Raw genomic sequence first — 55434 nt, 5'->3', positions numbered from 1 at the left:
TTTTCATCGCGGGTGAAATCCCGTGGCTGCACGCTGAAATCACCGGCCGCATTGGACACGGACACCGCGTGGCGCAGGAAGTCGTGGTTGCTTTTGCGTGCGCCCACGCCGCCGTAGAGCATCACGTTGTCGCTGAGGTCGTACTCGGCATTGACCGTGCCGAAGGTGTCGTTGGTGCGGGCCTTGCTCCAGGATTGCGCATAGTTGCGGCGCACGTCGTTGGCGCTGGGAACCGGCGCTGCGGCGGCCACCTGCACGCGCTCTTGCGGCGCATCGGTATCACGCTCGGTGTGGCCGATGTCGGTGGAAAGACGCAAGCGTTCGCCACGGAAATCCAGGCCCAGCACGGCCATTTCGCGGTCGACGCTCTGGTGGTCCCAGGCGGTGTCGCCGGACTGCTTCACACCGTTGAAACGGATGCCGTACTGGTTGTCTTCGCCAAAGCGTCGACCGATGTCCACCGCGCCGCCAGCCTGGCTGTCGGACGCCCAGTTGCCGGTAAACGAGTTGATGTCCTTGTCGGTGGCGCGCTTGGGCACCACGTTGATCCCGCCGCCCACGCTGCCACGCGGCGAGATGCCGTTGATCAACTGGCTCGGGCCCTTGAGGATGTCGACGCGGTCGGCCATTTCCATGTCGATGGTGTAGGTCGGCAGCACGCCGTACAGGCCGTTGTAGGCCACGTCACTGTTGAACAGGCTGAAGCCGCGGATGGTGAATTGCTCGTAACGCCCACCGGCCGGGTTGGTTGCACGCACCGAGGGGTCGGCGGCGATCAGGTCGCCGAGGGTGCGGGCCTGTTGGTTCTTCACCGCATCCGCGGTGTAGGTGGTGATGCTGAACGGGGTTTCCATGAAGTCCCGCGTGCCGAGCATGCCTTGGGCCGTGCGGCGCGCCACCTGGCCGCCGGCGTATGTGTCGCCGTCATACAGGCCGGTGGTGCCGAGGATCGACGTCGGGGCCAACTCCAACGTGCTGCCGTCCGGCGCCGGCACCAGCATGTAGGCCTGTGCGCCCATCGGTTGCAGTTGCAGGCCAGAGCCTTGCAGCAAGCGCGCGAAGCCCTCCTCCACCCCATATTCACCGGACAAACCACTGCTGCTGCGCCCGCTGACCAACGCCGGGTCCACCGACAGGTTGACACCCGCCAACCCGGCGAAGCGGGTTAGCGCCGCACTCAGGCTGCCGGCGGGCACCTGATAACTACGGCGGGTGGCGGTGTCTTCGGCATAACTGACGGCGGCGAAAAACGGGCTGGCGCTGAGGCTCAGCAGCAGGCTCAGTTTGAGCAAGGGACGGACGACGGGCATTGGCGGAAGCTCTCGATAGTGTTCACTTGCCTGGAATGACAGGCGAGATGAAAAAAAGGGACAGGCTCCGCCAATTTTTTTCGCTTACCACACGGCGATCGTTGAATCCGCCCTCGGCTCGGTGCCGCCGCACAATACACCACTGACCGGATCACGCAGGATGATCTGCCCGCGCCCGTAGTCGGTGAGGTCGCTGGCGATCTGCACCTGATGCCCGCGCCGTGCCAAGGCGTTGGCCAAATCGCGGGAGGCGCCCTGTTCGATGCCCACGTTCATGTCGCCCAGCCATTGCCAGCGCGGCGCATCCAGCGCCGCTTGCGGGTTGAGGCCGAAATCCACCAGGTTCATCACCATCTGCACGTGACCCTGGGGCTGCATGTAGCCGCCCATCACGCCGAACGGGCCAAGGGCCTGGCCGTCCTTGGTGAGGAAACCGGGGATGATGGTGTGGAAGGTTTTTTTGCCCGGCGCCAGGCAGTTGGCGTGGGTTGGGTCGAGGCTGAACTCCTGCCCACGGTTTTGCAGGGCGATGCCGCTGTCGGGCAGCACCACGCCGGAGCCGAAGCCGTGGTAGTTGCTCTGGATGAACGAAACCATATTGCCTTCGGCGTCGGCCGTGGCCAGGTACACCGTGCCGCTGGCGTGAGGGTCGCCGGGTTTGGGTGGCTGGGCATGTTCGCCGATCTGTCCACGGCGGCGCGCGCTGTAGTCATCGCTGAGCAGGTCAGCAACGGCCACGCGCATGTGCAGTGGGTCGGTGATGTAGTGCAGGCCGTCGCTGTAGGCGAGTTTCATCGCCTCCAATTGGCGGTGCCAGGTCTGCTGGCTGTCGCGGTGATCGAAGCTGAAGCCTTCGAGGATTTTCAGCGCCATTAGCGCTACCAGGCCTTGGCCGCTGGGTGGGATTTCCCACACGTCCACCCCGCGGTAGTTGACGTGGATCGGCTCCACCCACTCGGCGCGGTAATCCTGGAGATCACTGGCGCGCAGATAGCCGCCGCTGGCCTTGGAATGTGCGTCCAAGCGTTCGGCCAGCGCGCCGCGATACAGGCTTTCGCAGCGGGTGGCCGCCAGCTCTTCGAGGGTGCGGGCCTGGGCCGGGTTGCGAAACATCTCCCCGGCCCGGGGCGCGCGGCCGTCGATCAGGAAGGTGTCGAACCAGGCGTCCAGCGCAGCGTCACGATGGGGCGTGAACTCTTCCAGGGTGAGCTGCCATTGATGGGCAACTACCGGCGACAGCGGGAAACCGTCGCGCGCCAGGCGGATGGCCGGTTGCAGCAACTCGGCAAACGGCAATTTGCCGAAACGCTGGGACAGCTCCGCCCAAGCCGACGGGCAACCCGGCACCGTGACCGGCGTCCAGCCATACAGCGGCATCTGGTCATGCCCGTCGGCCTTGACCGCCTCGACACTCAAAGCAGCCGGCGCATGGCCGTTGCCATTCAAACCGTGCAACTGGCCCTTGCACCAGACCAAGGCAAACGCATCGCCACCAAGGCCACAGCCGGTGGGTTCCACCACCGTCAAAGCGGCCGCCGTGGCAATGGCAGCGTCGATGGCGTTACCGCCCTTTTGCATGACTTCGATACCAGCCTGGGCGGCCAGGGGCTGGGACGCCGCGACCATGCCGCGCTGGGCAAACACGCTCTGGCGTTGCGAGGGATAAGGGTACTCGTGAGCAGAAAATTTCAACATGGCAGAGGCTCTTCGATTCATTGGCCGGACTTGATGCGGTTCCATTCCCGGGTCATCAGGCGCTGGATATTTTCCGGCAGGTCGGCGGAGACAAAGGTGTGGTTGATCACGTCATCGCCAGGGTAGATACCGGGGTTGCCGCTGACTTTCGGGTCCATCAGTGGCGTGGCGTCTTTATTCGGGTTGGCGTAGCCGACGTAGTCGCTGATCGGCGCGATCACCTCGGGGCGCAACAGGTAGTTGATCAGGGCGTGGGCGTTGGCCGTGTTGCCGGCGTCCTTGGGAATCGCCAGCATGTCGAACCACAGGTTCACGCCTTCCTTGGGGATCAGGTAGCGGATGTCGATAGGTTTGCCGGCTTCCTTGGCGCGGCTCTGGGCCTGCATCACGTCGCCGGAATAACCGACCGCCACGCAGATATCGCCGTTGGCCAGGTCGGCGGTGTATTTCGAGGAGTTGAAGTAGGTCACCGAGGGCCGTAGCGCCATCAGCCGGGTCGAGGCCTGCTTGTAGTCGTCGGGCTGAGTGCTGTTGGGGTCCAGGCCGAGGTAGAGCATGACCTGCGGGATGATCTTCACCGGCGCATCAAGAAAAGCCACGCCGCAGCTTTTGAGCTTGGCCAGGTTGCCTGGCTCGAAGACCATCGACCAGGAATCCAGCACCGCGTCCTTGCCCAGCACGGCGCGCACTTTTTCTGCGTTGTAGCCGATGCCCACGGTGCCCCACATATAAGGCACGGCGTAGCGGTTGCCAGGGTCGGCCGCTTCCAGGCGCTGCATCAGGCGCGGGTCGAGGTGCTTCCAGTTATCCAGCAAATTTCGCTGCAACGGCTGGTAGGCACCGGCGCGGATCTGCTTGGACAGGAACTGGCTGGAGGGCACCACCACGTCATATCCCGAATGTCCGGAAAGCAGCTTGGCTTCCAGCATTTCGTTGGTGTCGAAGATGTCGTATTGCACCTTGATGCCGCTGTCTTTCTCAAAGTTCTTCAAGGTGTCGGGGCCGATGTAATCGGACCAGTTGTAGACCTTGACCACAGGTGTGGCAGCCTGGCTCATGGGTACAACGGCGGCGCAGCACAGGGCTGCAAACAAGCTGGATAAACGCATGGCACATTTCCTTGGAAGGGTCATAACACGCGACTGAGAAAGGCTCGGGTACGGGGATGGCTGGGGTGGCTGAAAATCTGTTCCGGTGGCCCCTGTTCGATGAGCTCACCTTGGTCGAGCACCACCACGCGATCGGCCACTTCACGGGCAAAGCCCATTTCGTGGGTGACCACCACCATGGTCATGCCCTCCTCGGCCAGCTCCTTCATCACCTGCAGCACTTCGCCGACGGTTTCCGGGTCGAGGGCGCTGGTGGGTTCGTCGAACAGCATGGCCTGGGGTTTCATCGCCAGGGCACGGGCGATGGCCACCCGTTGCTGCTGGCCACCGGAGAGCATCGACGGGTAGTGGTTGGCCTTGTCCGCCAGGCCGACCCGAGCGAGTAATCCACGGGCCTGTTCCAAGGCTTCGGCGCGGGGTGTGCCGAGTACCTGGATCGGCGCTTCGATGATGTTTTCCAACGCGGTCATGTGGGGGAACAGGTTGAAGCGCTGGAACACCATGCCGATGTCGCGGCGCTGGCGGGCAATGTTGCGCTCCGAGTCGCGTACCAGGCTGCCGTCGCTGCGCTCGCGATAGCCCATGGCGCGACCGTTGACGCGGATGCGCCCGCCCTGGATGTCTTCGAGCAGGTTGATACAGCGAATGAAGGTGGTCTTGCCCGAACCCGAGGCGCCGATCAGCACCACGACTTCTCCGCGCCGCACTTGCAGGGAAATCCCCTTGAGGATCTGCAGCGTGCCAAACGACTTGTGGATATCCAGCGATTCGATGATCAGTTCTTCACTGTGGTGCGCCATGGTTATCGTCCCCTCAGCAGTTTTAAGGTGCTGCGCCCGAACATGCGGCTGGACGCCGGTGGCGGCGCGGAAGGCCGGTCGGACTGGCCGAAACGTGCCTCCAGCCAACGTTGGAAGAAGCCCCAGAGCGTGGTGAGCATCAGGAAGTAGATCGCCACCACCAGGTACAGCTCGAACACGCGGAACGTCGCCGAGGTGACCATCTGCGTACTGAGCAGTAATTCCTGCACACCGATCACGCTGACCAGGGTGGTGTTCTTGAGCATCACGTTGAACTCGTTGCCCAGCGGCGGCACGATCACGCGGAACGCCTGGGGCAGTACGATGCGCCGCATCAGCTTGGCAAAGCCCATGCCCAGGGAGCGCCCGGCTTCGTATTGGCCCTTGTCGACGGCGCCAATGCCGGCGCGGATGATTTCAGCCATGTAGGCGCCTTCGTTGAGGCCCAGGGCGATGATCGCCGCCTGGATATTGCCGGGCACGACCAGGCCGAACAGGTCGATGTCCTCAAAGCGGAAAATCCCACCGGCCGCCAGTGCGGTGTAGAGAAACACGATCTGCACCAGCAGCGGCGTGCCGCGCATCAACCACACGTAAAACCGCACTGGCAGGTGCAGCAGCGGGTTCTTCGACAGGCGCAACAGCGCCGCCGCCAAGCCCAGTACGCAGCCCAGCAACATCGCCGACACCGCGATCAAGCAAGTCAGCCACAGCCCGGTGAGGTAGACCCCGCTGGGCTGCAACAGGTACTGCCAGAACACATCCCAATTGAAGTTCATCGCCGCAAACCTCAGTCGAGAGTGTCACTGCTGACATGCCATTTGTTCAGCAACGCCACATAGCTGCCATCGCTGCGCATGTCGCTGATCACTTGCTGCACGGCGGCGGTGAGTTGCGGGTCGTCCTTGCGCATGCCCAGGCCGGTGAGGATGCGGCTGAAGGCCGGTACACCTTCCTGGAACAGGTCCGGGGCCATCGCGGCGTAGTAGCCGGCGGTTTCCACCGTGGTGCCGTAAGCATCGACCTGGCTGATGCGCAGGGCCTGGAAGGCATCAGTGTCGGTGTTGTAGACCACCAGCTTCATCGGTGGCTTGCCGGCCTTGGTCAGGTTGTCGTTTTGCGCGTCCAGCAGGGTCTTGATGGTGGAGCCGTTGAGTACCGCCACCTTGTGCCCGGACAAGTCATCCAGGGCCTTGATGCCTTTGGGATTGCCCTTGGGCACCACCACCGACTGGCTGGAATACATGTAGTTGACGATGTCGATCACCTGGCGCCGTTCGGGCTTGTCGAACAGCTGGTCGACGATCATGTCGCACTGCTGGGCAAGCAACGCCGGCACCAGGCCGGAGAACGGAATCACCCGCCACTGCACGTGTTTGTCGCCCAGGCGCTTGGCGATCTCGAGCCCGAGGTCGACGGTGAGCCCGCGCGGCTTCTGCGCTTCATCGAAGGACACCAGGGGCGGCGAATCCATCCCCGAGCAATACACCAGTTTATCGACGCTCTTCAGGCGCTCCGGTACTTGGGGCGCGGCAATGGCCCATTGGGTACAGAGGCCGAGGGAGACAGCCACCAGCAAGGCGCGGCGTTTATGCATGACCAGACACTCCAGTTCGTTGGTTAACGGGGCAGGACTCAAAGTCAAAACACGGGCGGGCTTGGGCCCGCCTCTGATTATTTTTCCGATTGCAAAAACTGGATCAGCGCCGGCACCGTGCCTTCGATGTGCTCGCGCACTACGGCCTCGGCGCGGACTGCGTCGCCGGAACGGATGGCATCGAGGATCACCGCGTGTTCCTGGCGTGCGCTGAGGGGTTTCTCGCCATGCTGCAACCACAGGCGCATGGGCGCTTCCACCAGCGAATACAGCGCCGAGATCTGCTTCATCAAGCGCGGACGGCCGCTGAGGCTGCACAGGTATTCGTGGAAAGCGCGGTGACGGCTGACCCAGGCGGCGCTTTCGTCGCGGTAATCGTCCATCTCGTCGAGCAGGCGCTCCAGTGCGGCCAATTGGCGTTCGCCGATGCGTGCGACGGCCACGCGCACCGCCAGGCCTTCGAGGGCACTGCGCATTTCGAACACTTCGTGCAATTCATCGATATCCAGGCCACTGACGACGGCGCCACGGTTAGGCCTGAGGGTTACCAACCCTTGGGCATCCAGGCGACGGAAGGCTTCGCGCACCGGCATGCGGCTCATGCCGATCTCGCTGGCGATGTCCTCGGCAATCAACCGGTCGCCCTTGCGGTAGCGGCCACTGCATATGGCGTCGAGCAGAAAGTTGTAGGCCTCCTCCTCGGCGGTGAGGGGCTGGCGGTCAACGTAAGCGGGGGCGAATTGCATCGGCAGCACCTTTTGAATTTTTGTATCCAATTATCCACGAATGCAAAAAAGCAGGATGTGTGCCAACTGATCGGGGGATATAGCAAGTGATTGATTTGGATGGGATAGCGATGAAATAGCGATAATCGCGTGGAGTTCGTGCGCAGGAAGTTGCTACCAAATAGCTCAGAAAACGCACTGTCTGTGGGCGGAAGTAACGGGAGGTGAGCATAAAACGCAGCAGACCGGACCATGAACTTTGCTTTAAGAAGGAACTCAGTCATACCCCGCAGGGTCGGGTGCTGTAGGTATTTTCCTCTCACTGCACGGTTGGGCCCGATGAAACAAACAGCCTTCGTCGCCATCGAGCATGCTGGCAACGCTCAGCAGGCTTTGTACGCCCCCTTCACAGCCCCTTGGCTTTCGAACAAATACCAACTGGACCTGAGCGATTTTGACGCCTGCCGGAACGCGGAGTCAGGTGCAGTCTTTATCATTGCTTCCGGCCCGTCAGCCAAGTCCTTTCCCATCAAAAAATTCGCGCACGTGCCAATGATCACGATGAATGGCGCCATTTCGATGTTCCTGGACTCTGAGGTTAAGCCGTACTTCTACGCCTGCACGGACAGAAGTTTCTCCGACCAGCAGCCGGAGCTGTTCAAACACGCGATGGCGATCAGCCAAAGGGTTGCGCTGTGGGAAGATCACGCACGCTCCTCTCATGCTCGACCGACTGGACGGCTGTACCCATTATCCAAAGCCAAGCGGCCCTCCTGGCTGGAATCTGTTCGAGGCAAACACAGTGCACTGGTCGTCAATCACCCCTTGCTACTGGGTCGCGAAAGACCGCTAGGGTTCAGCAAAGACATGAGCGAGGGCTTTTTTGACGCTCGAACCGTGGCCTATCTGGCCATACAGCTGGCGTTCCATGTGGGATTTACCCAGGTCTTTCTGGTGGGCGTCGATCTGGACGAGCACTCAGGCAGGTTTTACGAAAGTGCTGATTCCACCCACTCACCCTGCGGGCTCGATCAGCACTACTTCACACGCATACTGCCGTCGTTTGAGTTGATGTCCGATAAGGTCATGGGTGATGACTTCAGGGTGTACAACCTGTCTGACACCTCGAGGATTCCGGACAGTGTCGTCCCACACGCCACCCTGGCAGATGTTGAGGCCATGATCGCGTAAAACTGCGAAAGCCAGAAACGAGAAGCCCGGCGCTGGGCCGGGCTTCAATCTGACATCGTCAGAGCCTAACGATGCTTGTTCTTGTGTTTATGCTTGTTGTTGCCTTTGTGCTTCTTGCCGTCTGATCGATGACCACTCTCATCATCTGCCAGGTTGTTACCCAGCGCACCACCTGCAGCCCCCCCTACACCGGCGCCGATAGTCGATCCAGTTGTGCCTCCGAGACGATTACCAATCAGCGAGCCGCCGGCTGAACCGATACCGCCACCGAGCGCGGCTTCCGCACGATTGCCTCTTTGAGCCCCGACCGCACTGCCGGCGGCACCACCAACGCCTGCGCCTACCGCCGCGCCCGTTGAGCCACCGAGCTGTTGACCTACGATATTGCCAAGGGCACCACCAACGCCGCCTCCAAGAGCGGCTGTGCCATCTCCGGCGGCCATCGCTCCTTGCGAAATGAGGGCGCCCAAAATCAGGGCGGGTAGTGTCATTTTCATTCTGTGAACCTCTATGGGTTGTCAGCAGGCGCTCACGGTTTGAAACACGCCTGGAATATGGATGAGAACAGATGGCCGAAGTTCTATACCGACTGCACCCTGGGGCGAATGGTTGTAACAAGATGTACCGGGATGGTACGAGGGGCTGGCGGGAGTTCTGAAAAGCCTTTAACAGCAACAATTTATGTGGGCGCCCACTGCAATCGGCGCCTGACGCCTGCGAGTGGCTTGGCCTCCCCACACCTCTTGAAATGTACAAGCAACATTGCCTGCTGCTTGGGAACGAGATCAAAGAACTGAATCTGCTGCTCCGCAAGGCGCGGGCAGACGTGTTCTGCATCAGCCAGACCCTGCTGGAAAACCAGGCGAAGAACAGAGAGATTGCCGCCTATCTCGGGCAGGGTGGCGCTGAGGCTGCGAAGATGCGTAAGAAGATCCATGTGCTGAGCACTTCGGACGATGTGAGCAAGTGACAACTCGCCGAGCTCAGGGGAAGGTGGGCGACTCGCCCGGCTTACAAACCAGAAGTTCGCCTGTAGAATCCGCCGCGATATCAATTTGCCCACGGTAATGCCGAAGAAAGGGAATTCATGCATAACAAAAGCTTGAGCTATCGCCCAGACATTGATGGGTTGAGAGCATTGGCCGTTTTGGCCGTCGTCATTTTTCACTTTAATAAAGACTGGCTGCCAGGCGGATTTGTTGGCGTAGACATCTTCTTCGTAATTTCCGGTTTCTTGATCACCGGGATCATAGCGAGGCAGTACGCCGCAGGTACGTTCTCGTTTGGCGAGTTTTACATGCGACGAGTTCGGCGGATCCTGCCGGCTGCATTCTTCGTAACGCTGTGCACCCTGGTATTCGGACTGGCATTCATGCTTCCCGATGACGCCAAGGCGCTATCCACTTCGGCCATCGCCACAACACTGTCCGCTGCGAACATATATTTCTGGAAGTTCCTCGATACCAGTTACTTCGCCGCGTCGTCAGACACCGTTCCGCTGCTGCACATGTGGTCGCTGGGCGTTGAAGAGCAGTTTTATTTGATCTGGCCAGCCCTGCTGCTGCTCACCCTAAAGTTCGGGAGCCGGATGTTGGCTGTAGGCGCCGCCACCGTCTTGGCAGCTGCCTCATTCTGGTACGGCGAGCATGTGCTGATTAGCGATCCGACATTCGCCTATTACATGCTGCCTTCTCGTGGAGGTGAATTACTGATAGGTGGTGTTACCTTTTTCGCATGCGATGCAATCAAAGGAAGGGCAAGCCGTCTCGCTTCCGAGGCTGTAGGGCTTGTGGGCTTCGCCATGGTCGCTTGGTCATTGGCCTTCATTCGGGAAACCGAGGGGTTCCCAGGATTTATATCCTTGATTCCATCATTAGGCGCAGCATTGGTAATTGCGTCTGGCAGCATGGGTAAAACGGTAATAGGCAGTACCCTGTCGATTCGCCCACTGGTCGCTGTCGGGCTCGTGTCATTCTCTTTGTATTTATGGCACTGGCCTGTTCTTGCTTTTTATAGGTATGCCTATGGCCAGCTCGATCTGGCGGGTGGCGCGATTTGCGCTCTTCTAATCGCAACGTTTACAGCATTTTCCTACTTCTTCGTTGAGAAAAAGTTCAGAAGCAACGGGTCAAAGAGTAAAGCGAAATCTTATTTCGCTGCAGCACTGTTTGGTGCATTGGCCTCTACGGCAGGGTTTGGGGTTCTGATGGGAGGGCTGATCCCTCTGCTTTCTCCAGCTGGATATCAGGAGAAGTTGTCTGAACTTAAAGACAATACCGGCCCAGCATTCGAATACCAGTATGTCTGCCAGGTAGGTGCAAAAAAAGAATTCCTGACAAATCAAGTCTGTGTTGTAGGGACAGCTAGTGCACCCACAAAGACAATACTTTTTGGCGATTCTAATGCTGCTCACTACATGGGATATATTAAAGTGGTAGCGGAAAGTATTGGGGTATCAATAAGAAACATTGAGCATGCGTCGTGCCCTCCATTCCCTGACAATCGCAGCGAAAAATATGTTGATCGCGGATATAAAAAAAGCTGCCCTGAATTCAACAAGATTGTTAGAGACGAGCTGCACAAATATGACACTGTAATAATTGGCGGGACGTGGCCAAAATACGAAAAGCAAAGCCCGCATTTTGAGGAAGACTTACGAGCAACGCTTGAGGGATTCAGAAAAGAAGGAAAACGGGTTGTGATTGCGCTTAGAGCCCCGGGCTTTATCGGTTATGACAAGTCCTGCACCGAAAAATCTCTAAAGATTCCTTTTATCTCATGTGAGAAAAGAAGTAATTATGTCGACGGTGGAGACCTAGCCACCAATGAGAGAATAAAAATAATATCGGCCGACTACAACAACACTTCATCGCTGAGTTTGAGAGACCTTATTTGTACGGATGGTATATGCTCGGCATATAAAGAAGGTACGCCACTCTACTATGATGAGGGGCACTTGAGCATTCCCGGTTCAGAAATACTCGGTAAATTAGCTATTGATGAGGGCATGATTCAGCCAGAGCTGGTTGAAGCGCTGACAAGCCAAGCGACCACTTTAGCTAATTAACCATTAGCCTTTCAATCTGCTCCTAAGGTAGGCGCACTCAAGGATCAGTGCTTCATCATATCGAATACCGTATCGCGAACCGGCGGCGCGGTGTTCGACAGCTGGTACTACCAGATTATCCCCCTCGTAAATCGTCAAAGATCCAGAGTTCTCTTCCCACTCGTCGTAACAAAGCACGCCATATTCGCAAGCATTTAACCCCTCTGATTCAAACGCCGCCTTTACCTGTTGCGCAATTACACCGAAATGCCAGCGCGCCCCGTCGCCCTTAAGCCCAACGGCGTCGTTGAACTTGTATTGACTGTAGGAGACCTTCGCCCAAGTGCGCAGGTACCTTCATCAATTGGTTTTATCTGTTGCTTCAGCACTGTATCAGAGCTGGATGCGTTGTTCAGTGCGGCGCAGCGATCCGGGGTTCATTGCCTCTTGCACCGATCACAGGAACAAATGGTCCATGGCGATCCGCGTGTAGAACAGATTGAGGAACGGGGTGTTGTTCTGTGCCAGACGCAGCGCGAATGATGGCAGAAGGCTACGCGCAGCGAGCGTGACGGAGGAAGATCGGAAAGCGTTGTTGGGGCATAAGAACGGCAGCATTACGAGCCGCTATTCTACAGCCGAATTGCAGTACCTGATTGAGGATGCGAACAAAGTGTCGGCAACTGACTCTCTCGGGCCAGCGCTGACCGTCTTGAGGAGGAAGACGGGATGAATCCCCGAATAAGTCCCTACGCATGAAAAAGCCGAACTGGTTAGAGTTCGGCTAAGTCATTGAATAATATGGTCGGGACGGAGTGATTCGAACACTCGACCCCTAGCACCCCATGCTAGTGCGCTACCGGACTGCGCTACGCCCCGACTAGGCGTGTTACTGGGTTTGCTTCTTGACGAAGCGATCCGGAATATACCGCAAGCTTTTGAAATGTGGAAGTATTTTAAAAGCTTGAATCACTTCTTCAACACCACCAGCACATCTTCGAGTTCGGCGATCATCTGGCGGATCATTTGCTTGTATTGGGTAGTGTCGTCTTTGGCTTCATCACCGGACATACGCTGGCGCGCGCCGCTGATGGTGAACCCCTGGTCGTACAGCAACGCGCGGATCTGTCGGATCATCAGCACATCCTGGCGCTGATAATACCGACGGTTCCCGGTGCGTTTGACGGGGTTGAGTTGAGGAAACTCCTGCTCCCAATAGCGCAGCACGTGCGGTTTTACCGCACAGAGCTCGCTGACTTCACCAATGGTGAAGTAGCGTTTGCCTGGGATGACGGGTAGCTCGTCGTTATGACTTGGTTCCAGCATAAGCCTCAACTCGGGCCTTCAACTTCTGCCCTGGACGAAAGGTGACCACACGGCGAGCCGTGATCGGGATTTCTTCTCCCGTTTTTGGATTGCGGCCAGGCCGCTGGCGTTTGTCCCGCAGGTCAAAGTTGCCGAAACCGGACAATTTGACCTGTTCGTTGTCTTCCAGAGCGTGCCTGATCTCTTCAAAAAACAGCTCGACCAATTCCTTGGCCTCGCGCTTGTTCAGACCCAACTCTTCGTACAGACGTTCCGCCATCTCAGCTTTCGTCAAAGCCCCCATACGTCACTTCCTTAACGTGGCGTTCAACCTTTGTTCGAGCGAGGTGAGGATATTTTGTGTCGTGGTATTCACCTCATCGTCATTAAGAGTGCGCGATGGATGCTGCCAGGTCAAGCCAACTGCAAGGCTTTTTCTATGCGGATCAATACCTTTACCCTGATAGACGTCAAATAGCCTGAGGTCTGTCAGCCATTCCCCTGCATTTTCACGGATTACATCCAGAACAGCAGTGGCGGCCACTTCACGGTCGGCGATCAAGGCCAGGTCACGGCGCACTTCAGGGAAGCGCGACAACTCGCTGAATTTAGGCATCTTGCCAGAAGCCACTTCAGCCAGAACCAGCTCGAACACGAAGACCGGACGATCGAGACCGAGGGTTTTCGACAATTCAGGGTGAATGGCGCCGACGAAACCGACCAGGCGACCCTCACGCTCGATGCGTGCCGTCTGGCCCGGATGCAATGCAGGATGGCTGCCCGGCACGAAAGTGAAGGCATCCAGAGCGCCGGCGAAACCCAGTACCGCTTCCACGTCAGCCTTGACGTCGAAGAAGTCCACAGCGTCGCGCCCCTGTGCCCAGCCTTCCGGCAGACGGCTGCCGCAGACCACACCGGCCAGCATCGGCTCTTGCTTCAGGCCGTCCAACTGACCGACGAAACGCAGGCCGCTTTCAAACATGCGCACGCGGTCTTGCTGACGGTTCAGGTTGTGGGAAAGTGCTTTCACCAGGCCTGGCCACAACGAAGAACGCATGGCCGCCATGTCGTTGGAGATCGGGTTGGCCAGCAACAGCGGTTCGACGCCCGGGTTGAACAGTTCGAACTGCTTCGGATCGATGAAACTGTAGGTCACCGCTTCTTGATAACCACGGGCAACCAGCAGGCGACGCAGCTCAGGCAGGTGCGCACGCGCTTCGGCCTTCGGTTGTGGCGCCAGGCGCGCTTGCGGGTAACGGACCGGCAGGCGGTTGTAGCCGTAGAGACGGGCCAACTCTTCGATCAGGTCGACTTCCAGGCTGATATCGAAGCGATGGCTTGGTACTTCAACGTGCCACTGCCCTTCCCCACTCGAGGAAATAGCCAGGCCGAGAGCCGACAGCAGTTGCTCGATTTCAGCCGCCTCGATGACCAGGCCAAGCATCTGCTCGACGCTTTTGGCACGTAGGGTGATCGGTGCAACGGAGGGCAGGAACTGCGTGTTGACGGTTTCGGTGATCGGGCCGGCTTCGCCACCGGTGATTTCCAGCAGCAGGCCAGTGGCGCGCTCCATGGCTTCACGGGCGAGGTTCCAATCCACTCCGCGCTCGTAGCGGTGCGAAGCATCGGTGTGCAGGCCGTATGAACGGGCCTTACCGGCGATGGCGATCTGGTCGAAGAACGCGCTTTCAAGGAACACATCGCGAGTGGTCGCGGAGACGCCGCTGTGCTCGCCACCCATCACGCCGGCAATCGCCAGGGCGCGGGAGTGGTCGGCGATGACCAGGGTGTCGGCACGCAGGCTGACTTCCTGACCGTCGAGCAGTACCAGCTTCTCGCCTTCTTCTGCCATGCGCACGCGGATGCCGCCGATGATTTCGGCGAGGTCAAAAGCGTGCAGCGGTTGACCCAGCTCCAGCATCACATAGTTGGTGATGTCGACGGCGGCGTCGATGCTGCGTACGTCGGCGCGACGCAAGCGCTCAACCATCCACAGCGGCGTTGGCTTGGACAGGTCGACGTTACGGATCACACGGCCCAGGTAACGCGGGCAAGCGTTTGGCGCCAGCACGTCGATCGGGCGTACTTCGTCATGTACCGCAGCTACGGCGGCAACCACTGGACGGGTGACCGGGGCGTTGTACAACGCGCCAACTTCACGGGCCAAACCTGCCAACGACAGGCAGTCGCCACGGTTCGGGGTCAGGTCGACCTCGATGCTGGCATCTTCCAGTTCCAGGTAAACACGGATGTCCTGGCCCACTGGCGCGTCGGCCGGCAGCTCCATCAAGCCATCGTTGCCCTCACCGACTTGCAGTTCTGCCTGTGAGCACAGCATGCCGTTGGACTCGACGCCACGCAGCTTGGCCTTCTTGATCTTGAAGTCGCCCGGCAGTTCGGCACCGATCATGGCGAACGGGATCTTCAGGCCCGGACGCACGTTTGGCGCTCCGCACACGACCTGGAAGGTTTGCGCGCCATTGCTGACCTGGCATACACGCAACTTGTCGGCATCGGGGTGTTGTTCGGTGCTCAACACCTCACCCACCACCACACCGCTGAAAACACCGGCGGCCGGCGTAACGCTATCGACCTCAAGACCGGCCATCGACAGACGGGCAACCAGCGCGTCGCGATCTACCTGCGGGCTTACCCAGCCACGCAGCCATTGTTCACTGAATTTCATCCTGCTCTCCTAAAGATTCGTTACGACTAGCGAAATTGCGCGAGGAACCGCAAGTCGTTGTCGAAGAACAGACGCAAGTCGTTCACGCCGTAACGCAGCATGGCCAGACGCTCAACGCCCATGCCGAAGGCAAAGCCCGAGAACTCTTCCGGATCGATGCCGGACATGCGCAGCACGTTAGGATGAACCATGCCGCAGCCCATCACTTCCAGCCAGCCGGTCTGCTTGCACACGCGGCAGCCTTTGCCGCTGCACATCACGCATTCCATGTCGACTTCAGCGGACGGCTCGGTGAACGGGAAGAACGATGGACGGAACCGTACCGCCAGCTCCTTCTCGAAGAACACCCGCAGGAATTCTTCGATGGTGCCTTTAAGGTCAGCGAAGTTGATGTCGCGATCAACCAGCAGGCCTTCGACCTGGTGGAACATCGGCGAGTGGGTGATATCGGAGTCGCTGCGGTACACACGGCCTGGGCAGACAATGCGGATCGGCGGCTTGTTCGCTTCCATGGTGCGGACCTGTACCGGCGAGGTATGGGTGCGCAACAGCATGTTCGCGTTGAAATAGAAGGTGTCGTGCATCGACCGGGCCGGGTGGTGGCCTGGGATGTTGAGCGCCTCGAAATTGTGATAGTCGTCTTCGACCTCAGGGCCTTCGGCAATGCCGTAGCCGATGTGGGTGAAGAACTGCTCGATACGTTCCAGAGTCCGGGTGATCGGATGCAGGCCGCCCGAGGCCTGGCCGCGACCAGGCAAGGTGACGTCAATGGACTCGGCGGCGAGTTTGGCCGCGAGATCAGCCTCCTCCATGGTCGCCTTGCGCGCATTGAGCACCTCTGTGACACGCTCCTTGGCGACGTTGATCAGCGCACCGACTTGCGGACGCTCTTCAGCCGGCAAATTCCCCAGGGTCTTCATCACCTGAGTCAATTCACCTTTCTTGCCAAGGTAGTGAACCCGGATTTGCTCCAGGGCATTTACATCTTCAGCGCTTTGCACAGCCTCAAGGGCTTGGGCAACGAGCGCGTCCAGGTTTTCCATGTACAGACTCCAGATACAAAATAGGGGAAGAGCTTGAAGGCTCTTCCCCTATTTAAGACGTTTACCACCTTGGGCTACAGACGTAACCCAGGGTGATTGTCGGGGGTACTTAAGCCAGAGTGGCTTTAGCTTTCTCGACAATCGCAGCAAACACCGCTTTTTCGTTCACTGCCAGTTCGGCCAGAACCTTACGGTCGATCTCGATGGAAGCTTTTTTCAGGCCAGCGATGAAACGGCTGTAGGACAGACCGTTAACACGTGCACCAGCGTTGATACGAGCGATCCACAGAGCGCGGAACTGACGTTTTTTCTGACGACGGTCGCGGTAGGCGTATTGGCCTGCCTTGATTACCGCTTGCTTGGCGACACGGAATACGCGTGAACGCGCGCCGTAGTAGCCTTTAGCAAGTTTCAGAATTTTTTTGTGACGTTTACGGGCAATGACGCCACGCTTTACACGAGCCATGAGTTACTTCCTCTATTCTTGATCCAAAAATTAACGAAGGCGCAGCATGCGCTCGACTTTTGCCACGTCAGACGGATGCAGCAAGCTGCTACCGCGCAGTTGACGCTTACGCTTGGTCGACATTTTGGTCAGGATGTGGCTCTTGAAAGCGTGCTTGTGCTTGATACCGTTAGCAGTTTTCAGAAACCGCTTAGCAGCACCACTTTTAGTCTTCATCTTTGGCATGTTCGGATACTCCGCATTCAGTTGATAAACATAATCAGAAGGCCTGCCGTGCCCTGTTGATTACTTCTTCTTTTTCGGGGCGATGACCATGATCAGCTGGCGTCCTTCCATCTTAGGATGCTGTTCAACGGAACCGTACTCCAACAGGTCAGCTTCAACCCGCTTGAGGAGTTCCATGCCCAGCTCCTGGTGGGCCATCTCACGGCCGCGGAATCGCAAGGATACCTTGGCCCTGTCCCCATCACTCAGGAAACGTACCAGGTTGCGCAGTTTTACCTGGTAATCCCCTTCCTCCGTCCCTGGACGAAACTTGATTTCTTTTACTTGAATCTGCTTCTGGTTCTTCTTCGCCGCTGCAATCTGCTTCTTCTTTTCGAAGATCGACTTGCCGTAGTCCATCACCCGGCAAACAGGCGGGACTGCGTCGGCGGAGATTTCCACCAGGTCCAATTTGGACTCTTCAGCGATACGAAGCGCTTCATCAATCGAGACGATGCCAATCTGCTCGCCGTCAGCGCCAATTAACCGAACCTCGCGTGCCGAGATATTCTCGTTGATCGGGGCTTTCGGTGCAGCTCGTTTATCTTGTCTCATTTCACGCTTAATAATAATTACTCCGAATCTGGGCGACCACGCCGGGAAACCGCTTGCGCGAGGAACTCAGCGAACTGGGCGACGGGCATCGAGCCCAGGTCAGCACCTTCACGAGTACGCACAGCGACAGTCTGCATCTCGACTTCCCGATCTCCGATAACCAAAAGATAGGGAACCTTGAGCAAAGTATGCTCGCGGATTTTAAAGCCGATCTTTTCATTTCTCAAGTCGGACTTGGCACGAAACCCGCTTTCGTTGAGAGTTTTTTCAACTTCGGCGGCAAAATCTGCCTGTTTATCAGTGATATTCATGATCACTGCCTGGGTCGGAGCCAACCACGCAGGGAATGCACCCTCGTAGTGCTCGATCAGGATCCCGACGAACCGTTCGAACGAGCCAAGGATCGCCCGGTGCAGCATAACCGGGTGTTTACGGCTGTTGTCTTCGGACACGTATTCGGCGCCCAGACGGATCGGCAGGTTAAAATCGAGCTGCAGGGTACCACACTGCCAGACGCGGCCAAGGCAATCTTTCAGCGAGAACTCGATCTTCGGACCGTAGAACGCGCCTTCGCCCGGCTGCAGATCGTACGCAAGGCCCGCACTGTCGAGCGCAGCGGCCAGTGCAGCTTCGGCGCGATCCCACAGTTCGTCGGAGCCGACGCGTTTTTCCGGACGAGTGGACAGCTTCATCTCGACTTCGGTAAAGCCGAAATCGCGATAAACATCCATGGTCAGCTTGATGAACGCGGCGGATTCGGCCTGCATCTGCTCTTCGGTGCAGAAGATGTGGGCGTCGTCCTGGGTAAAACCACGCACACGCATGATGCCGTGCAGCGCACCCGATGGCTCGTTACGGTGGCAGGCACCGAACTCAGCCAGGCGCATCGGCAACTCGCGGTAGCTCTTCAGGCCTTGGTTGAACACCTGCACGTGGCACGGGCAGTTCATCGGCTTGATGGCGTAGTCGCGGTTTTCCGACTGGGTGGTGAACATGTTGTCGGCGTAGTTGGCCCAGTGCCCGGATTTCTCCCAGAGGCTACGGTCAACAACCTGGGGCGTCTTGATCTCCAGGTAGCCGTTCTCACGCTGAACCTTGCGCATGTACTGCTCGAGCACCTGGTACAGGGTCCAACCGTTCGGGTGCCAGAACACCATGCCCGGCGCTTCTTCCTGGAGGTGGAACAGGTTCAGGCGCTTGCCGATCTTGCGGTGGTCGCGCTTTTCGGCTTCTTCGATGCGCTGGATGTAGGCCGCCAGCTGCTTCTTGTCAGCCCAGGCGGTGCCGTAGATCCGCTGCAGTTGCTCGTTCTTCGCGTCGCCACGCCAGTAGGCGCCGGACAGCTTGGTCAGCTTGAACGATTTGAGGAAGCGCGTATTCGGCACGTGCGGGCCACGGCACATGTCGACATATTCTTCGTGGTAGTACAGGCCCATGGCCTGCTCTTCCGGCATGTCTTCCACCAGGCGCAGCTTGTAGTCTTCGCCACGGGCGGTGAACACGTCGATGACTTCGGCGCGCGGCGTGACTTTCTTGATCACGTCGTAGTCTTTTTCGATCAGCTGGTGCATACGCTGTTCGATCGCAGCCAAGTCGTCCGGAGTGAAAGGACGCTCATAGGCGATGTCGTAATAGAAGCCTTCTTCGATGACCGGGCCGATCACCATTTTCGCGGTTGGATACAGTTGCTTGACCGCGTGGCCAATCAAGTGCGCGCAAGAGTGGCGAATGATCTCCAGCCCCTCTTGGTCCTTGGGCGTGATGATTTGCAGGCTGGCATCGCTGGTGATCAGGTCGCTGGCGTCGACGAGCTTGCCGTCGACCTTGCCGGCCACGGTGGCCTTGGCCAGGCCTGCACCAATGGATGCGGCGACGTCGGCTACGGAAACCGAATGATCGAATGAACGTTGACTGCCGTCGGGAAGAGTAATAGTTGGCATGGCGCCTCCTCTCCTAGTGGTGACCCCTACCAAAGGTCACGTGGGTTGGGATGAGCCAGTACAAGATCCAATACCAGGCCGTTCAATGATGAACGCCTGCCTTACAGCGGCAGGAGCCTTTCGGCCAACCGATAATCGAACCAGAGTGACTGGAGTGAGCTAAAAAGAACATGGCAAGGCGGCAATGGGCGCGCCTGGAAATAGCCAGGCCGAAGATGCTAGCACAGATGAACGGTCATCGTGCCGCCGCTATCTTGCGTAAATACAAATTCCGCCCTTTATAGCTGCAAAAGTGAACTTGGGCTGTACGCCAGCCCTCAAACCCTCCGAGAATCGCCGTTCGTCCTCGACCCAAAGGAGCATCCTCATGATGCGTTTTACCTCTACCCTCGCTCTCGCCGCTTCCCTGACCCTCCTCTCCCTGGGTGCGCAAGCTGCTGCCCCGTCGAACTGGCCAGCCGGTGCTCGCGACAGTTTTGTCAGCGACTGCAGCGCCGCCGCCAGCCAGAACGTAGACGTCAAAACTGCCAAAGCCCATTGCGAATGTGGCGCAGACAAGATCAACGCTGAACTGAGCACTGCCGAAATCAAAGAACTCATGACGAACCAGAACGCCAGCCCGGAGCTTAAAAACAAAGCAGTCGCGGCTATTTCGTCCTGCAAAGTCGTGAAGAAAAAGTAAGATTTGCGGCTGATCACACAGCTGTTTTGCCGGAAAAATGGCCCGAAAACTGCCATTTCTCACAAATTACACAGGTTTTACGGCTTTTTTTACCAGCTGATATTTCGAGCTTAAGCCCCGTAAATCGGGGCTTTCAGCCGACCAAGGCACTAAACGCAACGCTATTGATTAGCAAACAATGCCTTGGGGGGGCTCCCAAGCCGAACATTTCGACTATGATAGCCCGGTGTGCCCAGTTGGCCTGAGCAGCACAGCACTACTGAAAATATATGTTTCTTGGAGATACACCATGTCTAATCGCCAAACCGGCACCGTTAAATGGTTCAACGATGAAAAAGGCTTCGGCTTCATCACTCCTCAAGGTGGCGGTGACGACCTGTTCGTACACTTCAAAGCTATCGAAAGCGACGGTTTCAAAAGCCTGAAAGAAGGCCAAACCGTTTCCTTCGTGGCTGAGAAAGGCCAAAAGGGTATGCAAGCTGCACAGGTTCGCGGCGAGTAATTCTCCGCTGAGCTAAAAAAAACCCCGTCCATGTGACGGGGTTTTTTATGGGCGCTGCAAAAGCCTGGAGCGACTTAGCCGCAATTGACTCGCGTGATCACCAGGTTGTCGTCAGTGTTCAGGTTCAAGCGGTCGGAGCGATACTCCAGGGTGATCATGTCGTTCGGCTTGAGGATGCGTGCGTTCTGCGCACCGGCACGGGTACGCGCCTGCTCCAGCAACTGGGGCGAAGCTTTCTGGCCGATGGTGAATTCGGCGGCCTTCGACTCACAGCGGCTATGACCGGCATCGGCCACGGCGGCGTCTTTGGCTGGCTCAGAGGCACCCGGGGTGCTGCAACCCGCCAACGCGAGTGCTGCCAACAAAGTACCGAATGATGCGAGCTTCCAAGGCATGAAGCCTCCTATGATAAAAAATGGACAGAGATCGTGCGACAGCGATTGGGCGGATTGGTTTCAAGACGTAAACCGCCGCCTGGGAAGTCTGCCTGACTCTCGACAGGCAATCGCCCGCTCAATCGTGACCAGATATGAACGAAATCAGTAGATATCGATGTAGTCAAATTCCGGCGTCGGCCAATTCTGTTTCAGCGCATTGAAAATCTGGGTGACCCAAACTTCGTCACTGGCAGCCACATTTCCCACGTATCCTGAGCCTTTTGCCCAAGTCTCCAGACGAAACAGCAGGTCGTCGATCTCTACACCGCCTACAAGCTTCCCAGAGGAGATATAAGCGATTCCAGCCTTGGTCACCCGCAACTGGGTATGTTCGTCGTCGCTGGCACTGGCGAGCAATTGGCGCACATTGGCCAATGTCAGGTTCTCGGGGTTGTTCAAATCGATCTGCACGTGGTGTCCCCGGCAATTAAACAGGCCGACAGTGTCGCATAGCGCTGCCGTCATTCCGAATCGCCTCATGCCTAAGTATCAGTGCCAAACGCGATACAAAATGGTTAACTGGCCCGGTAAGAACCGCGTTCCAGCGCACTGCCCAGTACTTTTAGCCTCGCGAGACCGTCATGACCACCGTAACGCTCCAAGCCGACATCAAAGCCAAGTGGCCCCAAGGGCAAAGCTCCTACAGCCCCGGCAGCCCCGAGGAATTGGCAATCATTGGTATCGACCTGCTGGTCAAGGAACTGGGCACGCAGGCGGCGCAAGCGTTCATCGGCCAGATATTCGAGAAATACCCGGCCGATCACATGGGGGCACACGACCCCGAGCGCGAATAAGAACCGGCCGGCGAGCGCCGACCGGTAAAGCCATTACTTCAGCCGTGCCAGGCGCTCGGTCAGCAGATCGAAGAAGCCCTGGGCGTCGCCATTCTCAACCCAGAACACATTCTTTTGCTGCTTCAGGCCGTCGTACCAATCGACGATGGTCTGGCCGAAGGTTGGACCTTCACGGCTATCCACCACCATGTTGGCCTGACGCCCACTGAACAGCGACGGTTTGAGCAGGTAGGCGATAACGGTTGCGTCATGCACCGGGCCGCCAGGAATACCGTAGTGTTCCATGTCGCCCTTGACGTATTCGTTAAGAATATCGCCCACCACCTTGCTCGCGTTGTTCTTGATGTCAGCGATCTTTTTCAGGCGTGCTTCGCTGGTCAACACCTTGTGGGTGACATCCAGCGGCAGGTAGGTCAGCTTGACACCACTCTTGAGCACAATCTCGGCGGCCACCGGGTCGGCGAACAGGTTGAATTCCGCCACCGGGGTGATATTGCCGCCATTGAAGTGTGCACCGCCCATCACCACCACTTCCTTGATGCCTTGGGTGATTTCTGGTGCCTGGGTCAGTGCCAGTGCCAGGTTGGTCTGCGGGCCAAGCATGGCGATGGTGATGCTGTGCGGCTTGGCGGTGCTCAGGGTCTTGATCAGGTAGTCAACGGCATTGCCGTCCGCCAGGCCCTTCTTGGGCTCATGCACGGTGACACCGGAAATACCTTCCTTGCCATGGATGTTCTCGGCGTAGATCGGCGTGCGCAGCAGCGGGGCTGGCGCACCGGCATACACTGGGATTTCCTCGCGCCCTGCCCACTCGCGGGCCAGGCGTGCGTTGCGAGAGGTTTTGTCCAGGCGCACGTTACCGGCGACGGTAGTCAGCGCGCGGATGTTCAGCTCATCCGGGGAAGCCATGGCGAACAGCAAGGCCACCACATCATCGGCGCCGGGGTCAGTGTCGATGATCAGATCGATCTTTTCCGCCGCCTGGGCGCTTGCAGCAGTGAGTGCGGACAAAAGCAGAACACTCCGGAACAGGTTTTTCAGGGTTGGGAGACCACGTTGCATAAAACACTCCTTGTCGTTGGGAACGCTAGAACGTTACGCCGGATACCAGCGCGATATTGCAGTAAGGCTGGCATTCGCCGGTGCGCACCACGGCGCGCGCCTTGCGGCTGAGCTGCTTGAATTCTTCATGGCTGACCAGCCGCCGCTCACCGAGTGCGGCCTGTTCTGTGAGCGTGTTGAGTTCGGCCAGCGCCGGCGGTTGCTTGAGCAGGATTTCTTCGGCCAGCACATGACTCTCCACCTGCATTTCACTGAGCACGATACGCAAGGTGCTGATGAAATCCGGGATACCCTGGGTCAACGCCAGGTCAATCAGCTCGACGCCGGGCGGCACCGGCAGACCTGCATCGCCAATCAGCAGAATGTCGCCGTGCCCAAGTGAGGCGATCACACGCGACAGGGCAATATTGAGCAGAGGTGTCTTTTTCATGAGGGCACAAAACCTTGTACGTCGTGCAGCGTTGGAATAGAGGGTTGCGCGCCGGCACGGGTGACCGACAACGCTGCAGCGACCTGGCCAAAGCGGATGGCCTCAGCCTCGCTTTTACCGTTGGCCAGTGCCGCGGCGAAACCGCCGACGAACGTATCGCCCGCGGCCGTGGTGTCGACCGCCTTGACCTTCGGCGCCTGCAGGTGCTCGAAGCGCTGGCCGTCGGTAAACAGCGCGCCCTGGGATCCCAGCGTGATGATCACTTTACCGGCTCCAGCCTGGATTAGCTGGGTAGCCGCCACCTTGGCGCTTTCAATTGAGTCGACCGTCACGCCGCTCAGTGCCGTGGCTTCGCTTTCATTGGGAATGAGGTAGTCGATCGACGCGTACCACTCAGCCGGCAATGGACCGCTGGCCGGAGCTGGATTTAGGATCACCGTCTTGCCCAGCTCACGGCCGCGCTTGAGGGTGTAGCCCACCGTATTCATCGGCACTTCCAGTTGGCAGACGATCACGTCGGCCGCTTGCAGCACCGCGTCAAACGCCTGCAACGAGGCAGGCGTCAGTTCGCCGTTACTGCCGGCCACGATCACAATCGCGTTCTGGCTGCTGTCATCCACCACGATCAAGGCCACGCCACTGGAGCCCTCCACCGTACTGACGGCCTGGCAATCAATGCCTTCCACCAGCAATGCGTCACGCAATTGGGTGCCATAGGCGTCCGTGCCCACACAGCCGATCATCGAAACCTCAGCGCCCAGCCGCGCCGAAGCGACCGCCTGGTTCGCGCCCTTCCCGCCAGGTACGGTGGAAAATGTCTGCCCGATGAGCGTTTCACCGGCACGCGGCAGCCGGCTGGCGCGGGTCACCAGGTCCATGTTCAAGCTGCCTACTACCACTACTTTTGCTGGCATACATCAGTACTCATCAATTCGGTTCAGCGGTATTGGGCGAATGTACCGGCGACGGGCGCCGTCGACTCACGCAATACAATGCTCGGCGTCACGATGCGTTGATCGATCGGCATGTGGGGTGTCGCAATTCTTCGCAGTAACAGCTCGGCCGCCGTCTCGCCCAGTTGCACGATCGACTGCCCGACCGTCGTCAACGCCGGGTAGACGTAACGGCCCATTTGAATGTCATCGAAACCGATCACTGACAGCTCGCCCGGCACGCGGATATTGCGCTCGGCTGCTGCGCGCAACACGCCGAAACCGATCATGTCGTTACTGGCAAAAATCGCGCTGGGCGGATTGTGCGCCAATAACTGGACAGCGGCGGCATACCCGCCTGTGCTGGTGAAGTCGCTTTCCTGGGTGCGATTGTCTGCCACTGCCACGCCAGCCTCATGCAGCGCGCGGTGATACCCCGCCAGACGCATCTGCGCGACACGAGTATGGGCCGGACCACCGATGCAGGCGATGTCTCGGTGGCCCAGTTCGAGCAAGTGCCGGGTCGCCAGGTAGGCGCCCTCCTCATGGTCGATACGCACCAGGTCCACGTCAATGCCATCCAGCGCCCGGTCAACAATCACCATGGGCGTACGCACCGCGCTCAAACCCGCGGCAAGACCGCTGTCGTCGCCGCCCACCGAGGTCACGATCAAACCGTCGATGCGCTTTTCCAACAACACGCGCAAATAGTTACGCTGTTTTTCGGCGTTGTCGTCGGAATTGCAAAGAATCACGCAGTAGCCATTACGCTCACAGTAATCCTCGATACCTCGGGCCAATTCCGCGAAATACGGGTTGAGACTGTTGGGCACCAGCAAACCGATGGTGGCCGTGGTCTTGGCCTTGAGCGAACGCGCGACGGCGCTGGGCACGTAGTCGAGCTGTTTGATCGCCGCTTCGACCTTGATACGTACCGGCTCGCTGACCGGGCGCGTCTTGTTCACCACATGGGACACCGTGGTGTAGGAAATACCTGCAAGCGCCGCCACATCCTTGATCGTTGCCATGGCTCAGCCTCGCCGACTGGCGCGCTGGCTGCGGTAGGTATCGAGGACCACGGCAATCACGATCACGGCACCGGTAATGATGCGTTTCGTGGGCTCCGTGGCACCGATCTGCGCCAGGCCGGCGGCCAATACCGAAATAATCAATACACCAAAAAAGGTACTGATCACCGAGCCGCGCCCGCCCATCAGGCTGGTGCCGCCGATCACCACTGCGGCGATCACTTGCAGCTCCAGACCGGAGCCCGCATTCGGGTCCGCGGCTTCCAGGCGCGAAATCTGGAACAGTGCGGCCACACCAGCCAGCAGACCCATAAGGCTGAACACCAGAATCTTGTAGGGCTTGGGATTGATCCCCGCCAGGCGTACGGCCTCTTCGTTGGTGCCGATACCGATCAGATAACGACCAAACACGGTACGCGTCAATACAAGCTGCGCGGCGATAATCACCAGCAAGGCAATGATGAACGACGGCGAGATGCCAAAGGCAATCGGGTTGGACAGCCAGGCAAATGAATCACCGATGTAGGCGGTGCGCGAGCCAGTCATCTGGTACGCCACGCCACGGGCCATTTCCAGCACACCGAGGGACACGATAAATGACGGAATGCGCCAGGCCACGGTGATCGAGCCGGTAATTGTACCGGCCAATGCCGCACAACCCATGCCCAGCACGGCGGCCGGCAATACGCTCCAGCCCCAGCCGAGAATCGCCACGCTGACGGCCGACGCCGCCAGGGCCAGCACCGAGCCCACCGACAGGTCGATGCCGCCGATGATCAGGATAAAGGTCATGCCGACCGCCAGCACCATCAGGTCCGGAATCTGGTTGGCCAACGTGCTGAAGGTGTCGTAGGACAGGAAGTGGTCGCTGAGCACCGAGAACAGCGCGATCATCGCCAGCAAGGCGCCCGCCAGGCCCAGGTAGGTGCCCAGGCCGTAGAAGTTGCCGCCAGTCTTGCCGGGGGAAGTTGTGGTTTTCATGGGGTATCCCTAAGCACTGCGTCATTGAGCAGCGCATCACGTTTTTGATAGCCGGCAAAGGCGGCGGCGAGCAATTCGTCCTGGGTCCAGCTGTCGCGCTCGAAGGTCTCGATCAAGCGCCCGGCGGACAACACACCGATGCGGTCGCAAATCAGCATGAGTTCACGCAGGTCGCTGGACACCACCACCAGCGCTTTGCCCTGGCGGGTCAATTCGCCCAGCAAGGCATAAATATCGAATTTGGCACCGACGTCGATGCCACGGGTCGGCTCATCGAACAACATCACCGAGCAATCGCGCTCCAGCCACCGGCCAATCACCACCTTCTGCTGGTTACCACCGGACAACTCGGAAACCAACTGCGCCGGGCTGGAACTGCGGATGCGCATGGCATCGATCTGGCGCTTGGCCAATGCGGTTTCATTGCGGCTGTTGACCACGCCACCGCCGGAAATTTCCGGCATGTTACCCAGCGCGATATTGGCGCTGATGGACTGAGTCAGCAGCAAGCCTTCGCCCTTGCGGTCCTCGGTGATCAGGGCAATGCCGTGGCCCACCGCATCCACCGGCGAGCGAATGCTCACCACCTGGGCCGGCGAGCCGAGCGCCACGGTGCCGCTGTCGGCCAGGTCAGCACCGAAGATCAGGCGCAACAGTTCAGTACGACCGGCACCGATCAGGCCGGAAATGCCGTAGATCTCGCCCGCACGCACTTCAAAGGACACGTCGCGGACCTTGTCCGAGCGGGTCAGGCCTTTCACCGTCAGGGCCGGGCCGCCAATGGTGCGCGGGCCCAGGTCGATGTGTTCGCCCAGCTCGCGACCGACCATCAAGGTGACCAATTGCTCACTGTTGTAGTTGGCCATCGGCTCGACACAGACCAGCTTGCCGTCGCGCAATACCGCAATGCGTTGGGCCACACGGGCCAGCTCTTCCAGCCGGTGTGAAATGTAGATGATCGCCACGCCCCGGGCCTGCAGGCGGGTGATTTGTTCAAACAGCATCTCGACTTCACGGGCGGTGAGCATGGCCGTGGGTTCGTCGAGGATCAGTACATGGCAGTCGCCGATCAGGTTACGGGCGATCTCGACCATTTGCTGATGGCCAATGCCCAGGCTGCCGACCAGAGTATCCGGGTCGATAGCATCCAGGCCGACCTGGGCCATGGCCTCGATCGCAGCCTTGCGCAGTTGCTTGCGGCTGATCCAGCCACAGTGGCTGGGCAGGTTATCCAGGAACAGGTTTTCGGCGACGGTCAGCGTCGGCAGCAGGTTGAGTTCCTGCATGACCATGCGCACGCCCAGCTCTTCGGCCTGGGTGCGGCTGCCGGGGCGGTAGTCCTGGCCATTGAACTGCATGTGCCCGGTGGTCGGCGTGACCAGCCCGCCGATGATCTTCGACAAGGTGCTTTTGCCTGCGCCGTTCTCACCGGTCAGCGCCAGCACTTCCCCGCGATTGAGCGTCAGGGTGATGTCGGACAGAACCGGCTGGGCATAGGTCTTGCCGATACCGCTGACCGAGAGGACAGCGTTCGGGGCGGAAGATGACATAGGAAAATCTCCAGGCGCCCGCTCAGGACGAGCGAGCGCTGTTGGGTACTGCCAGGATTACTTCTTGAGGACGAGTTCGACCGGGGTTTCGATCACGCCATCTTTGGCATCGACTTTCTCACCCTTGACCAGCTTGAGCGCGTTCTGGATACCGAACACGGCTTGCTGGGCAGCGGCCTGGTCAGCGGTGGCGAGTACGCGGCCGTCTTGCAACATCGGCTTGATGGCTTCGATGTTGTCGTAGCCCACGACCAGTACTTTGCCGGCCTTGCCTGCCGCACGTACGGCGGAGACAGCGCCCAACGCCATGTTGTCGTTACCGGCCAGCAGGGCCTTGAGGTCCGGGTACTCACTCAGCATGGCGGACGCGACTTTCTGGCCCTGGTCGATTTCCCAGTTGCCCGATTGAGTGGAGACGATCTTCATGCCGGCAGCGTCCATCGCATCCTTGTAGCCTGCGGTACGCTGTTGGGCGTTGGTGGTCGTCGGCACGCCTTCGATGATGCCGACCTTGTCACCCGAGGCCAGTTGCTTGGCCAGGTAGTCGCCCACCAGCTTGGAGCCTTTGCGGTTGTCCGGGCCTACGAAAGGAATATCGAGGTTTTTGCTTTTGAGCACGTCCGGGTCCAGGCGGTTGTCGATGTTGACGACTTTGATACCGGCATCCGAAGCCTTCTTCAGCACGGTGACCAGCGCCTTGGAATCGGCGGGTGCGATGACGATGGCATTGACCTTGGCGAGGATCATCTGGTTGACGATATCGATCTGCGCGCTGGTATCGGTTTCGTTCTTGATCCCGTTGGTGATCATGTCGAAATCGGCGGCGTGTTCTTTCTGGTACGTCTTGGCACCGTCTTGCATGGTGACGAAGAATTCGTTGGCGAGGGATTTCATGACCAGGCCAACCTTGGGTTTGGCAGCGTCATCGGCAAATGCAGAGGAGAGAGGCAGGGCAGCGGATGCGGCGGCAAGCACAGCGACAGCAAGAAGGCGTCCAGCAAATGGCAGCTTCATGGGTTCACTCCGATCTTATGATTATTGTGAGCAACGCTTGCACCGAAGATCGCTTCGGCAGCCCTCCCACCCGGGTGGCTGATACGAGCTGTCACGATACTCAGGGAGCACCCCGTGAAACATCTCGCAAACGTTTGCGTTATTCAAACTATGAGAACCTTGTCGAGATTTGTCAACGGTTGAAAACAGCCTTTCATCCACCTCCTCCCTCGCGCCTGACGATAGACACCGTTAAACATTGCACGCTGCCGGTCGTTCTCTAAAACGACAGTCTGTGGCGCATTATTCATGCAAACCCCAAGGGTCGGCGCTCAACTTTTTCGGACAACCGAACGCAATAAGTTCCGATGTTCGGAAAGCCGGACGCCCACCTACCCACAACTCATCAAAATTCAAATTAAACTGTTATAAATCAATAAGTTATTTTATAACCTCGAACACAATCAGCCTGGTACAGATCCTGCTCTACCCCATCACCTCGTGGCATTCAGAACCGCCCGGGTGTTCTAGATGAACCTGCTACAGCACTCATCAAAAACCAGAGAGAAAAATAATGAAATCTGCACTGAAGAACTTTGTTCCGGGCGCGTTAGCCCTCCTGCTGCTGTTCCCCCTTGCCGCCCAGGCAAAGGAAGTTGAATCCAAGACCAAACTGTCCAACGTAGTGATCCTCGCCACCGGCGGCACCATTGCCGGCGCTGGCGCCAGTGCGGCCAACAGTGCCACCTACCAGGCGGCCAAAGTCGGTATCGAGCAATTGATTGCCGGTGTTCCTGAGCTTAGCCAGATCGCCAATGTGCGCGGCGAGCAAGTGATGCAAATTGCGTCCGAAAGCATCAACAATGAAAACCTGCTGCAACTGGGTCGCCGCGTCGCCGAACTGGCCGACAGCAAGGACGTGGACGGCATCGTGATCACCCACGGTACTGACACCCTGGAAGAAACCGCCTACTTCCTGAACCTGGTGGAAAAAACCGACAAGCCCATCGTGGTGGTCGGTTCCATGCGCCCAGGCACCGCCATGTCGGCAGACGGCATGCTTAACCTGTACAACGCCGTGGCCGTGGCAGGCAGCAAAGACGCGCGCGGCAAAGGCGTGCTGGTCACCATGAACGACGAGATCCAGTCGGGTCGCGACGTCAGCAAGATGATCAATATCAAGACCGAGGCGTTCAAGAGCCCATGGGGCCCGCTGGGCATGGTGGTTGAAGGCAAATCCTACTGGTTCCGCTTGCCAGCCAAGCGTCACACCATGGATTCGGAATTCGACATCAAAAGCATCAAGAGCCTGCCTGACGTTGAAATCGCCTATGGCTATGGCAACGTGAGCGACACTGCGGTCAAAGCCCTGGCCCAAGCTGGCGCGAAAGCCATCATCCATGCCGGCACCGGTAATGGCTCGGTGTCTTCCAAGGTGGTGCCTGCCCTGCAGGAACTGCGCAAGCAAGGCGTTCAGATCATCCGTTCTTCCCACGTGAATGCCGGTGGTTTCGTTCTGCGTAACGCCGAACAACCGGACGACAAGTACGACTGGGTGGCTGCACATGACCTGAACCCACAGAAAGCCCGCATCCTGGCGATGGTCGCCCTGACCAAGACCCAGGACAGCAAAGAGCTGCAACGGATGTTCTGGGAATATTGATTCCCGGTAACACCTCGGCAGGGGCGGTTCTATCCGCTCCTGCTCTCCCCCTCGTTTAAAACCCCTTCGCCCTACGCCAAATTACCCGATTTGCTGTCAGACGGACTTCTTGAAATCTAAGTAGTTGCGAAAACGCCTACAGTTAAATACTGTATGTGCGTACAGATTTTTAAGGAACACTCCGTGGCAAAGTCCTCTTCCGCAGCGCCAACCCCACCCGATGCCTACACACGCCTCGCCGTTCGCGTACAAAAGATCATCAATTCGACCAATGCCCAGAAAGCCAAGGCGGCGTTGATCTTCCGTTTGCCGGACGAGCCAGAGGATGAATGGGCGCGCTTGCTGGAGGAAATCGCCGAGAACGACAACGTCACCCTCGCCTATCGGGACGATGGTGGCGTGCAGATTTTCTGGGTTGTGCCGAAGGAAGATTGATTCAATGAGTGTTCGTTTTATCGCGGTGTGTTGCCTGTTTTTTGCCGTCACCGCTCACGCCCAGGCGCCCCGAACCTTCAGCGAAGCCAAGAAAGTCGCCTGGAAGCTCTACGCCCCACAATCCACCGAGTTTTATTGCGGCTGCAAGTACACCGGCAACCGTGTGGACTTGAAGGCCTGCGGCTACGTACCACGCAAAAACGCCAACCGCGCCGCGCGCATTGAGTGGGAACATATCGTTCCGGCCTGGCAGATCGGGCATCAGCGCCAGTGCTGGCAGGACGGTGGGCGCAAAAACTGCACACGCCGTGACGACGTGTTCAAGCGTGCCGAAGCCGACCTGCACAACCTGGTGCCGAGCATCGGCGAGGTCAATGGTGACCGTAACAACTTCAGTTTTGGTTGGCTGCCAGTGCAAAGCGGGCAGTACGGCTCCTGCCTGACCCAGGTGGATTTCAAGGCCAAGAAGGTCATGCCGCGCCCCTCCATTCGGGGAATGATCGCCCGCACGTATTTCTACATGAGCAAGCAGTACGGGTTGCGCCTGTCGAAACAGGACCGCCAACTGTACGAAGCCTGGAACAAGACCTACCCGGTGCAAACCTGGGAGCGTCAACGCAACCAGACCGTGGCCTGCGTGATGGGACGCGGCAATGAGTTCGTCGGGCCGGTGAATCTCAAAGCCTGCGGTTGAACGTGGGCGGTACTCCCGCCCACTCTGTCTTTACTGGGCGGCCTTGTGCTCGATGACCTCTGACACGGTGTCGGTTTTCTTGGCACGGGCCATTTTCTCGTTGAGCAGGGTCTGTTTGGCCTCGGCTTCCGCCTTGGTTGCGAACGGTCCCAGCAGGACTTCGTCCTTGCCATCCACTTTCACGATGTAAAAATTGAAACCATGCTCCAGCAGCCAGGCTGTAAGGTCGGTGATCGCCTGCAACTTGTGGTCCGGCGGGCCGACCCACACGTCCCATTCCTGGGCGGCAATCGCTCCGGTCTGGGGTTGGCTCTCGGTCACGGCAGGCTTGGGCTTGGGCGCCTCGACGCTTTTGCCTTCACCACAACCGGCCAATGCCAACACCGCAATTGCCATCGCTACTTTACGCACTGCCCTGCTCCTTCAAAGATAAAGAGGCGACTTTATCATTCACTGTCTATTCTGGCCGTCATAAACGTTGGCTTAAACAATGCGAATCATGTATCGCAGACCTGTATGATGCCGCCATGGGAATTAATGTCGCCTCTATGCGTCCTAAAAGAGGCAGTCACAGGGAAGCGCTTAGCAGTAAGCTACACACATCCGACACCTGCCCTGTCTGAAACATGTGTCCTTAAAAGTAATCAAGGAGAAGTCCATGCTTATACTCACCCGCAAAGTTGGTGAAAGCATAAACATCGGTGATGACATCACGATCACCATTCTGGGCGTAAGCGGCCAGCAAGTACGAATCGGCATCAACGCACCCAAGGATGTTGCCGTGCATCGCGAGGAGATCTACCAGCGCATCCAGGCCGGCCTGACTGCCCCGGATAAAAACCAGACGCCTTGAAGCGCCCTCAGTAGCCAGCCTTTTCGTTTACTGTAACGGCTGGCGAAAACTTCTTCGGACTGCTCTGATCGTTGTTGCGTGACTGACGGCGCCAATGTGTTCATCTTCATGGAAAGATGAAACTGTCTTCACGCCTGGAACTTGTTGTTTCATTCACGGCCGAATCTTCTGACTGACACTCAGCCATCCGTGTGCATTCTGGAGCACGACGATGAGGCCTATGACCGCACCACCCTTTGCCTACAGGTCCTGGATGATCGCTCTTTTGATAGGGTTGGTTTTCGTGGGGCTGGCCTATGGCCTGAGGTATTTAATTGAAGGCCCCGATAACGACGCCCCCCGCTCCTGGCTGGACCTGACGCTGCTGCTCGGCGGCTACTTGTTCCTGTTTTGCCTCAAACCTATCCAAAAAGCCGTTCAACGCAGGTTGTGCCGGCAAGCGACACGCTGATGTCGTGCCAGCTCGCAGGACCACAACACGATCTGGCGAGGACGCGCATAGTCGCAGCGCAGGGGTTTCAGGCTGCTCCGCTCTGCAAGTACAGCAAACTGTCCGCGTCGCACTGCACCCTCAGCTGCTCGTACCCCTCGATGGAAGGATGCTCGGTGAGCATGGGCGCGTGATGCGTCGACGTCACCACCATCACATCCGCCCCTGCTGCCTCTCCCGCACGAATGCCTACCGCTGCATCTTCAAACACCAGGCAGTCCTGCACAGGTACGCCCAGGCGTTGTGCCCCCAGCACGTAACAGGCGGGGTCTGGCTTGCCGACGGCAACATCTTCGGCGGTGACCAACACCGCCGGCGGCGTTATACCCGCCGCCTGCAGGCGACGCAGCGCCAACTCCCTGGGGGCCGACGTTACCAGCGCCCATTGATCGCCCGGCAGGTTGTTCAGGAACGTGACAGCACCGGGAATCGCGACAACGCCTTGCACGTCATTGATTTCCGCCTCGGTGATCCACTGTGACTCGACCTCAGGATCGACCCCAGGCAATGCCTGGCGCGTGATGGTGTCGATTGCGCGGGCACCGTGGATGGTCTTCAAGAACGCTGGCACATCCAAACCATGGCGCTGCGCCCAGATGCTCCACACGCGCTCCGCGGCAGCAATGGAGTTGAGCAACGTCCCATCCATATCAAACAGAAAGGCACGGTAACGGCGGTTGAACACGGCTGAACCTCGGTTGGACACTGCGTGGCTTCCTCTGGGGTGGTAACAAATGACGGGCCCGATGCAATCTACGGATCACCTCGCCTCTTGTAAACGCTAGGAACCTGGATTGCATTACAGGTTTGTAATGAAGCTGTAAGTCTTGCCAGCACCCTCACTTCATACAGTGGAGCCGTCAGTCACCCACATCGGATGACGTCACTTCCCACTGATGAAAAGGGTCCACCCATGAAACCTGCAAGCAAACTCTGCCTGATCGCCGCCAGCCTGCTGATGCTGGGCACCGGCACTGCCATGGCCGGCACCGTCGCGCCGGTCAAAGCCAATAACGTGGTGCTGGTACATGGCTCCTGGGCTGACGGCTCGAGCTGGTCCGAGGTGATTACCCGCCTGCAGGCAGCCGGGCTGCACGTCACTGCCGTGCAGAACCCGCTGACCTCAGTGGCCGACGATGTCGCCGCCACCAACCGCGTACTGGATCAACAAGACGGCCCTACCGTGCTGGTCGGCCACTCCTACGCCGGCACTGTGGTCAGCGACGCCGGAGTCAATCCGAAAGTCAGTTCGCTGGTCTACGTGGCCGCCCGGGCTCCAGATGCCAACGAAGACTTCGTCGCCCTCTCTGCCAAATACCCAACCATGCCGGTGCGCGCCGGCGTCGAAGACCATGACGGCTACCTCACCCTGAGCCAGGACGCCTTCCTCAAGTATTTCGCCGCCGATGTGCCGCACGCCAAGGCCATGGAACTGTACGCCGTGCAACAACCCATCACCAAGACCCTGTTCAGCGGCCGCACCGTCAATGCCGCCTGGCACACCAAGCCATCCTGGTACGCGGTGTCAGCGAATGACCAAACCATCAACCCGGACCTGGAGCGCTTCCTCGCCAAGCGCATGAACGCCAGCACCATCGAGCTGCCATCGAGCCATTTATCACTGGTGTCCCACGCCAAGGAAATCACGGATCTGATCCTCGAAGCCTCGGGCCGCCAGCCTTAAGCCTTGCATTACAAACTTGTCATCATCCTGTTGGTTGGCTGTTCGGGGCCCCTGGTTACTGTGAAGTCACTGCCATGACCTGGCAGCCAACCCGTTAAGAGAGATACCGCCATGAAACTGTTTATCCTCGGCTTTGCCGCTTTGCTCGCTACCGGCTCCGTGTTTGCCGCCGAACCCGTGATCCACGACAAAACCGGCTTCTTCGTCCATCTGGACGTGGCCAAAGTCTTGTCGAGCACCGACACCTATGGCCAATGCGGCATCGTCCCCGCACGCCTCAACTACCTCGACAGCCAAGGCCGCGAACACGTGTTGGACTATCAGGTGCAGGGCATCGGTTGCGCCAGTGACAATTGATCGGGCTACACTTGCGCCACGCATTGAGACAGGGCATTTCCCATGAACATCCTCGTAGTCGAAGACGAACCCAAGGCCGGCAATTACCTGCTCAATGGCCTGCAGGAACTGGGCTATTCCGTCAGCCTCGCCCGTGATGGCGTGGACGGCTTGCACCAAGCCCTGGAAACACCGTTCGACGTGATCGTGCTGGATGTGATGATGCCGAAAATGGACGGCTGGGAAGTGCTGCGCCGCCTGCGCAAGGAAGCCGACACACCGGTACTTTTTCTGACGGCCCGCGATGATATCGCCGACCGTATCAAGGGCCTCGAACTGGGCGCTGATGATTATCTGATCAAGCCGTTTTCCTTCGCCGAGCTGGTGGCACGCTTGCGTACCCTGACCCGTCGCGGCCCGAGCCGAGACGAGGAACAACTGCAGATCGCCGACCTGCAAATCGACGTACTGAAGCGCCGCGTGTCCCGCGCCGGCACGCGCATTACCCTGACCAATAAAGAGTTCGCCCTGCTGCACCTGTTCGCAACTCACCAGGACCAGGTGCTGTCGCGCTCACTGATCGCGTCGCGGGTATGGGATATGAACTTCGATAGCGACACCAATGTGGTCGACGTTGCCGTGCGGCGCCTGCGCTTGAAAATCGACGACCCGTTCCAGCTCAAGCTGATCCACAGCGTGCGCGGTATCGGCTACCGCTTCGATACCCAGCCATGAACAAACGTCGCCACTATTCCCTGACGCTGCGTCTGGCGCTGATCTTCGCCCTGCTTGCCTTCGCCTTGCTTGCTACCCTGGGTGTGGCGCTGTACCGCGAGCTGGAGCGAGAGTTGATCAAGCGGGACGATGCGGCCTTGATTTCCCGCGTCGACCAACTGCGCAACTTGCTCAATGACAGCAACACGGTCGACCTGATCAAAACCAAGCCGGAGTTGTTCCAAAACATGCTGGGCAACCGTGAATCGGTACTGAGCATCGCCGCGCCTGGGCAAAAACCATTGCTGACGGTCAATCCCGGTAACATCGACCTGCCTTCCGTTCCCCCGGTGTCCAAGAACCACGAGCTGACGTTTGCTGATGTGCACCACTTCCCCAGCATTAACGGTGTGCCGTTCGCGACCGTGGCCGCGTCCATCGACTCTGGCGACCTGGGCAGCCTGCAAGTCACCACGGGGCGCCTGATGACCGAGCGCACCGCCATGCTGGCCAGCTATCGCTTGAGCGTTTACATCCTGGCGAGCATCGCCGCAATCATCCTGGCGGTGGCCGGTTATCTGCTGGTGCATCGTGGACTTGTACCGTTACGTCGCCTGGCCCGGCACGCCCAAGGCATCGGCGTCGGCAACCTCGCCGAACGCCTCGACAGCCATGGCGCGCCAAAAGAACTGCTGCCGATGATTGACTCGTTCAACACCATGCTGGAGCGGCTGGCCAAAGGCTTTGTCCAACTGGGCCAAGTGTCTACCGACATGGCCCACGAACTGCGCACGCCCATCAATAACCTGCTGGGAGAAACCCAGGTCGCCCTGCAACAGCACCGCAGCATCGAGAGCTACCAGCAGTTGCTGGCCTCCAATGTCGAAGAGCTTGAACGCCTGGCGCGGATGCTCGACAACATGCTGTTCCTGGCGCGCACCGACCCGGCCAGCGCACTGCGCCAGCGTCAGGAACTCAACGCCGCCGATGAAGTGGAACGCATCGCCGAGTACTTTGAAGGCTTGGCGGGAGATATGGATATCAGCATTCGTGCTGAAGGCGACGGGGTGATCTGGGCGGAGCCGATGCTACTGCGCAGGGCCCTGGCGAACCTGTGTGCCAACGCCATCAAATATGGGGCGCCGAGCACTGAGCTGGTGATACAGGCGACTCCCAATAACGGCGGCATTCATCTGAGCGTCAGCAACCACGGCGAGACCATCGCTGCCGAGCATCTGCCGCGACTGTTCGAACGTTTTTACCGGGTGGATGAATCACGAGAACGGTCAGCGCAATCCAATGGGCTGGGCTTGTCCATTGTGGCGACCATCATGCAGTTGCATAACGGGCAATACAGCGTGAGCAGTGAGGCAGGGGTGACGTGTTTTGATTTGTTCTTTCCGAAGCGGGAAGACTGAGCAGCCGCCCCCCGGTGTTATTTTGCAAAGGTTTGTCCCTTACCCCTGGACGAAAGCCACACTACTCTTACTCCCAACGGGCTCAAGGTAGAGCCGGCAACGGTAAAAACAAGGGAGATTCGGGAATGGAACTACGATTAGGTTTACTGGAAAAGGGGCTGGCTGAAATGAACGAGAAGCTGATCACCGTTTCGAGCAAGGCAGACGCCATGGATAAGCACTTTGCTTCCAAGGCAGACTTGGCAACCACTGAACTGAACCTTATCAAGTGGTACGTGGCGACCGCATTTGCAATGACTGGCCTGGCTTGCGCCATCACCTTCGGGCTCACCCGATTGTTTGCAATGTGAGGAGCGCTGGGCCGGTCAACTGACCTGCCCGCCCACTTCCACTGCATCCACAGGTGTTTGCCACGCCGTCAGTACAGCCGCCTGCAATCCCGCAACCATTTTACCCAGCTCCATTGAAGGCCGCTGCGACCCCGTTACCTGCTCCGGCAGAAACGGTACATGAATAAAGCCACTGCGCACTTGCGACCCAGCGAGAGCATGCTGCAATAGATAAAAAACTTGGTTACACACAAAGGTCCCCGCCGTCTGCGAAACCGAGGCCGCGACTCCCGCTTCACGCACGGCCTTGACCATCGCCTTGATCGGCAGCGTCGTGAAGTAGGCCACCGGGCCGTCAGCCAGGACCGGCGTATCGACAGGCTGCTCGCCCAGGTTATCGGGGATACGCGCATCGTTGACATTGATCGCTACCCGTTCGATGGAGATATCGCTACGACCGGGCCCCAGGCCAGTGGCGATCACCATCGCCGGATGCAATTCGTCGATCAGGCGGGTCAGGCCCCCACCCGCCGTGGCAAATGCGCAAGGCAATTGACGGGCAACAATCTGCACACCGGCCTCCAGCTGCACGCCGTCCAGTTGGCGCACAGCCTCCCAGGACGGATTAACCAAGTCTTTATCAAAGGGCTCAAAGCCCGTCAGCAATACGATTTGCATCCTGGCCTCACATCAACAGGTAGAGCAGCACAATATTGACCACCAACATCATCAACGCCGTGGGCAGTTGAGCCTTGATCACCGCGTTCTTGTCCGGCAGTTCCAGCAACGCAGCAGGCACGATATTGAAGTTGGCGGCCATCGGCGTCATCAATGTGCCGCAGTAGCCGGAGAACATGCCAATCGCCGCCATCACCGCTGGATTCCCGCCGTAGATACCCACCAGCACCGGCACGCCGACACCGCCCGTCATCACCGGGAACGCCGCAAAACCATTCCCCATGATCACCGTAAACAAAGCCATGCCCAATACATAGACCATCACTGCCACCAACTTGAAATCCAGGTTGATGTAGGTGGTGGTGACATGCGCAACAGCCGTACCGACCCCAGCCTCATTAAACAGCAAGCCGAGCATCGCCAGCATTTGCGGAAGCACCATCGCCCAGCCAAGGGCTTCAGTGAGACGGCGGGATTCGCGCAAGGCTTGCACCGGCGTATCACGGGTGAGCCAGCAGGCCAGGCCAAGTGCGATCAAGCAGCCGATACCGAGGGAGACGAAGGTGGTGTTTTTCGGGTCCAGCAGCGGCACACCGCCAATCTCGGTGTGCTTGAGCAATACAGAGCCGATCACCGTGGTCAGCGGAATCGCCAACGCAGGAATGAACAGCTTGTGGCCCAGGCGACCGGCACTGGCGCGAGAGGCCTTGTCATGCAGTTCGGCATGCTTGCCACGGCCGACGCCGCCCATGCCGGCAATCAATGCCATCACTACGACGCCAGCGCCGATTGCCACCGATGGCAGGCGCTCACCGATCAGGAACGGAATAGCGAACAGCAACCAGAACAACGCACTGGACCAGCGCTTTGGATGAGTGCGGTCCATCAGGATCATGCCTGCGGTGATCAGCAGCAGAACGCCGGCCAGCCAGTACAGGTATTGAATGGAAATAATCATTGCGCGGCCTCCACTGGCGTAGCGGTAGGCGCCATCTCACGAGTGAGCCTTCGGTCAAACCGATGCAGACGGATCGCATGGATGATGAAGGCGCAAATCGCCGTAGGAATGCCCCACACCGCAATATGCAGCGGCTCCACATCTATCCCCGAACCGAGCAGGAAGGTGTGCATCAACGCGATGGCGCCAAAGGCAACAAAGATATCTTCGCCAAAAAATAGTCCGACGTTATCCGTCGCGGCGCACATGGCCAACACCTTGTGGCGCAGCTTGTCCGGCAGCTTGCCGTAGCGTTTTTCCGCGGCACCCTCGGCCATCGGTGCGAGCAACGGACGCACCATCTGTGGGTGCCCACCCAGACTGGTCAACCCCATGGCGGCGGTGGATTCGCGTACAAACAGATAGATGATCAACAAACGCCCGACCGTGGCGCGTTCGAACCGTGCAATCCAGTTCTGCGCATGCAAGCGCAATCCGTGGCGCTCCAGCAGACCGATGACCGCCAGGGGCAACAACAAAATCAATTGCAGGGCACGGGTCTGAAGGAAGCCATCGCCCATGGTGGCGAGGATTTTTTCCAGTGGGAAATGGGCAGCAAGCCCAGTGACGATAGCGGCGGCGGTGACCACCAACAGAGGGTTGAATCGCAAGACAAAGCCAACCACGATCACAAGTACGCCGATCAACGGCCATAAGTTCACAACAGTTTGCATGACGGTAAGGTCCTTGGAATGCGCGATGCGGCGCCATGGGAGCAGGATGTGAACAAGGGGTTCACAGCAAGAAGTGGCGTGCGGTCGGCTCGGTTTTTTATTGTTGACCCGGAAGGTCGAGCGTCAGTGGCGGCAACTTTGCTGCCTGCGGGCGGGGGTGTCCAACAAGAAAAATTGTTGCTGCGAACCAATAATTTTTGTGGGTGGTGAGAGTTTTGCAAAAGTTTGCAAATCGCAGTCAACAAAAAAGGGCCCACCTTTCGGTGAGCCCTTCTAGACCGCCCAGCAGAGCGGATTTTGTTTGGTAGGCGCGATTGGACTCGAACCAACGACCCCCACCATGTCAAGGTGGTGCTCTAACCAACTGAGCTACGTGCCTGCTGTGAGGCGGCATTCTACGGAATTCCGGAGGGGTGTCAACATCTTTTTTGCAGCTAACCCTATGAATATGCGAATTTTTTATTTGCGCGGAGCATACCCGTGGATTTCGGGTGGCTGGCAGGCAATTTTCAACTCAGGTAGGATCGACGCACTCGTAAAAAATATAAAACAGAGGTTCCAGGATGGCGAACACCCCCTACCCCCAGTCGTATTACGCTGCGTCCGCGAATGCCGTTCCGCCTCGCCCAGTGCTGCAAGGTGAGGTCGAAACCGATGTGTGCGTGATTGGCGCTGGCTACACCGGCCTGTCCAGCGCGCTGTTCCTGCTGGAGAACGGTTTTCGCGTGACAGTGCTGGAAGCCGCCAAGGTGGGGTTTGGCGCCTCGGGCCGCAACGGTGGGCAGATAGTCAACAGCTACAGCCGTGATATCGATGTGATCGAGCGCAGCGTCGGACCCAAACAGGCGCAGTTGCTGGGTGAGATGGCATTCGAAGGCGGCAGGATCATCCGCGAACGGGTAGCCAAGTATCAGATCCAGTGCGACCTGAAGGACGGCGGCGTATTCGCAGCACTCAACAGCAAGCACATGGGCCATCTGGAGTCGCAGAAGCGCCTGTGGGAGCGCTACGGCCATACGCAGCTGGAGTTGCTGGACGAGCGCCGTATCCGCGAAGTGGTGGCCTGCGACAACTATGTGGGCGGTTTGCTGGACATGAGCGGCGGCCACATCCACCCGCTCAACCTGGCACTCGGCGAAGCGGCGGCCGTGGAATCTCTGGGCGGCACAATCTACGAGCAATCGGCAGCCGTGCGAATCGAGCGCGGCGCCAACCCAGTGGTGCATACCGCCGAGGGCAAGGTCAGGGCCAAGTTCATTATCGTCGCGGGCAATGCCTACCTGGGCAACCTGGTGCCGGAGCTGGCAGCCAAGTCGATGCCCTGCGGCACGCAAGTGATCACTACCGCCCCGCTGGGTGACGAACTGGCAAAAACCCTGCTGCCGCAGGATTACTGCGTAGAAGACTGTAACTACCTACTCGACTACTACCGCCTCACCAGCGACAAGCGCCTGATTTTCGGCGGTGGCGTGGTGTATGGCGCGCGCGACCCGGCAAATATCGAGGCGATCATCCGTCCGAAGATGCTCAAGGCCTTCCCACAGCTCAAGGACGTAAAGATCGACTACGCCTGGACCGGCAATTTCCTGCTGACCCTGTCGCGCCTGCCGCAGGTGGGACGCCTGGGCGACAACATCTACTACTCACAGGGCTGCAGTGGCCATGGCGTCACGTATACGCACCTGGCCGGCAAGGTACTGGCGGAGGCACTCAGAGGCCAGGCAGAGCGTTTTGACGCGTTTGCCGACCTGCCGCACTACCCGTTCCCGGGCGGGCAACTGTTGCGTACGCCGTTCGCGGCAATGGGCGCCTGGTACTACGGGCTGCGGGACAAGCTGGGTTTCTGACAGCGCGATGGGCGCCGGCAAGCCGGCGCCCGTCATGAACCACCAAATCACAGACACAAAAAACCCCGGTCTTTCGACCAGGGTATTTGCTATCGGATCAAAGTAGCCAGAGGCTTGCTTTGCGCTTCAAGGCGTTCAGTGGGCCTTGAGGCAGATATGGCGCAGCGGACGGGACTCGAACCCGCGACCCCCGGCGTGACAGGCCGGTATTCTAACCGACTGAACTACCGCTGCGTATCGCTTGACGGGCTGAGCGTAAAACCCTCAACCGTCTTTAAACATCTGATCGATCAGCCTAGGCTTTTCAATCTCAAGCCCGACGAATCAGACCTGGAAAATATGGCGCAGCGGACGGGACTCGAACCCGCGACCCCCGGCGTGACAGGCCGGTATTCTAACCGACTGAACTACCGCTGCGCGTCGGTGCAACCTTTAACGTTGCGTCTTGCCCTGGGGCAAAACTCTCAAGAAGTGGTGGGTGATGACGGGATCGAACCGCCGACCCTCTGCTTGTAAGGCAGATGCTCTCCCAGCTGAGCTAATCACCCTTTGCTTCGTTGAGGCCGCGAAATTTACGCAGGTATCGGACCTAAGTCAATAGCCTGCTTGAAGTTTTTCTGAAAAAGACAAAAATGCTTCAAGACGGCTACCCGCCCTACTCGCTGTAAATCATCTTCTTGCTCATGCCACCGTCCACGACAAACTCTTGTCCGGTAACAAACCCCGCCTGACGGGACAGCAGCCACGCGACCATCGCCGCCACGTCTTCTACAGTGCCTACCCTGCCCGCCGGATGTTGCGCATGATCAGCATCACTCAACGGCTCGGCGCGACGCGCCGCCGGATCACGCGCATCGATCCAGCCAGGGCTGACTGCATTGACCCGCACTTCCGGGCCCAAGCTCATTGCCAGGGCGTGCGTAAGGGCCAGCAGGCCACCCTTGCTCGCCGCGTACGCTTCGGTGTCCGGCTCAGACTGGCGAGCCCGGGTCGATGCCAGGTTGACGATGGCCCCGCCATGGGCGCGCAGGTAAGGCGCACAATGCTTGGCCAGCAACATCGGCCCACTGAGATTCACCGCAAGCACTCGATTCCAGTACGCCAGGTCGAGGCTTTCCAGGGTGATATTGCGCGGGTCAGCCACCGCTGCATTGCAGACCAATGCGTCCAGGCGCCCAAACTGCCCCAATACCTCGGCAACACCTTGGGCCACCTGCTTTTCGTCGGCCACGTCCATGCTGATAAACCAGGCGTTATCACCCAGCACCTTGGACACCTTGGAGCCGCGCTCACGGTCCAGGTCGGTCAACACCACCTGCCAGCCTTCGCTGATCAGCCACGCAGCAATCCCGAGGCCAATGCCGCGCGCCGCGCCCGTCACCAGCGCGACGCGCCCGTTACTGGCTGCCGCAGCCTCCATGGACCACTCGATCACAAGGCCGCCAGCCCGCGAGCCAGGTCAGCTTGCAAGTCAGCAACATCTTCCAGGCCGACCGCAATGCGGATCAGGCTGTCACGGATACCAGCCGCTTCACGCTCCTGCGGTGCCAGACGACCATGGGAAGTGGTACTCGGATGAGTAATGGTGGTCTTGCTGTCACCCAGGTTGGCAGTGATGGAGATCAGACGGGTCGCATCGATAAAGCGCCAGGCGCCTTCTTTACCGCCCTTCACCTCAAAGCTCACCACCGCCCCGAAACCACGCTGCTGGCGCTGGGCCAACTCATGTTGCGGGTGGCTCTTGAGACCGGCGTAATGCACCTTTTCGATACCGTCCTGCTGCTCCAGCCACTCAGCCAAAGCCTGGGCGTTGGCGCAGTGGGCCTTCATCCGCAGGTTGAGGGTCTCGAGGCCCTTGAGGAAGATCCACGCATTGAACGGGCTCAAGGTCGGGCCGGCCGTACGCAGGAAACCGACGACTTCTTTCATCTGCTCGCTACGGCCTGCAACCACACCGCCCATGCAACGGCCCTGGCCGTCGATGAACTTGGTCGCCGAATGCACGACAATGTCCGCCCCCAGCTTCAACGGCTGTTGCAGCGCCGGGGTGCAGAAGCAGTTGTCGACGACCAGCATCGCGCCCTTGGCATGCGCCACTTCGGACAACGCAGCGATATCCACCAGCTCGGCCAATGGATTGGACGGCGACTCGACGAACAGCAACTTGGTGTTGGCCTTGATCGCCGCATCCCAACCGGAAAGATCCGCCAGGGGCACGTAGTCCACTTCGATACCGAAGCGCTTGAAGTACTTCTCGAACAGGCTGATGGTCGAACCGAACACACTGCGCGACACCAGTACATGGTCGCCGGCACTGCACAGGCTCATCACCACCGCCAGGATCGCCGCCATGCCAGTGGCCGTGGCCACCGCCTGCTCAGCGCCTTCCAGTGCCGCGAGACGCTCTTCGAACGCGCGCACGGTCGGGTTGGTATAACGCGAATACACGTTGCCCGGCACTTCGCCAGCAAAGCGCGCAGCAGCATCGGCCGCCGTGCGGAACACATAGCTGGAAGTGAAGAACATCGGGTCACCGTGCTCAGCTTCCGGGGTGCGGTGCTGGCCGGCGCGCACAGCCAGGGTATCGAAAGCTACGCCATCGAGGTCGCTGTCCAACCGACCGGCATCCCATTCCTGACTCATGCTGCGACTCCTTACTCAATTCTTTATTTAAGATACAAAACCGGCCCCTCAGGGCCGGTTGTCACTCAGTTGTTGTACAGGTCGATGATCGCGCTGACCGCCTGGGTCTTGATCTTCGACGAGTCGTTACGCGCCTGCTCGATCTTGTTCAGGTAGGCCTCGTCGACATCACCGGTCACATACTTGCCGTCAAACACGGCGCAGTCGAACTGGTCGATCTTGATTTTGCCACCACCAACCGCCTCGATCAGGTCCGGCAGGTCCTGGTAGATCAGCCAATCAGCGCCGATCAGGTCGGCCACGTCCTGGGTCGAACGGTTGTGAGCGATCAGCTCATGGGCGCTCGGCATGTCGATGCCGTACACGTTCGGGTAACGCACGGCAGGTGCTGCGGAACAGAAGTACACGTTCTTCGCACCGGCTTCGCGGGCCATCTGGATGATCTGCTTGCAGGTAGTGCCGCGCACGATGGAGTCATCCACCAGCATCACGTTCTTGCCGCGGAACTCCAGCTCGATGGCGTTGAGCTTCTGGCGCACCGACTTCTTGCGTGCAGCCTGGCCCGGCATGATGAAGGTACGGCCGATGTAGCGGTTCTTCACGAAGCCTTCGCGGAACTTGACGCCCAAGTGGTTCGCCAGCTCAAGCGCAGCGGTGCGGCTGGTGTCCGGAATCGGGATCACCACGTCGATGTCGTGCTCAGGACGCTCGCGCAGGATCTTCTCGGCCAGCTTCTCGCCCATGCGCAGACGCGCCTTGTAGACCGAAACACCGTCGATGATCGAATCCGGACGCGCCAGGTAGACGTGCTCGAAGATGCACGGGGTGAGTTTCGGCGCCACGGCGCACTGACGGGTGTGCAACTTGCCGTCTTCGGTGATGTACACCGCTTCGCCCGGCGCGAGGTCGCGGATCAGGGTGAAACCCAGCACGTCCAGGGATACGCTTTCGGAAGCGATCATGTACTCGACGCCTTCGTCAGTATGACGTTGGCCGAAGACGATCGGACGGATGCCATGCGGGTCACGGAAGCCGACGATGCCATAACCGGTGACCATGGCCACCACGGCGTAGCCACCGACGCAACGGTTGTGCACGTCAGTGACGGCAGCGAACACGTCCTCTTCGGTTGGCTGCAGCTTGCCGCGCTGGGCCAGCTCGTGGGCAAACACGTTGAGCAGCACTTCCGAGTCGGAGCTGGTGTTGACGTGGCGCAGGTCAGATTCGTAAATCTCCTTGGCCAGCTGTTCAACGTTGGTCAGGTTACCGTTATGCGCCAAGGTGATGCCGTAAGGCGAGTTGACGTAAAACGGTTGAGCTTCGGCCGAGGTCGAGCTACCGGCGGTCGGGTAACGCACATGGCCAATGCCCATGTGCCCGACCAGGCGCTGCATGTGACGCTGATGGAACACGTCACGCACCAGGCCATTGTCCTTGCGCAGGAATAACCGGCCGTCGTGGCTGGTCACAATACCGGCAGCGTCCTGGCCGCGGTGCTGGAGGACGGTTAGCGCGTCATACAGCGCCTGATTGACGTTCGACTTACCGACGATACCGACGATGCCACACATGCGACGCAACCCCTACTTAATGAATCTTGACTGAACACAGCTTACTGAGGCGTTTTGGCCGGTAAGAGGTGTTCCTTGAACGGAAGATCAGCGGGTACGCTGATTCCGCTGGCCAGCCACTGACTGCTCCACCCCAAAATGAGGTTCTTGGACCAATCTGCAACCAATAGAAATTTTGGCACGAGTACCGACTCCTGCCACCACGAATCCTGCTGTACCGGCCCCAGGCTCAACAGCCCGACCGCCACGACCACCAGCAACGCGCCACGCGCGGCGCCAAAGGCCATGCCGAGAAATCGATCGGTCCCGGAGAGGCCGGTGACACGTATCAACTCGCCGATAAGATAATTGACCATTGCTCCCACCAGCAGCGTGGCGATGAACATGATGGCGCAGCCCGCGATGACGCGAGCCGAAGGTGTCTCGATGTATCCGGCCAGGTAGACCGACAATGAACCGCCGAACATCCAGGCTACGACTCCTGCGATGATCCAGGTCAGCAACGACAGTGCTTCTTTTACGAAGCCGCGGCTTAGACTGATCAAAGCGGAGATGGCGACGATTGCGACGATCGCCCAATCAACCCAGGTAAATGGCACAGTTCAGCCTACGGACAGATGAGGCGGCGCATTTTAGCAGAGCGTCGGGCTGTCGGTAAGCTGTGATTGTCAGTGCCTTGCAAATCAGTAGTTTGGGGCGAGCGAATCCGATCTCAACCCCACATTTGACCCGCATTTCCAACCGGAATCGGCAGTTACTCAGCCGCGCTCAGGCTGGAAACGGGTGACAAACCCCTTGAGGTTCTGCTGGCGATCCAGCAAGTCCCGCAGGCGATCCGCTTCGGCACGCTCGATCAGCGGGCCGATAAACACACGATTCTTGCCATCGGCGCTGCGGATATAGGCGTTATAACCCTGGCTGCGCAGCTTCTTCTGCAAAGCATCAGCGCCTTCACGATTGCCCAGGCTGGCCACTTGAATCGACCAACTGATCGGCAGGCCATTCGGATCAATACGGCTCTGCCCCACATCCGGCTTGCCCGGTGCAGCCGGTTGCGGCGCTACCGGCTTCGGTGCGGGCGCAGGCGTGGCAGGCTTGGCCGCTACGGCCGGCGCAGGCGCTGGCTTGACCACTGGCACGCTCGGCTGAACCGGCATCGATGGAGCTTGCTGGGCAGCAACCTCCGCATCGGTAGGCACCGGCTCTTCTTCCGGCAAGGCCTGGGGCTCAGGCACCACCACCGGTTCAACCTGTACTTGCGGTACCGCCGGCGCCTGTGGCGCAGCCGGGGCTTCGACGACCACTTGGCGCTCTTCGTCCTGACGCGAGAACAGCATCGGCAGGAAAATCACCGCCAACGCCACCAACACCAGGGCTCCGACCATTCGCTGCTTGTATGCGCTATCCAGTAATGCCATGTGCAGCTTCCTCCGTGGAGCGCCGGGCCAACCACTCGAGCGCCTCGGCAACACAATAAAATGACCCGAACAACAGAATCTCATCATCGGGGGTGGCAACGGCGCACTGCGCTTCAAGGGCAGCGGTCACGCTTGCATACGACGCCACCGGCGCACCAAGGTTCTGCAAGGCCACTTCCAGCTCGGCGGCAGGTCGGCTGCGCGAGGTATCCAGGGGCGCTACGGCCCACGCCTGGACATTGCGCAGCAAGGGCGCAACCACACCGTCCAGGTCCTTATCGGCCAACAAGCCAAAGACTGCAAGGCGACGACCGACCGGCGGCGTGCGCGACAGGCGTTGCGCAAGGTACTCGGCCGCATGGGGGTTATGCCCCACGTCCAGCAACAGGTTCAGGCGTTTGCCTTGCCATTGGAACTCACGACGATCCAATCGCCCGACTACACGTGTCGCCAGCAAGGTGGCGGCAATCTGCTCAGCATTCCACGGCAGATCCAGCAGCAGATAGGCCTGCAGTGCGAGCGCGGCGTTTTCCATTGGCAGGTTCAGCAGCGGCAGGTCGCACAGCTCTACGGCCTGACCGCGAGCATCGTGCCCACGCCATTGCCAGTGCTGCGCACCGATTTCCAGATTGAAGTCGCGACCGCGCAGGAAAAACGGGCAATCCAGCTCGCGCACCTTGTCGAGCAAGGTATGCGGCGGATCCAGGTCACCGCACAGCGCAGGCTTGCCCTGGCGGAAGATCCCGGCTTTTTCGTAGGCCACGGATTCGCGGGTATTGCCCAGGTAGTCGGCGTGGTCCACACCAATACTGGTGACCAACGCCAGGTCGGCATCCACCACGTTGACCGTGTCAAGGCGCCCGCCCAGGCCGACTTCCAGCACCACCACATCGAGTTGCGCACGCTCGAACAGCCAGAACGCCGCCAGGGTGCCCATTTCGAAGTAGGTCAGGGAAATCTCGCCCCGACCGGCATCGAGCGCGGCGAAGGCTTCGCAGAGTTGCTCATCGGTGGCTTCGACACCATTGAGCTGCACCCGCTCGTTGTAACGCAGCAGGTGCGGGGAATTGTAGACGCCGACTTTCAGTCCTTGGGCCTGTAGCAGCGCCGCGACAAAGGCACAGGTAGAGCCTTTGCCGTTGGTGCCGGTCATCGTGATCACACGCGGTGCCGGCCGGCCCAACCCGAGGCGGGCCGCTACCTGTTGCGAGCGCTCCAGGCCCATGTCGATGGCGGACGGATGCAACTGCTCAAGGTAGGCGAGCCATTCGCCCAGGGTACGTTGGGTCATAGGTTTGCAGGCACCGGCGGCACGACGATCGGTTCAACTTTAGGCGCGACGTACACAGGGGTCGGCAGGCCCATCATTTGTGCCAGCAGGTTACCCAGGCGTGGACGCAGCTCACCGCGCGGGATGATCAGGTCAATCGCACCGTGCTCCAGCAGGAATTCGCTGCGCTGGAAGCCCTCAGGCAGTTTTTCACGTACGGTCTGCTCGATCACACGCGGGCCGGCAAAGCCGATCAGCGCCTTTGGCTCGCCGACGATCACGTCACCCAGCATCGCCAGGCTGGCGGAAACGCCGCCGTAGACCGGGTCGGTCAGCACGGAGATGAACGGGATGCCTTCTTCACGCAGACGCGCCAGCACTGCAGAGGTCTTGGCCATTTGCATCAGGGAGATCAGGGCTTCCTGCATGCGCGCACCACCGGAGGCGGCGAAGCAGATCATCGGGCAACGGTTTTCCAGGGCATAGTTGGCGGCGCGGACAAAGCGCTCACCGACGATGGCACCCATGGAGCCGCCCATGAAGGAGAACTCGAACGCCGACACCACGACAGGCATGCCCAGGAGTTTGCCGCTGACGGAAATCAGCGCGTCCTTCTCGCCGGTCTGCTTCTGCGCGCCGACCAGACGGTCCTTGTACTTCTTGCTGTCGCGGAACTTGAGGCGGTCAACTGGCTCCAGGTCGGCACCCAGCTCGTTGCGGCCTTCGGCGTCCAGGAAAATGTCGATGCGGGCGCGGGCGCCGATACGCATGTGGTGGTTGCACTTGGGGCAAACGTCCAAGGTCTTTTCCAGCTCCGGACGGTACAACACCGCGTCGCAGGATGGGCACTTGTGCCACAGACCTTCAGGAACCGAGCTTTTTTTCACCTCGGAACGCATGATCGAAGGGATCAGTTTGTCTACTAACCAGTTGCTCATGCTTTCTTTCTCCAGTACCGGTGGCTTGAACACAGCCCCGCGTATGCCCTTGAGCTAAATTCATATGTGGCGATGACACATGCTGGACGGGGTCAGACGTTCGACCGGCCTTTTCCCGCATGTATCCTCAGCCTTCCAGACAACCTGCCAGCGCAGGGTTGCCATTTCGTTTCCAGGCCACCCTCAGGCGGCACAGTGCTGTTTTACACAGTGGTAGTTATGGACGGCGGCAGACTGCCAGCCGTCACATCCCGCGCACAGCTTGCATAAATGCGCGAATCTTGTCGTGATCCTTGATGCCCTTGCCCTGCTCCACGCCGCCGCTGACATCCACGGCATAAGGCCGCACCTGCTCTATCGCCGCCCCGACATTGCCGGGGTTGAGCCCGCCGGCCAGGATGATCGGCTTGCTCAAGCCAGCAGGGATCAGCGACCAATCGAACGCTTCGCCGGTGCCACCGGGCACGCCTTCGACATAGGTGTCGAGCAGAATCCCGCGAGCGCCACCATAGGCCGCACACGCTGCCGCGATGTCATCCCCGGCCTTCACGCGCAACGCCTTGATATACGGACGTTGGTAGCTTTCACATTCGTCCGGCGTTTCGTCGCCGTGGAACTGAAGCATATCCAGCGGTACGGCATCCAGGGTTTCGTTGAGCTCGCAACGACTGGCGTTGACGAACAAGCCCACGGTGGTCACGAACGGCGGCAAGGCGGCGATGATCGCCCGCGCCTGCAAAACGTTCACCGCCCGCGGGCTCTTGGCATAGAACACGAAACCGATGGCGTCCGCGCCCGCCTCGACTGCCGCCAGCGCGTCTTCTATGCGGGTAATCCCGCAAATCTTGCTGCGAACGGCTGACATGTCGTGGAAACCCCAGGGATTGGACCGAGAAAGTCCCGGATGGTAACAAAAGCTTTTCCGGGCGTCAGCCGCCAAGTTCGCTGAAACCTGTGAGGAAGTGTGGCCCGATGAAACGTTCCGGCAATTGGAACTCGTCGCGGTACTCCACATCCACCAGGTACAGGCCGAACGGATGCGCCGTGACCCCACCCGTACGGCGGACGCGGCTTTCAAGCACTTCCCTGGCCCACTCCACCGGACGCTCGCCGGTACCGATGGTCATCAGCACCCCGGCAATGTTTCGAACCATATGGTGCAAGAACGCACCGGCGCGGATATCCAGCACGATCATCTTGCCGTGACGGGTCACCCGCAAATGATGGACTTCCTTGATCGGCGACTTGGCCTGGCACTGGCCGGCACGGAAGGCGCTGAAATCGTGCACACCCACCAGATGCTGCGCGGCCTCGGCCATGCGCTCGGCGTCGAGCGGGCGATGGTTCCAGGTGATTTCTTCGTTGAGGTGCGCCGGACGGATCTGGTCGTTGTAGATCACATAGCGATAACGCCGGGCGATGGCCTTGAAGCGCGCATGAAAATGCGCCGGCATGACCTTGGCCCAACTGACGCTGACGTCATGGGGCAAATTGATATTAGCGCCCATCACCCAGGCCTTCATGGACCGTTCAGCCTGGGTGTCGAAGTGCACCACCTGACCACAGGCATGCACGCCCGCATCGGTACGCCCGGCGCACATCAGCGACACCGGCGAATCGGCGACTTTCGACAGTGCCTTCTCCAGGGTTTCCTGCACCGTCAGTACACCAGACGCCTGACGCTGCCAGCCGCGATAGCGCGAGCCTTTGTATTCCACGCCCAGGGCGATGCGGTAAAAGCCTGCGGCCGCCATTTCGGCGGCCGCGTTATCTATATTTGCCAAGAACTGAGAGCCTGATGAGTTGCGCAAAGGCGGCCATTATGCCGATTTGTGCGGGTGCCCACAAAAGCAAAACGGCGACCCGAAGGTCGCCGCTGCATTGAAGTATGGCGGTCAGGCCAACCGGCCGAGCATTTCCTTGGCCTCGCCGCGCTGAGTTTCGTCGCCTTCGGTCAGCACTTCGCTGAGAATGTCCCGCGCACCGTCCGCATCGCCCATGTCGATATACGCCTGGGCCAGGTCGAGTTTGGTGGCCACTTCATCTGTGCCGGAGAGGAAGTCGAATTCCGGCTCATCGTCGCCCTTCGCCGCATCTTCTGCGGTGAAGGAAGGCTCGATGGACGGATGTTCCAGGCTCTGGGACAAACGATCCAGCTCGGCGTTGACATCGTCCAACTCGGATGCAAAGGCGTCAGGCTTGGCGGCAGCTTCCGGCTCATCGGCCAGGGACAGGTCGAAGTCTTCCGGCAGGTCAAAGTCATCCAGGGCCGCCGGGGTCAGGGTCGGCGGCTCGACAGCCGGCACATCCTTCATCTGCTCTTCCAGGCCGGAGAGGAAGTCGTCATCCGATTGCGCCGACGCCGGCGCATCCAGCTGCAGGTCCAAGTCGAAGTCCGACAGATCATCCGGCGCAGCCTGAGCTTCGGTTTGCTGTTGCAGCAGCGATTCGAAGGTCTGCTGATCGTCCTTCACCACGGCTGGGGAGGCTTCTTCCAGTTCATCCAGGCTCAGGTCAAAATCGGTGTCGAAGGCTTCGGGTTCCGCAGGGGCCTGGGCCGGGGCCGGCTTGTCTTCCAGCAGATCCTTGACGTACTGAGCGTCCAAGGCAGCCGCGGCCACCGCAGCACTGACGCCCGCCGCCAGCACTGCCATGGCCGGGAAGCGACTCTTGAGCTGCTCGACCTGGGCATGGTTTTCACCATTGGCCACCAGTTGGCGCTCCTGGGTCACGAAACCGTCTTTGTCGTTTTGCAGGCCGTAGACTTCCATCAGCTTCAAACGCAGGTCGCTGCGCTTGGGCTCCTGCTTGATGGCCTGTTCCAGCACGTCGGCGGCCTGGTTCAGGTGGCCACGGTCAACAAGGGATTGGGCTTGGGCCAGTGCATCGGTGGAGTTCACCGGCGCAACGGCAACCGCCAATGGCGCCAGTACGGAGGCGACGGTCGGCACGGCGACTGCCGGCTCAACCGCTGGGGCTGGCGCTGGCGCAGCGGCCAGCTTGACGGTTGGCGACGGCACTTCCAGGCCTTCGAAGCTGTCTGGCGGCAGGTCCTGATCGATGTTCGAGGTGAACACCGGCTCTTCAGCCAGGGCGCGCGCCATGCGCAGGTGTTTTTCTTCTTCGCGACGGGCGTTGCGATGGCGTATCCCCAGCAGCAGGAGCAAAAACGCCAGCAACGCTGCTGCACCGCCGATCACCCAGAGAATAATAGGGTTTGTCAGCAGGTCGTTGAATTTGCCCTCGCTGGCGGCAGGCGTTGCATCCGCCTTGACCGGCTCAGGTGCTGGCGCGGCGGGCGCAGGTGTCGCAGCGGCGGCATCAGGAGCGGCCGGAGCGGCCGCCGGCTCGCCTGCCAACTGCGCAGGCATTGCCGCTGTGGCCGGCGTTGCTGGGGCGCCCTTCTCAGCCTGCAAACGCGCAAGCTGATCGTTTTTCAGTTGAATCAGTTTCTGCAACTTGTCCAACTGGCTCTGCAGGTCGGCCGCGCGGCTTTTGAGTTCTTCGTTGTCGCGACGGGTGGTGTCCAGTTGCTCCTGGGTCATCGCCAGTTTGTCGCTCAACCCCGCACTATCGCCCGCCTTGCCCTTGGCGCCCTTCTTGGCCGCTTCGGCGGAAACCAGGCTCAGGTTGTCCTTGGCGTTAGTGCTCGCCGGGGCATTGCCGGCCTGGGTGCGTTTGGTGGCATCCAGTTGCTGCTTGCCCGCTGCCGGGTTGGTGGCAGCACGTCGGCCTTGGCGCCAGGCGGCATTCTGCGCGCTGACTTCGGCGATCGCCTGGGGTTGCGGCAGCGCAGTGCTTTGTACGGGATCGGGCAAGCGCAGGACCTGGCCGGTCTTCAAACGGTTGATGTTGCCGTCGATAAAGGCGTCAGGATTCAGCGCCTGGATCGCCAGCATGGTCTGCTGTACCGAACCGCCATTGCGGTTCTTCGCGGCAATTTCCCACAAGGTGTCGCGGGAGGTGGTGGTGTGCTGTGCCGGTTTGCTTGCAGCTGGCGCGCTGCTGGCCGGCGCCGCCAGACGCGGGGCTGGCGCAGCGGTCGTCGGTGCCGGCTGGTCGAACTTGGCCGGGTCGAGCAACACGCTGTAGTCGCGCATCAACCGGCCATTGGGCCATTGCACCTGCAACAGGAAGCGTACGTAGGAATCGGGCAACGGCTTGCTGGAGGTGACACGCACCACGCTGCGGCCGTTGGGATTGACCACCGGGGTAAACGTCAGGTCATCGAGGAACGCCTGGCGATCAACGCCCGCATCCACAAAGGCTTGGGAGGACGCCAGGCTCGGCGTGATCTCGGAAGCGGTGAGGCCACCGACATCGAGCAATTCGATTTCCACCGCCAATGGCTGGTTCAACTTCGACTTGAGGGTCATCTCCCCCAGCTGCAGCGCCTGCGCCATACCGGAGGACAGCGCCGAGGCGGCCGCTATTGCTAACACCAGTTTGCGAACTTGAACCATAGCCTCATCCTTTGTTTGAACACTCCCCGGCCTGCGAGAAGGTTGGTAACCGCTGCCATAAGGCATGGCGAGCCGATAGGTCACCGACGCGCAACTTTTCCTGCCTGGGGCCAAGCATAGCGCCTGGCTAGAATCAATCTACAAATTGCCGCCAAGTATCTTTTACGCAAGGCCTTTTATCAACAACTGCGCCAGCTGCACGGCGTTCAGTGCGGCGCCTTTGCGTACGTTATCTGACGTCAGCCACAGATTTAGTTCCGCCGGGTCATCCACACCTGCACGAACCCGTCCTACATAGACCACATCCTGGCCGACCGCGTCGCCCACCGCCGTTGGGTAATCCCCCTCTTCAACCCGCTCTATACCTGGCGCTGCGTCGAGGATGCGGTTCACAGCAGCGAGGTCGACCGGCGCACCGAGTTGCAGAGACACTGTCAGGCTATCGCCAAAAAACACCGGGGCTTGAACGCAGGTTGCGGAAATCTTTAGAAATGGAGTTTCCAACACTGCACGCAATTCGTGTATCAGCCTTTTCTCCAGGTCGGTATGGCCTTGGTCGTCCGGCTTGCCGACTTGTGCCAATAGATTGAAGGCAACCTGCCGATCAAACAGTTTCGGCTCCAGCGGGCGCATGTTCAGCAGCTCGGCGGTTTGCCGGGCCAATTCGCTGACGGCTTCACGCCCCTGGGACGACATCGCCAGGTTGGCGGTGACGCTCACACGTTGGATATCCAACAGGCTGCGCAGTGGCGCGAGGACTACGGACAGGTGGGTGGCCGACGGGCTTGGACTGCCGAGCCGGAAGGGTTTTTCCAGGCCATCGAGCACATGGGCATTGGCTTCCGGCACCACCCGCGGCGCCTGTTCGGCCGACAACGCGCCCGACAAGTCAATCACCGAGCAACCCGCCGCCGTGGCGCGCGGGGCGAAACTCAGGGTGACCGCCGGACCCGCCGCAAAGAACGCCAGTTGCACCTTATTGAAGTCGAATTCATCGACCTCCTTGACCCGCACGTTCTTGCCACGAAACGGCACCGATGCGCCGGCGGAATTGCTGCCCGCCAGCAAATACAGGGTGCCCACCGGGAAGTTCAACTCTTCGAGGATCTGCACCAGGGTCTCGCCAACGGTGCCGGTAGCGCCGATCACGGCGATTTCAAAGGTCTGGGTCATGGGGGCTGCCTCGGGCATTGCGG

General features: G+C 59.4%; 59 protein-coding genes, 5 tRNA genes and 1 pseudogene (1 of these 65 only partly in view). 18 read left to right on the top strand and 47 right to left on the bottom strand.

The genetic code is table 11. The features are described 5' to 3' along the window. From HX812_RS26310 to HX812_RS26280, 7 genes are all read right to left on the bottom strand, one after another. Positions 1 to 1310: the 5' portion of a TonB-dependent receptor gene (locus HX812_RS26310; RefSeq protein ID WP_038845672.1), read on the bottom strand. Its footprint begins 1081 nt before the window's first position; 1310 of the gene's 2391 nt are visible here — the first part of the coding sequence; the start codon lies at positions 1308 to 1310; the stop codon falls past the left edge of the window. Positions 1311 to 1394: 84 nt separating this feature from the next. Further along, positions 1395 to 3005, bottom strand: coding sequence for a gamma-glutamyltransferase family protein (locus tag HX812_RS26305; protein ID WP_038845670.1), 1611 nt, complete (start codon positions 3003 to 3005; stop codon positions 1395 to 1397). A gap of 17 nt (positions 3006 to 3022) precedes the next feature. After that, positions 3023 to 4114 carry a polyamine ABC transporter substrate-binding protein gene (locus HX812_RS26300; protein WP_038845669.1) on the bottom strand — a complete coding sequence of 364 codons (1092 nt, stop codon included), beginning with the start codon at positions 4112 to 4114 and terminating at the stop codon, positions 3023 to 3025. A 20-nt stretch (positions 4115 to 4134) separates the two neighbouring features. Continuing rightward, entirely contained in the window at positions 4135 to 4914 is a 780-nt protein-coding gene (locus HX812_RS26295) for an amino acid ABC transporter ATP-binding protein (protein WP_038845667.1), read from the bottom strand. Positions 4915 to 4916: 2 nt separating this feature from the next. Further along, complete coding sequence (locus HX812_RS26290) at positions 4917 to 5693, bottom strand: amino acid ABC transporter permease (protein ID WP_010209179.1); 777 nt, start codon at positions 5691 to 5693, stop codon at positions 4917 to 4919. Between the two features lie 11 nt (positions 5694 to 5704). After that, positions 5705 to 6511 (bottom strand): ABC transporter substrate-binding protein, encoded by an 807-nt coding sequence (locus HX812_RS26285; protein WP_033901715.1) that lies wholly within the window; start codon positions 6509 to 6511, stop codon positions 5705 to 5707. A 77-nt stretch (positions 6512 to 6588) separates the two neighbouring features. Further along, a complete protein-coding gene (locus HX812_RS26280) occupies positions 6589 to 7257 on the bottom strand; it encodes a GntR family transcriptional regulator (RefSeq protein WP_038845666.1) in 669 nt (222 codons plus the stop codon). Between the two features lie 318 nt (positions 7258 to 7575). Here HX812_RS26280 and HX812_RS26275 point away from each other — a divergent pair, with 318 nt between their 5' ends. After that, entirely contained in the window at positions 7576 to 8427 is an 852-nt protein-coding gene (locus tag HX812_RS26275; RefSeq protein WP_038845661.1) for an LPS biosynthesis protein, read from the top strand. A gap of 65 nt (positions 8428 to 8492) precedes the next feature. On the opposite strand, the gene HX812_RS26270 is transcribed toward HX812_RS26275, so the two are convergent. Further along, positions 8493 to 8924, bottom strand: a complete 432-nt coding sequence (locus tag HX812_RS26270; protein WP_033901718.1) for a hypothetical protein — start codon at positions 8922 to 8924, stop codon at positions 8493 to 8495. A gap of 251 nt (positions 8925 to 9175) precedes the next feature. Here HX812_RS26270 and HX812_RS26265 point away from each other — a divergent pair, with 251 nt between their 5' ends. Then, complete coding sequence (locus HX812_RS26265; protein ID WP_080642381.1) at positions 9176 to 9397, top strand: hypothetical protein; 222 nt, start codon at positions 9176 to 9178, stop codon at positions 9395 to 9397. Positions 9398 to 9514: 117 nt separating this feature from the next. Beyond that, on the top strand, positions 9515 to 11494 hold the full coding sequence (locus HX812_RS26260; protein ID WP_177128257.1) for an acyltransferase family protein: 1980 nt from the start codon (positions 9515 to 9517) through the stop codon (positions 11492 to 11494). A gap of 3 nt (positions 11495 to 11497) precedes the next feature. On the opposite strand, the gene HX812_RS26255 is transcribed toward HX812_RS26260, so the two are convergent. Then, positions 11498 to 11824, bottom strand: coding sequence for a tail fiber domain-containing protein (locus tag HX812_RS26255; protein WP_235165427.1), 327 nt, complete (start codon positions 11822 to 11824; stop codon positions 11498 to 11500). 193 nt (positions 11825 to 12017) lie between these two features. Between HX812_RS26255 and HX812_RS26250 the strand changes: the two are divergent. Beyond that, positions 12018 to 12206: pseudogene (locus HX812_RS26250) on the top strand (site-specific integrase); the annotation flags it as partial. 69 nt (positions 12207 to 12275) lie between these two features. Here HX812_RS26250 and HX812_RS26245 read toward each other — a convergent pair. The 9 genes from HX812_RS26245 to thrS form a co-directional block, all read right to left on the bottom strand. Beyond that, positions 12276 to 12352, bottom strand: a tRNA-Pro gene (locus tag HX812_RS26245). 90 nt (positions 12353 to 12442) lie between these two features. Then, positions 12443 to 12799: a MerR family transcriptional regulator gene (locus HX812_RS26240; RefSeq protein WP_010209127.1), complete on the bottom strand. Its 357-nt coding sequence runs from the start codon at positions 12797 to 12799 to the stop codon at positions 12443 to 12445. After that, positions 12780 to 13082 carry an integration host factor subunit alpha gene (gene ihfA, locus HX812_RS26235; protein ID WP_002553164.1) on the bottom strand — a complete coding sequence of 101 codons (303 nt, stop codon included), beginning with the start codon at positions 13080 to 13082 and terminating at the stop codon, positions 12780 to 12782. The genes HX812_RS26240 and ihfA overlap by 20 nt, the downstream gene beginning before the upstream one ends. Positions 13083 to 13085: 3 nt before the next feature. Next, the gene (pheT, locus tag HX812_RS26230; RefSeq protein ID WP_038845655.1) at positions 13086 to 15464 is read right to left on the bottom strand and encodes a phenylalanine--tRNA ligase subunit beta; all 2379 of its coding nucleotides are present in this window, start codon (positions 15462 to 15464) and stop codon (positions 13086 to 13088) included. 26 nt (positions 15465 to 15490) lie between these two features. Then, the gene (pheS, locus tag HX812_RS26225) at positions 15491 to 16507 is read right to left on the bottom strand and encodes a phenylalanine--tRNA ligase subunit alpha (protein ID WP_010209123.1); all 1017 of its coding nucleotides are present in this window, start codon (positions 16505 to 16507) and stop codon (positions 15491 to 15493) included. A 109-nt stretch (positions 16508 to 16616) separates the two neighbouring features. Then, the gene (gene rplT, locus HX812_RS26220; protein ID WP_003174975.1) at positions 16617 to 16973 is read right to left on the bottom strand and encodes a 50S ribosomal protein L20; all 357 of its coding nucleotides are present in this window, start codon (positions 16971 to 16973) and stop codon (positions 16617 to 16619) included. A gap of 30 nt (positions 16974 to 17003) precedes the next feature. Next, complete coding sequence (gene rpmI, locus HX812_RS26215; protein ID WP_002553160.1) at positions 17004 to 17198, bottom strand: 50S ribosomal protein L35; 195 nt, start codon at positions 17196 to 17198, stop codon at positions 17004 to 17006. A 60-nt stretch (positions 17199 to 17258) separates the two neighbouring features. After that, positions 17259 to 17810, bottom strand: a complete 552-nt coding sequence (gene infC / locus HX812_RS26210) for a translation initiation factor IF-3 (protein WP_169850653.1) — start codon at positions 17808 to 17810, stop codon at positions 17259 to 17261. Beyond that, entirely contained in the window at positions 17810 to 19732 is a 1923-nt protein-coding gene (gene thrS / locus HX812_RS26205; protein WP_038845650.1) for a threonine--tRNA ligase, read from the bottom strand. Before thrS ends, infC begins: the two co-directional genes overlap by 1 nt. 367 nt (positions 19733 to 20099) lie before the next feature. Between thrS and HX812_RS26200 the strand changes: the two genes are divergently transcribed. Beyond that, positions 20100 to 20414: a hypothetical protein gene (locus HX812_RS26200; RefSeq protein WP_016978147.1), complete on the top strand. Its 315-nt coding sequence runs from the start codon at positions 20100 to 20102 to the stop codon at positions 20412 to 20414. 289 nt (positions 20415 to 20703) lie between these two features. Further along, on the top strand, positions 20704 to 20916 hold the full coding sequence (locus HX812_RS26195) for a cold-shock protein (RefSeq protein ID WP_003234260.1): 213 nt from the start codon (positions 20704 to 20706) through the stop codon (positions 20914 to 20916). Positions 20917 to 20990: 74 nt separating this feature from the next. Here HX812_RS26195 and HX812_RS26190 read toward each other — a convergent pair whose 3' ends face one another. Together HX812_RS26190 and HX812_RS26185 are read right to left on the bottom strand one after the other, a co-directional pair. Next, the gene (locus tag HX812_RS26190; protein WP_025857833.1) at positions 20991 to 21311 is read right to left on the bottom strand and encodes an I78 family peptidase inhibitor; all 321 of its coding nucleotides are present in this window, start codon (positions 21309 to 21311) and stop codon (positions 20991 to 20993) included. Between the two features lie 144 nt (positions 21312 to 21455). Beyond that, entirely contained in the window at positions 21456 to 21764 is a 309-nt protein-coding gene (locus HX812_RS26185) for a hypothetical protein (protein WP_038845714.1), read from the bottom strand. 170 nt (positions 21765 to 21934) lie between these two features. Between HX812_RS26185 and HX812_RS26180 the strand changes: the two genes are divergently transcribed. Further along, entirely contained in the window at positions 21935 to 22147 is a 213-nt protein-coding gene (locus tag HX812_RS26180; RefSeq protein WP_010209115.1) for a hypothetical protein, read from the top strand. Between the two features lie 33 nt (positions 22148 to 22180). Here the strand turns inward: HX812_RS26180 and HX812_RS26175 are convergent, their stop codons facing one another. Genes HX812_RS26175 through HX812_RS26145 form a run of 7 tightly spaced genes read right to left on the bottom strand, consistent with a single transcriptional unit; the run spans position 22181 to position 29144 of the window. After that, positions 22181 to 23209, bottom strand: coding sequence for a nucleoside hydrolase (locus HX812_RS26175; protein WP_033901722.1), 1029 nt, complete (start codon positions 23207 to 23209; stop codon positions 22181 to 22183). Between the two features lie 25 nt (positions 23210 to 23234). Then, positions 23235 to 23639 carry a D-ribose pyranase gene (gene rbsD, locus HX812_RS26170; RefSeq protein WP_038845646.1) on the bottom strand — a complete coding sequence of 135 codons (405 nt, stop codon included), beginning with the start codon at positions 23637 to 23639 and terminating at the stop codon, positions 23235 to 23237. Next, complete coding sequence (gene rbsK, locus HX812_RS26165; protein WP_038845643.1) at positions 23636 to 24553, bottom strand: ribokinase; 918 nt, start codon at positions 24551 to 24553, stop codon at positions 23636 to 23638. The genes rbsD and rbsK overlap by 4 nt, the downstream gene beginning before the upstream one ends. Before the next feature lie 23 nt (positions 24554 to 24576). Further along, positions 24577 to 25599 carry a LacI family DNA-binding transcriptional regulator gene (locus tag HX812_RS26160; protein WP_038845641.1) on the bottom strand — a complete coding sequence of 341 codons (1023 nt, stop codon included), beginning with the start codon at positions 25597 to 25599 and terminating at the stop codon, positions 24577 to 24579. Positions 25600 to 25602: 3 nt separating this feature from the next. After that, a complete protein-coding gene (locus HX812_RS26155) occupies positions 25603 to 26580 on the bottom strand; it encodes an ABC transporter permease (RefSeq protein ID WP_010209107.1) in 978 nt (325 codons plus the stop codon). Beyond that, a complete protein-coding gene (locus HX812_RS26150; RefSeq protein WP_016978156.1) occupies positions 26577 to 28130 on the bottom strand; it encodes a sugar ABC transporter ATP-binding protein in 1554 nt (517 codons plus the stop codon). The genes HX812_RS26155 and HX812_RS26150 overlap by 4 nt, the downstream gene beginning before the upstream one ends. 57 nt (positions 28131 to 28187) lie before the next feature. Further along, positions 28188 to 29144, bottom strand: a complete 957-nt coding sequence (locus tag HX812_RS26145; RefSeq protein ID WP_016978157.1) for a sugar ABC transporter substrate-binding protein — start codon at positions 29142 to 29144, stop codon at positions 28188 to 28190. Between the two features lie 553 nt (positions 29145 to 29697). Here HX812_RS26145 and HX812_RS26140 point away from each other — a divergent pair. The 3 genes from HX812_RS26140 to HX812_RS26130 all read left to right on the top strand — a co-directional run bounded on the left by HX812_RS26140 (position 29698) and on the right by HX812_RS26130 (position 31915). Beyond that, the gene (locus tag HX812_RS26140) at positions 29698 to 30786 is read left to right on the top strand and encodes an asparaginase (RefSeq protein WP_038845638.1); all 1089 of its coding nucleotides are present in this window, start codon (positions 29698 to 29700) and stop codon (positions 30784 to 30786) included. Positions 30787 to 30969: 183 nt separating this feature from the next. After that, on the top strand, positions 30970 to 31221 hold the full coding sequence (locus HX812_RS26135) for a DUF1654 domain-containing protein (protein WP_038845635.1): 252 nt from the start codon (positions 30970 to 30972) through the stop codon (positions 31219 to 31221). Positions 31222 to 31225: 4 nt separating this feature from the next. Further along, positions 31226 to 31915, top strand: coding sequence for an endonuclease (locus tag HX812_RS26130; protein WP_038845632.1), 690 nt, complete (start codon positions 31226 to 31228; stop codon positions 31913 to 31915). A gap of 30 nt (positions 31916 to 31945) precedes the next feature. On the opposite strand, the gene HX812_RS26125 is transcribed toward HX812_RS26130, so the two are convergent. Continuing rightward, entirely contained in the window at positions 31946 to 32311 is a 366-nt protein-coding gene (locus tag HX812_RS26125) for a hypothetical protein (protein ID WP_038845629.1), read from the bottom strand. Between the two features lie 262 nt (positions 32312 to 32573). On the opposite strand from HX812_RS26125, the gene csrA reads away from it, so the two are divergent. Together csrA and HX812_RS26115 are read left to right on the top strand one after the other, a co-directional pair. Next, on the top strand, positions 32574 to 32768 hold the full coding sequence (gene csrA, locus HX812_RS26120) for a carbon storage regulator CsrA (protein ID WP_003192511.1): 195 nt from the start codon (positions 32574 to 32576) through the stop codon (positions 32766 to 32768). A gap of 211 nt (positions 32769 to 32979) precedes the next feature. After that, on the top strand, positions 32980 to 33219 hold the full coding sequence (locus HX812_RS26115; protein WP_038845627.1) for a hypothetical protein: 240 nt from the start codon (positions 32980 to 32982) through the stop codon (positions 33217 to 33219). Between the two features lie 67 nt (positions 33220 to 33286). Here HX812_RS26115 and HX812_RS26110 read toward each other — a convergent pair whose 3' ends face one another. Next, positions 33287 to 33964: an HAD family hydrolase gene (locus tag HX812_RS26110; protein WP_038845626.1), complete on the bottom strand. Its 678-nt coding sequence runs from the start codon at positions 33962 to 33964 to the stop codon at positions 33287 to 33289. A 207-nt stretch (positions 33965 to 34171) separates the two neighbouring features. On the opposite strand from HX812_RS26110, the gene HX812_RS26105 reads away from it, so the two are divergent. The 5 genes from HX812_RS26105 (at position 34172) to HX812_RS26085 (ending at position 37760) form a co-directional block, all read left to right on the top strand. After that, positions 34172 to 34942, top strand: a complete 771-nt coding sequence (locus HX812_RS26105) for an alpha/beta fold hydrolase (RefSeq protein ID WP_038845625.1) — start codon at positions 34172 to 34174, stop codon at positions 34940 to 34942. Between the two features lie 111 nt (positions 34943 to 35053). Then, on the top strand, positions 35054 to 35299 hold the full coding sequence (locus HX812_RS26100) for a DUF2790 domain-containing protein (protein ID WP_038845623.1): 246 nt from the start codon (positions 35054 to 35056) through the stop codon (positions 35297 to 35299). Positions 35300 to 35341: 42 nt separating this feature from the next. After that, positions 35342 to 36013 carry a heavy metal response regulator transcription factor gene (locus HX812_RS26095; protein WP_038845621.1) on the top strand — a complete coding sequence of 224 codons (672 nt, stop codon included), beginning with the start codon at positions 35342 to 35344 and terminating at the stop codon, positions 36011 to 36013. Beyond that, complete coding sequence (locus tag HX812_RS26090; protein ID WP_038845615.1) at positions 36010 to 37410, top strand: heavy metal sensor histidine kinase; 1401 nt, start codon at positions 36010 to 36012, stop codon at positions 37408 to 37410. The genes HX812_RS26095 and HX812_RS26090 overlap by 4 nt, the downstream gene beginning before the upstream one ends. Before the next feature lie 125 nt (positions 37411 to 37535). After that, positions 37536 to 37760 carry a hypothetical protein gene (locus HX812_RS26085; RefSeq protein ID WP_033901738.1) on the top strand — a complete coding sequence of 75 codons (225 nt, stop codon included), beginning with the start codon at positions 37536 to 37538 and terminating at the stop codon, positions 37758 to 37760. A 15-nt stretch (positions 37761 to 37775) separates the two neighbouring features. Here the strand turns inward: HX812_RS26085 and pcp are convergent, their stop codons facing one another. The 4 genes from pcp to HX812_RS26065 all read right to left on the bottom strand — a co-directional run bounded on the left by pcp (position 37776) and on the right by HX812_RS26065 (position 40467). Beyond that, positions 37776 to 38417: a pyroglutamyl-peptidase I gene (gene pcp / locus HX812_RS26080; protein WP_038845612.1), complete on the bottom strand. Its 642-nt coding sequence runs from the start codon at positions 38415 to 38417 to the stop codon at positions 37776 to 37778. Between the two features lie 7 nt (positions 38418 to 38424). Beyond that, positions 38425 to 39375 (bottom strand): DUF979 domain-containing protein, encoded by a 951-nt coding sequence (locus tag HX812_RS26075; RefSeq protein ID WP_038845610.1) that lies wholly within the window; start codon positions 39373 to 39375, stop codon positions 38425 to 38427. Continuing rightward, the gene (locus HX812_RS26070; protein ID WP_038845608.1) at positions 39372 to 40088 is read right to left on the bottom strand and encodes a DUF969 domain-containing protein; all 717 of its coding nucleotides are present in this window, start codon (positions 40086 to 40088) and stop codon (positions 39372 to 39374) included. The genes HX812_RS26075 and HX812_RS26070 overlap by 4 nt, the downstream gene beginning before the upstream one ends. Positions 40089 to 40390: 302 nt before the next feature. Then, positions 40391 to 40467, bottom strand: a tRNA-Val gene (locus tag HX812_RS26065). Positions 40468 to 40651: 184 nt separating this feature from the next. On the opposite strand from HX812_RS26065, the gene HX812_RS26060 reads away from it, so the two are divergent. Further along, positions 40652 to 41935, top strand: coding sequence for an FAD-binding oxidoreductase (locus tag HX812_RS26060; RefSeq protein WP_038845606.1), 1284 nt, complete (start codon positions 40652 to 40654; stop codon positions 41933 to 41935). A 157-nt stretch (positions 41936 to 42092) separates the two neighbouring features. On the opposite strand, the gene HX812_RS26055 is transcribed toward HX812_RS26060, so the two are convergent. From HX812_RS26055 to HX812_RS25990, 14 genes are all read right to left on the bottom strand, one after another. Next, positions 42093 to 42169 (bottom strand) — tRNA-Asp (locus tag HX812_RS26055). A 106-nt stretch (positions 42170 to 42275) separates the two neighbouring features. Beyond that, positions 42276 to 42352 (bottom strand) — tRNA-Asp (locus HX812_RS26050). A 55-nt stretch (positions 42353 to 42407) separates the two neighbouring features. Beyond that, a tRNA-Val gene (locus tag HX812_RS26045) sits at positions 42408 to 42483 on the bottom strand. 107 nt (positions 42484 to 42590) lie between these two features. Then, a complete protein-coding gene (locus HX812_RS26040) occupies positions 42591 to 43355 on the bottom strand; it encodes an SDR family oxidoreductase (RefSeq protein WP_033901791.1) in 765 nt (254 codons plus the stop codon). An 11-nt stretch (positions 43356 to 43366) separates the two neighbouring features. Then, positions 43367 to 44578 carry an O-succinylhomoserine sulfhydrylase gene (locus HX812_RS26035; RefSeq protein ID WP_033901792.1) on the bottom strand — a complete coding sequence of 404 codons (1212 nt, stop codon included), beginning with the start codon at positions 44576 to 44578 and terminating at the stop codon, positions 43367 to 43369. A 65-nt stretch (positions 44579 to 44643) separates the two neighbouring features. Then, positions 44644 to 46149 carry an amidophosphoribosyltransferase gene (gene purF, locus HX812_RS26030; RefSeq protein WP_015884965.1) on the bottom strand — a complete coding sequence of 502 codons (1506 nt, stop codon included), beginning with the start codon at positions 46147 to 46149 and terminating at the stop codon, positions 44644 to 44646. Positions 46150 to 46190: 41 nt separating this feature from the next. Further along, positions 46191 to 46748, bottom strand: a complete 558-nt coding sequence (locus HX812_RS26025) for a CvpA family protein (RefSeq protein ID WP_003192538.1) — start codon at positions 46746 to 46748, stop codon at positions 46191 to 46193. A gap of 159 nt (positions 46749 to 46907) precedes the next feature. Next, positions 46908 to 47567 carry an SPOR domain-containing protein gene (locus HX812_RS26020; protein ID WP_038845604.1) on the bottom strand — a complete coding sequence of 220 codons (660 nt, stop codon included), beginning with the start codon at positions 47565 to 47567 and terminating at the stop codon, positions 46908 to 46910. Beyond that, entirely contained in the window at positions 47551 to 48858 is a 1308-nt protein-coding gene (folC, locus tag HX812_RS26015) for a bifunctional tetrahydrofolate synthase/dihydrofolate synthase (RefSeq protein ID WP_038845603.1), read from the bottom strand. The genes HX812_RS26020 and folC overlap by 17 nt, the downstream gene beginning before the upstream one ends. Next, positions 48855 to 49775, bottom strand: a complete 921-nt coding sequence (gene accD / locus HX812_RS26010; protein WP_016976632.1) for an acetyl-CoA carboxylase, carboxyltransferase subunit beta — start codon at positions 49773 to 49775, stop codon at positions 48855 to 48857. Before accD ends, folC begins: the two co-directional genes overlap by 4 nt. Before the next feature lie 244 nt (positions 49776 to 50019). Further along, complete coding sequence (locus HX812_RS26005) at positions 50020 to 50640, bottom strand: phosphoribosylanthranilate isomerase (RefSeq protein WP_038845601.1); 621 nt, start codon at positions 50638 to 50640, stop codon at positions 50020 to 50022. Between the two features lie 64 nt (positions 50641 to 50704). Then, positions 50705 to 51529 (bottom strand): tRNA pseudouridine(38-40) synthase TruA, encoded by an 825-nt coding sequence (gene truA, locus HX812_RS26000; RefSeq protein ID WP_033901798.1) that lies wholly within the window; start codon positions 51527 to 51529, stop codon positions 50705 to 50707. A gap of 141 nt (positions 51530 to 51670) precedes the next feature. Continuing rightward, a complete protein-coding gene (locus HX812_RS25995) occupies positions 51671 to 54238 on the bottom strand; it encodes a FimV/HubP family polar landmark protein (RefSeq protein WP_038845597.1) in 2568 nt (855 codons plus the stop codon). A gap of 162 nt (positions 54239 to 54400) precedes the next feature. After that, complete coding sequence (locus HX812_RS25990) at positions 54401 to 55411, bottom strand: aspartate-semialdehyde dehydrogenase (RefSeq protein WP_038845594.1); 1011 nt, start codon at positions 55409 to 55411, stop codon at positions 54401 to 54403. Positions 55412 to 55434 lie beyond the last annotated feature (23 nt).

This window comes from Pseudomonas sp. IPO3749, assembly GCF_013386605.1.
In the GTDB taxonomy this organism is placed as follows: domain Bacteria; phylum Pseudomonadota; class Gammaproteobacteria; order Pseudomonadales; family Pseudomonadaceae; genus Aquipseudomonas; species Aquipseudomonas azotoformans_A.
This window is presented reverse-complemented; position numbering and strand designations above follow the sequence as displayed.

Bases quoted from the DNA above. Each gene is read 5' to 3' on its own strand.
- HX812_RS26280 (WP_038845666.1), bottom strand. From the start codon at position 7,257: ATGCAATTCGCCCCCGCTTACGTTGACCGCCAGCCCCTCACCGCCGAG.
- HX812_RS26105 (WP_038845625.1), top strand. From the start codon at position 34,172: ATGAAACCTGCAAGCAAACTCTGCCTGATCGCCGCCAGCCTGCTGATG.
- rbsD (WP_038845646.1), bottom strand. From the start codon at position 23,639: ATGAAAAAGACACCTCTGCTCAATATTGCCCTGTCGCGTGTGATCGCC.
- HX812_RS26155 (WP_010209107.1), bottom strand. From the start codon at position 26,580: ATGAAAACCACAACTTCCCCCGGCAAGACTGGCGGCAACTTCTACGGC.
- HX812_RS26285 (WP_033901715.1), bottom strand. From the start codon at position 6,511: ATGCATAAACGCCGCGCCTTGCTGGTGGCTGTCTCCCTCGGCCTCTGT.
- HX812_RS26115 (WP_038845627.1), top strand. From the start codon at position 32,980: ATGAGGCCTATGACCGCACCACCCTTTGCCTACAGGTCCTGGATGATC.
- truA (WP_033901798.1), bottom strand. From the start codon at position 51,529: ATGGCGGCCGCAGGCTTTTACCGCATCGCCCTGGGCGTGGAATACAAA.
- HX812_RS26290 (WP_010209179.1), bottom strand. From the start codon at position 5,693: ATGAACTTCAATTGGGATGTGTTCTGGCAGTACCTGTTGCAGCCCAGC.
- purF (WP_015884965.1), bottom strand. From the start codon at position 46,149: ATGTGTGGCATCGTCGGTATCGTCGGTAAGTCGAACGTCAATCAGGCG.
- HX812_RS26160 (WP_038845641.1), bottom strand. From the start codon at position 25,599: ATGGCAACGATCAAGGATGTGGCGGCGCTTGCAGGTATTTCCTACACC.
- rbsK (WP_038845643.1), bottom strand. From the start codon at position 24,553: ATGCCAGCAAAAGTAGTGGTAGTAGGCAGCTTGAACATGGACCTGGTG.
- HX812_RS26085 (WP_033901738.1), top strand. From the start codon at position 37,536: ATGGAACTACGATTAGGTTTACTGGAAAAGGGGCTGGCTGAAATGAAC.
- rplT (WP_003174975.1), bottom strand. From the start codon at position 16,973: ATGGCTCGTGTAAAGCGTGGCGTCATTGCCCGTAAACGTCACAAAAAA.
- HX812_RS25990 (WP_038845594.1), bottom strand. From the start codon at position 55,411: ATGACCCAGACCTTTGAAATCGCCGTGATCGGCGCTACCGGCACCGTT.
- HX812_RS26295 (WP_038845667.1), bottom strand. From the start codon at position 4,914: ATGGCGCACCACAGTGAAGAACTGATCATCGAATCGCTGGATATCCAC.
- HX812_RS26240 (WP_010209127.1), bottom strand. From the start codon at position 12,799: ATGCTGGAACCAAGTCATAACGACGAGCTACCCGTCATCCCAGGCAAA.
- HX812_RS26070 (WP_038845608.1), bottom strand. From the start codon at position 40,088: ATGCAAACTGTTGTGAACTTATGGCCGTTGATCGGCGTACTTGTGATC.
- HX812_RS26200 (WP_016978147.1), top strand. From the start codon at position 20,100: ATGATGCGTTTTACCTCTACCCTCGCTCTCGCCGCTTCCCTGACCCTC.
- pheT (WP_038845655.1), bottom strand. From the start codon at position 15,464: ATGAAATTCAGTGAACAATGGCTGCGTGGCTGGGTAAGCCCGCAGGTA.
- HX812_RS26270 (WP_033901718.1), bottom strand. From the start codon at position 8,924: ATGAAAATGACACTACCCGCCCTGATTTTGGGCGCCCTCATTTCGCAA.
- HX812_RS26300 (WP_038845669.1), bottom strand. From the start codon at position 4,114: ATGCGTTTATCCAGCTTGTTTGCAGCCCTGTGCTGCGCCGCCGTTGTA.
- csrA (WP_003192511.1), top strand. From the start codon at position 32,574: ATGCTTATACTCACCCGCAAAGTTGGTGAAAGCATAAACATCGGTGAT.
- HX812_RS26175 (WP_033901722.1), bottom strand. From the start codon at position 23,209: ATGCAACGTGGTCTCCCAACCCTGAAAAACCTGTTCCGGAGTGTTCTG.
- HX812_RS26190 (WP_025857833.1), bottom strand. From the start codon at position 21,311: ATGCCTTGGAAGCTCGCATCATTCGGTACTTTGTTGGCAGCACTCGCG.
- HX812_RS26100 (WP_038845623.1), top strand. From the start codon at position 35,054: ATGAAACTGTTTATCCTCGGCTTTGCCGCTTTGCTCGCTACCGGCTCC.
- HX812_RS26035 (WP_033901792.1), bottom strand. From the start codon at position 44,578: ATGAGTCAGGAATGGGATGCCGGTCGGTTGGACAGCGACCTCGATGGC.
- HX812_RS26140 (WP_038845638.1), top strand. From the start codon at position 29,698: ATGAAATCTGCACTGAAGAACTTTGTTCCGGGCGCGTTAGCCCTCCTG.
- HX812_RS26130 (WP_038845632.1), top strand. From the start codon at position 31,226: ATGAGTGTTCGTTTTATCGCGGTGTGTTGCCTGTTTTTTGCCGTCACC.
- HX812_RS26125 (WP_038845629.1), bottom strand. From the start codon at position 32,311: ATGGCAATTGCGGTGTTGGCATTGGCCGGTTGTGGTGAAGGCAAAAGC.
- HX812_RS26060 (WP_038845606.1), top strand. From the start codon at position 40,652: ATGGCGAACACCCCCTACCCCCAGTCGTATTACGCTGCGTCCGCGAAT.
- HX812_RS26150 (WP_016978156.1), bottom strand. From the start codon at position 28,130: ATGTCATCTTCCGCCCCGAACGCTGTCCTCTCGGTCAGCGGTATCGGC.
- HX812_RS26265 (WP_080642381.1), top strand. From the start codon at position 9,176: ATGTACAAGCAACATTGCCTGCTGCTTGGGAACGAGATCAAAGAACTG.
- HX812_RS25995 (WP_038845597.1), bottom strand. From the start codon at position 54,238: ATGGTTCAAGTTCGCAAACTGGTGTTAGCAATAGCGGCCGCCTCGGCG.
- HX812_RS26090 (WP_038845615.1), top strand. From the start codon at position 36,010: ATGAACAAACGTCGCCACTATTCCCTGACGCTGCGTCTGGCGCTGATC.
- pheS (WP_010209123.1), bottom strand. From the start codon at position 16,507: ATGGAAAACCTGGACGCGCTCGTTGCCCAAGCCCTTGAGGCTGTGCAA.
- ihfA (WP_002553164.1), bottom strand. From the start codon at position 13,082: ATGGGGGCTTTGACGAAAGCTGAGATGGCGGAACGTCTGTACGAAGAG.
- pcp (WP_038845612.1), bottom strand. From the start codon at position 38,417: ATGCAAATCGTATTGCTGACGGGCTTTGAGCCCTTTGATAAAGACTTG.
- HX812_RS26305 (WP_038845670.1), bottom strand. From the start codon at position 3,005: ATGTTGAAATTTTCTGCTCACGAGTACCCTTATCCCTCGCAACGCCAG.
- HX812_RS26260 (WP_177128257.1), top strand. From the start codon at position 9,515: ATGCATAACAAAAGCTTGAGCTATCGCCCAGACATTGATGGGTTGAGA.
- HX812_RS26040 (WP_033901791.1), bottom strand. From the start codon at position 43,355: ATGGAGGCTGCGGCAGCCAGTAACGGGCGCGTCGCGCTGGTGACGGGC.
- HX812_RS26145 (WP_016978157.1), bottom strand. From the start codon at position 29,144: ATGAAGCTGCCATTTGCTGGACGCCTTCTTGCTGTCGCTGTGCTTGCC.
- HX812_RS26075 (WP_038845610.1), bottom strand. From the start codon at position 39,375: ATGATTATTTCCATTCAATACCTGTACTGGCTGGCCGGCGTTCTGCTG.
- HX812_RS26180 (WP_010209115.1), top strand. From the start codon at position 21,935: ATGACCACCGTAACGCTCCAAGCCGACATCAAAGCCAAGTGGCCCCAA.
- rpmI (WP_002553160.1), bottom strand. From the start codon at position 17,198: ATGCCAAAGATGAAGACTAAAAGTGGTGCTGCTAAGCGGTTTCTGAAA.
- HX812_RS26020 (WP_038845604.1), bottom strand. From the start codon at position 47,567: ATGGCATTACTGGATAGCGCATACAAGCAGCGAATGGTCGGAGCCCTG.
- thrS (WP_038845650.1), bottom strand. From the start codon at position 19,732: ATGCCAACTATTACTCTTCCCGACGGCAGTCAACGTTCATTCGATCAT.
- accD (WP_016976632.1), bottom strand. From the start codon at position 49,775: ATGAGCAACTGGTTAGTAGACAAACTGATCCCTTCGATCATGCGTTCC.
- HX812_RS26195 (WP_003234260.1), top strand. From the start codon at position 20,704: ATGTCTAATCGCCAAACCGGCACCGTTAAATGGTTCAACGATGAAAAA.
- HX812_RS26275 (WP_038845661.1), top strand. From the start codon at position 7,576: ATGAAACAAACAGCCTTCGTCGCCATCGAGCATGCTGGCAACGCTCAG.
- HX812_RS26095 (WP_038845621.1), top strand. From the start codon at position 35,342: ATGAACATCCTCGTAGTCGAAGACGAACCCAAGGCCGGCAATTACCTG.
- folC (WP_038845603.1), bottom strand. From the start codon at position 48,858: ATGACCCAACGTACCCTGGGCGAATGGCTCGCCTACCTTGAGCAGTTG.
- HX812_RS26005 (WP_038845601.1), bottom strand. From the start codon at position 50,640: ATGTCAGCCGTTCGCAGCAAGATTTGCGGGATTACCCGCATAGAAGAC.